Source organism: Streptomyces sp. NPDC005141, assembly GCF_053599975.1.
In genome coordinates this window covers 1-55,397 of sequence record NZ_JBSFYW010000013.1, presented here as the reverse complement: position 1 = coordinate 55,397, position 55,397 = coordinate 1, and the positions used below count along the sequence as shown (strand labels likewise).

The 55,397-nt window shown below is 71.1% G+C and carries 56 protein-coding genes, 1 tRNA gene and 1 riboswitch (1 of these 58 running past the window's edge); of the genes, 32 read left to right on the top strand and 25 right to left on the bottom strand.

Features of this window, described 5'->3' with window-relative positions; translation table 11 throughout:
- Together ACWD68_RS13095 and ACWD68_RS13090 are read left to right on the top strand one after the other, a co-directional pair.
- Positions 1–106 carry the 3' end of a sensor histidine kinase gene (locus ACWD68_RS13095; RefSeq protein WP_451806499.1) on the top strand. 1,172 nt of this gene lie to the left of the window's left edge, so 106 of the gene's 1,278 nt are visible here — the last part of the coding sequence; its start codon lies off the left edge, out of view; it ends in the stop codon at positions 104–106.
- The gene (locus ACWD68_RS13090; protein ID WP_043441515.1) at positions 103–783 is read left to right on the top strand and encodes a response regulator transcription factor; all 681 of its coding nucleotides are present in this window, start codon (positions 103–105) and stop codon (positions 781–783) included. Before ACWD68_RS13095 ends, ACWD68_RS13090 begins: the two co-directional genes overlap by 4 nt.
- 175 nt (positions 784–958) lie before the next feature.
- Here ACWD68_RS13090 and ACWD68_RS13085 read toward each other — a convergent pair whose 3' ends face one another.
- The gene (locus tag ACWD68_RS13085) at positions 959–1,618 is read right to left on the bottom strand and encodes a DUF461 domain-containing protein (RefSeq protein WP_451806498.1); all 660 of its coding nucleotides are present in this window, start codon (positions 1,616–1,618) and stop codon (positions 959–961) included.
- Between the two features lie 747 nt (positions 1,619–2,365).
- Between ACWD68_RS13085 and ACWD68_RS13080 the strand changes: the two genes are divergently transcribed.
- The 6 genes from ACWD68_RS13080 to ACWD68_RS13055 all read left to right on the top strand — a co-directional run bounded on the left by ACWD68_RS13080 (position 2,366) and on the right by ACWD68_RS13055 (position 8,837).
- On the top strand, positions 2,366–2,848 hold the full coding sequence (locus tag ACWD68_RS13080; protein WP_003953493.1) for a CarD family transcriptional regulator: 483 nt from the start codon (positions 2,366–2,368) through the stop codon (positions 2,846–2,848).
- A gap of 345 nt (positions 2,849–3,193) precedes the next feature.
- Positions 3,194–3,946, top strand: a complete 753-nt coding sequence (gene ispD, locus ACWD68_RS13075; RefSeq protein ID WP_451806497.1) for a 2-C-methyl-D-erythritol 4-phosphate cytidylyltransferase — start codon at positions 3,194–3,196, stop codon at positions 3,944–3,946.
- Positions 3,936–4,478, top strand: coding sequence for a 2-C-methyl-D-erythritol 2,4-cyclodiphosphate synthase (gene ispF, locus ACWD68_RS13070; protein ID WP_451806496.1), 543 nt, complete (start codon positions 3,936–3,938; stop codon positions 4,476–4,478). The genes ispD and ispF overlap by 11 nt, the downstream gene beginning before the upstream one ends.
- A 140-nt stretch (positions 4,479–4,618) precedes the next feature.
- Entirely contained in the window at positions 4,619–6,019 is a 1,401-nt protein-coding gene (gene cysS / locus ACWD68_RS13065; RefSeq protein WP_451806495.1) for a cysteine--tRNA ligase, read from the top strand.
- A 118-nt stretch (positions 6,020–6,137) separates the two neighbouring features.
- Positions 6,138–7,079, top strand: coding sequence for a 23S rRNA (guanosine(2251)-2'-O)-methyltransferase RlmB (gene rlmB, locus ACWD68_RS13060; RefSeq protein ID WP_451806494.1), 942 nt, complete (start codon positions 6,138–6,140; stop codon positions 7,077–7,079).
- A 117-nt stretch (positions 7,080–7,196) separates the two neighbouring features.
- Complete coding sequence (locus tag ACWD68_RS13055; RefSeq protein WP_451806493.1) at positions 7,197–8,837, top strand: DoxX family membrane protein; 1,641 nt, start codon at positions 7,197–7,199, stop codon at positions 8,835–8,837.
- Positions 8,838–8,960: 123 nt separating this feature from the next.
- On the opposite strand, the gene ACWD68_RS13050 is transcribed toward ACWD68_RS13055, so the two are convergent.
- From ACWD68_RS13050 to ACWD68_RS13040, 3 genes are all read right to left on the bottom strand, one after another.
- Positions 8,961–9,692, bottom strand: a complete 732-nt coding sequence (locus tag ACWD68_RS13050) for a nucleotidyltransferase family protein (RefSeq protein WP_451806492.1) — start codon at positions 9,690–9,692, stop codon at positions 8,961–8,963.
- A gap of 185 nt (positions 9,693–9,877) precedes the next feature.
- A complete protein-coding gene (locus ACWD68_RS13045; RefSeq protein WP_451806491.1) occupies positions 9,878–10,327 on the bottom strand; it encodes a hypothetical protein in 450 nt (149 codons plus the stop codon).
- 234 nt (positions 10,328–10,561) lie between these two features.
- Positions 10,562–11,698 carry an ABC transporter ATP-binding protein gene (locus tag ACWD68_RS13040; protein WP_451806490.1) on the bottom strand — a complete coding sequence of 379 codons (1,137 nt, stop codon included), beginning with the start codon at positions 11,696–11,698 and terminating at the stop codon, positions 10,562–10,564.
- Between the two features lie 239 nt (positions 11,699–11,937).
- Between ACWD68_RS13040 and ACWD68_RS13035 the strand changes: the two genes are divergently transcribed.
- Positions 11,938–12,011 (top strand) — tRNA-Thr (locus ACWD68_RS13035).
- A 71-nt stretch (positions 12,012–12,082) separates the two neighbouring features.
- Here the strand turns inward: ACWD68_RS13035 and ACWD68_RS13030 are convergent.
- Entirely contained in the window at positions 12,083–12,562 is a 480-nt protein-coding gene (locus tag ACWD68_RS13030; RefSeq protein ID WP_451806489.1) for an N-acetyltransferase family protein, read from the bottom strand.
- 175 nt (positions 12,563–12,737) lie between these two features.
- On the opposite strand from ACWD68_RS13030, the gene ACWD68_RS13025 reads away from it, so the two are divergent.
- Positions 12,738–13,391: a rhomboid-like protein gene (locus ACWD68_RS13025; RefSeq protein WP_451806488.1), complete on the top strand. Its 654-nt coding sequence runs from the start codon at positions 12,738–12,740 to the stop codon at positions 13,389–13,391.
- 10 nt (positions 13,392–13,401) lie between these two features.
- Positions 13,402–14,808, top strand: a complete 1,407-nt coding sequence (locus ACWD68_RS13020; RefSeq protein WP_451806487.1) for an NAD(P)/FAD-dependent oxidoreductase — start codon at positions 13,402–13,404, stop codon at positions 14,806–14,808.
- Between the two features lie 142 nt (positions 14,809–14,950).
- Here the strand turns inward: ACWD68_RS13020 and ACWD68_RS13015 are convergent, their stop codons facing one another.
- From ACWD68_RS13015 to ACWD68_RS13005, 3 genes are all read right to left on the bottom strand, one after another.
- Positions 14,951–16,381 (bottom strand): MFS transporter, encoded by a 1,431-nt coding sequence (locus ACWD68_RS13015; protein WP_451806486.1) that lies wholly within the window; start codon positions 16,379–16,381, stop codon positions 14,951–14,953.
- Between the two features lie 149 nt (positions 16,382–16,530).
- Positions 16,531–17,514 (bottom strand): zinc-binding dehydrogenase, encoded by a 984-nt coding sequence (locus ACWD68_RS13010; RefSeq protein WP_451806485.1) that lies wholly within the window; start codon positions 17,512–17,514, stop codon positions 16,531–16,533.
- A 90-nt stretch (positions 17,515–17,604) separates the two neighbouring features.
- Entirely contained in the window at positions 17,605–18,771 is a 1,167-nt protein-coding gene (locus ACWD68_RS13005; protein ID WP_451806484.1) for an NAD(P)-binding protein, read from the bottom strand.
- A 147-nt stretch (positions 18,772–18,918) separates the two neighbouring features.
- On the opposite strand from ACWD68_RS13005, the gene ACWD68_RS13000 reads away from it, so the two are divergent.
- The gene (locus tag ACWD68_RS13000; RefSeq protein ID WP_451806483.1) at positions 18,919–19,659 is read left to right on the top strand and encodes a pentapeptide repeat-containing protein; all 741 of its coding nucleotides are present in this window, start codon (positions 18,919–18,921) and stop codon (positions 19,657–19,659) included.
- Here the strand turns inward: ACWD68_RS13000 and ACWD68_RS12995 are convergent.
- The gene (locus ACWD68_RS12995; RefSeq protein WP_451806482.1) at positions 19,656–20,156 is read right to left on the bottom strand and encodes a hypothetical protein; all 501 of its coding nucleotides are present in this window, start codon (positions 20,154–20,156) and stop codon (positions 19,656–19,658) included. The genes ACWD68_RS13000 and ACWD68_RS12995 overlap by 4 nt on opposite strands.
- 127 nt (positions 20,157–20,283) lie before the next feature.
- Between ACWD68_RS12995 and ACWD68_RS12990 the strand changes: the two genes are divergently transcribed.
- Complete coding sequence (locus ACWD68_RS12990) at positions 20,284–21,693, top strand: M1 family metallopeptidase (RefSeq protein ID WP_451806481.1); 1,410 nt, start codon at positions 20,284–20,286, stop codon at positions 21,691–21,693.
- Positions 21,694–21,789: 96 nt separating this feature from the next.
- Here the strand turns inward: ACWD68_RS12990 and ACWD68_RS12985 are convergent, their stop codons facing one another.
- Positions 21,790–22,365 carry a TerD family protein gene (locus ACWD68_RS12985; protein WP_328451147.1) on the bottom strand — a complete coding sequence of 192 codons (576 nt, stop codon included), beginning with the start codon at positions 22,363–22,365 and terminating at the stop codon, positions 21,790–21,792.
- A gap of 193 nt (positions 22,366–22,558) precedes the next feature.
- Between ACWD68_RS12985 and arfB the strand changes: the two genes are divergently transcribed.
- Positions 22,559–22,984 carry an alternative ribosome rescue aminoacyl-tRNA hydrolase ArfB gene (gene arfB / locus ACWD68_RS12980; RefSeq protein ID WP_266760030.1) on the top strand — a complete coding sequence of 142 codons (426 nt, stop codon included), beginning with the start codon at positions 22,559–22,561 and terminating at the stop codon, positions 22,982–22,984.
- Positions 22,985–23,069: 85 nt separating this feature from the next.
- Positions 23,070–24,032: a sigma factor gene (locus tag ACWD68_RS12975; protein WP_451806480.1), complete on the top strand. Its 963-nt coding sequence runs from the start codon at positions 23,070–23,072 to the stop codon at positions 24,030–24,032.
- Between the two features lie 40 nt (positions 24,033–24,072).
- On the opposite strand, the gene ACWD68_RS12970 is transcribed toward ACWD68_RS12975, so the two are convergent.
- Positions 24,073–24,636, bottom strand: coding sequence for a flavin reductase family protein (locus tag ACWD68_RS12970; RefSeq protein ID WP_451806479.1), 564 nt, complete (start codon positions 24,634–24,636; stop codon positions 24,073–24,075).
- Positions 24,637–25,095: 459 nt separating this feature from the next.
- Here ACWD68_RS12970 and cdgB point away from each other — a divergent pair, with 459 nt between their 5' ends.
- On the top strand, positions 25,096–26,802 hold the full coding sequence (gene cdgB / locus ACWD68_RS12965; RefSeq protein ID WP_451806478.1) for a diguanylate cyclase CdgB: 1,707 nt from the start codon (positions 25,096–25,098) through the stop codon (positions 26,800–26,802).
- 118 nt (positions 26,803–26,920) lie between these two features.
- Complete coding sequence (locus tag ACWD68_RS12960) at positions 26,921–27,889, top strand: CBM35 domain-containing protein (RefSeq protein WP_451806477.1); 969 nt, start codon at positions 26,921–26,923, stop codon at positions 27,887–27,889.
- A 40-nt stretch (positions 27,890–27,929) separates the two neighbouring features.
- Here ACWD68_RS12960 and ACWD68_RS12955 read toward each other — a convergent pair whose 3' ends face one another.
- The 3 genes from ACWD68_RS12955 to ACWD68_RS12945 form a co-directional block, all read right to left on the bottom strand.
- A complete protein-coding gene (locus ACWD68_RS12955; protein WP_451806476.1) occupies positions 27,930–28,859 on the bottom strand; it encodes a 1-phosphofructokinase family hexose kinase in 930 nt (309 codons plus the stop codon).
- A 145-nt stretch (positions 28,860–29,004) separates the two neighbouring features.
- Entirely contained in the window at positions 29,005–30,153 is a 1,149-nt protein-coding gene (gene nagA, locus ACWD68_RS12950; RefSeq protein ID WP_451806475.1) for an N-acetylglucosamine-6-phosphate deacetylase, read from the bottom strand.
- Positions 30,154–30,160: 7 nt separating this feature from the next.
- On the bottom strand, positions 30,161–31,156 hold the full coding sequence (locus ACWD68_RS12945; RefSeq protein ID WP_451806474.1) for an ROK family protein: 996 nt from the start codon (positions 31,154–31,156) through the stop codon (positions 30,161–30,163).
- A gap of 143 nt (positions 31,157–31,299) precedes the next feature.
- Between ACWD68_RS12945 and ACWD68_RS12940 the strand changes: the two genes are divergently transcribed.
- From ACWD68_RS12940 to otsB, 3 genes are all read left to right on the top strand, one after another.
- The gene (locus tag ACWD68_RS12940) at positions 31,300–32,568 is read left to right on the top strand and encodes an ABC transporter substrate-binding protein (protein ID WP_451806473.1); all 1,269 of its coding nucleotides are present in this window, start codon (positions 31,300–31,302) and stop codon (positions 32,566–32,568) included.
- Positions 32,569–32,647: 79 nt separating this feature from the next.
- Positions 32,648–32,875 (top strand): DUF3263 domain-containing protein, encoded by a 228-nt coding sequence (locus tag ACWD68_RS12935; RefSeq protein ID WP_389503445.1) that lies wholly within the window; start codon positions 32,648–32,650, stop codon positions 32,873–32,875.
- Between the two features lie 176 nt (positions 32,876–33,051).
- Positions 33,052–33,906: a trehalose-phosphatase gene (otsB, locus tag ACWD68_RS12930; RefSeq protein ID WP_451806472.1), complete on the top strand. Its 855-nt coding sequence runs from the start codon at positions 33,052–33,054 to the stop codon at positions 33,904–33,906.
- 136 nt (positions 33,907–34,042) lie between these two features.
- Here otsB and ACWD68_RS12925 read toward each other — a convergent pair whose 3' ends face one another.
- Positions 34,043–35,500, bottom strand: a complete 1,458-nt coding sequence (locus tag ACWD68_RS12925) for an alpha,alpha-trehalose-phosphate synthase (UDP-forming) (RefSeq protein ID WP_451806471.1) — start codon at positions 35,498–35,500, stop codon at positions 34,043–34,045.
- Positions 35,501–35,578: 78 nt separating this feature from the next.
- Positions 35,579–36,523: a glucosyl-3-phosphoglycerate synthase gene (locus tag ACWD68_RS12920; protein ID WP_451806470.1), complete on the bottom strand. Its 945-nt coding sequence runs from the start codon at positions 36,521–36,523 to the stop codon at positions 35,579–35,581.
- 205 nt (positions 36,524–36,728) lie between these two features.
- Positions 36,729–36,885, top strand: a riboswitch (SAM riboswitch).
- Between the two features lie 15 nt (positions 36,886–36,900).
- Between ACWD68_RS12920 and thrC the strand changes: the two genes are divergently transcribed.
- The 5 genes from thrC to ACWD68_RS12895 all read left to right on the top strand — a co-directional run bounded on the left by thrC (position 36,901) and on the right by ACWD68_RS12895 (position 42,553).
- Positions 36,901–38,199, top strand: a complete 1,299-nt coding sequence (gene thrC / locus ACWD68_RS12915; RefSeq protein ID WP_451806469.1) for a threonine synthase — start codon at positions 36,901–36,903, stop codon at positions 38,197–38,199.
- Positions 38,196–38,471, top strand: a complete 276-nt coding sequence (locus tag ACWD68_RS12910) for a MoaD/ThiS family protein (protein WP_451806468.1) — start codon at positions 38,196–38,198, stop codon at positions 38,469–38,471. Before thrC ends, ACWD68_RS12910 begins: the two co-directional genes overlap by 4 nt.
- Positions 38,472–38,912: 441 nt before the next feature.
- Positions 38,913–39,116, top strand: coding sequence for a cold-shock protein (locus tag ACWD68_RS12905; RefSeq protein ID WP_005315736.1), 204 nt, complete (start codon positions 38,913–38,915; stop codon positions 39,114–39,116).
- Between the two features lie 382 nt (positions 39,117–39,498).
- On the top strand, positions 39,499–41,124 hold the full coding sequence (groL, locus tag ACWD68_RS12900) for a chaperonin GroEL (RefSeq protein ID WP_385707121.1): 1,626 nt from the start codon (positions 39,499–39,501) through the stop codon (positions 41,122–41,124).
- Positions 41,125–41,431: 307 nt separating this feature from the next.
- Positions 41,432–42,553 carry an NADH:flavin oxidoreductase gene (locus ACWD68_RS12895; RefSeq protein ID WP_451806467.1) on the top strand — a complete coding sequence of 374 codons (1,122 nt, stop codon included), beginning with the start codon at positions 41,432–41,434 and terminating at the stop codon, positions 42,551–42,553.
- Positions 42,554–42,621: 68 nt separating this feature from the next.
- Here the strand turns inward: ACWD68_RS12895 and ACWD68_RS12890 are convergent, their stop codons facing one another.
- Positions 42,622–42,888, bottom strand: a complete 267-nt coding sequence (locus ACWD68_RS12890; protein WP_451806466.1) for a DUF397 domain-containing protein — start codon at positions 42,886–42,888, stop codon at positions 42,622–42,624.
- On the bottom strand, positions 42,869–43,711 hold the full coding sequence (locus tag ACWD68_RS12885) for a helix-turn-helix domain-containing protein (RefSeq protein WP_451806465.1): 843 nt from the start codon (positions 43,709–43,711) through the stop codon (positions 42,869–42,871). Before ACWD68_RS12885 ends, ACWD68_RS12890 begins: the two co-directional genes overlap by 20 nt.
- Positions 43,712–43,826: 115 nt before the next feature.
- Between ACWD68_RS12885 and ACWD68_RS12880 the strand changes: the two genes are divergently transcribed.
- The gene (locus ACWD68_RS12880) at positions 43,827–44,063 is read left to right on the top strand and encodes a hypothetical protein (RefSeq protein ID WP_451806464.1); all 237 of its coding nucleotides are present in this window, start codon (positions 43,827–43,829) and stop codon (positions 44,061–44,063) included.
- Complete coding sequence (locus ACWD68_RS12875; RefSeq protein ID WP_451806605.1) at positions 44,060–44,260, top strand: hypothetical protein; 201 nt, start codon at positions 44,060–44,062, stop codon at positions 44,258–44,260. Before ACWD68_RS12880 ends, ACWD68_RS12875 begins: the two co-directional genes overlap by 4 nt.
- Positions 44,261–44,307: 47 nt before the next feature.
- On the opposite strand, the gene ACWD68_RS12870 is transcribed toward ACWD68_RS12875, so the two are convergent.
- From ACWD68_RS12870 to ACWD68_RS12855, 4 genes are all read right to left on the bottom strand, one after another.
- Positions 44,308–44,895, bottom strand: coding sequence for a hypothetical protein (locus ACWD68_RS12870; protein ID WP_451806463.1), 588 nt, complete (start codon positions 44,893–44,895; stop codon positions 44,308–44,310).
- Positions 44,896–44,929: 34 nt separating this feature from the next.
- The gene (locus tag ACWD68_RS12865; protein ID WP_451806462.1) at positions 44,930–46,330 is read right to left on the bottom strand and encodes a PTS transporter subunit EIIC; all 1,401 of its coding nucleotides are present in this window, start codon (positions 46,328–46,330) and stop codon (positions 44,930–44,932) included.
- A gap of 16 nt (positions 46,331–46,346) precedes the next feature.
- Positions 46,347–47,282 (bottom strand): N-acetylmuramic acid 6-phosphate etherase, encoded by a 936-nt coding sequence (murQ, locus tag ACWD68_RS12860; protein ID WP_451806461.1) that lies wholly within the window; start codon positions 47,280–47,282, stop codon positions 46,347–46,349.
- Between the two features lie 154 nt (positions 47,283–47,436).
- Entirely contained in the window at positions 47,437–48,357 is a 921-nt protein-coding gene (locus ACWD68_RS12855) for a MurR/RpiR family transcriptional regulator (RefSeq protein WP_356758313.1), read from the bottom strand.
- A gap of 56 nt (positions 48,358–48,413) precedes the next feature.
- Between ACWD68_RS12855 and ACWD68_RS12850 the strand changes: the two genes are divergently transcribed.
- Positions 48,414–48,809, top strand: coding sequence for a hypothetical protein (locus tag ACWD68_RS12850; protein ID WP_451806460.1), 396 nt, complete (start codon positions 48,414–48,416; stop codon positions 48,807–48,809).
- Positions 48,806–49,069 carry a DUF4031 domain-containing protein gene (locus ACWD68_RS12845; protein WP_451806459.1) on the top strand — a complete coding sequence of 88 codons (264 nt, stop codon included), beginning with the start codon at positions 48,806–48,808 and terminating at the stop codon, positions 49,067–49,069. Before ACWD68_RS12850 ends, ACWD68_RS12845 begins: the two co-directional genes overlap by 4 nt.
- A 46-nt stretch (positions 49,070–49,115) precedes the next feature.
- Here ACWD68_RS12845 and ACWD68_RS12840 read toward each other — a convergent pair whose 3' ends face one another.
- From ACWD68_RS12840 to ACWD68_RS12830, 3 genes are all read right to left on the bottom strand, one after another.
- Positions 49,116–50,198, bottom strand: a complete 1,083-nt coding sequence (locus ACWD68_RS12840) for a GNAT family N-acetyltransferase (protein ID WP_451806601.1) — start codon at positions 50,196–50,198, stop codon at positions 49,116–49,118.
- Positions 50,199–50,242: 44 nt separating this feature from the next.
- Positions 50,243–51,451: a Cmx/CmrA family chloramphenicol efflux MFS transporter gene (locus ACWD68_RS12835; protein ID WP_451806600.1), complete on the bottom strand. Its 1,209-nt coding sequence runs from the start codon at positions 51,449–51,451 to the stop codon at positions 50,243–50,245.
- 149 nt (positions 51,452–51,600) lie between these two features.
- Positions 51,601–52,284, bottom strand: coding sequence for an HD domain-containing protein (locus ACWD68_RS12830; protein WP_451806458.1), 684 nt, complete (start codon positions 52,282–52,284; stop codon positions 51,601–51,603).
- 48 nt (positions 52,285–52,332) lie between these two features.
- On the opposite strand from ACWD68_RS12830, the gene ACWD68_RS12825 reads away from it, so the two are divergent.
- From ACWD68_RS12825 to ACWD68_RS12815, 3 genes are all read left to right on the top strand, one after another.
- Positions 52,333–53,010: a maleylpyruvate isomerase family mycothiol-dependent enzyme gene (locus ACWD68_RS12825; protein ID WP_451806457.1), complete on the top strand. Its 678-nt coding sequence runs from the start codon at positions 52,333–52,335 to the stop codon at positions 53,008–53,010.
- Between the two features lie 138 nt (positions 53,011–53,148).
- Entirely contained in the window at positions 53,149–53,853 is a 705-nt protein-coding gene (locus tag ACWD68_RS12820; protein ID WP_451806456.1) for a copper homeostasis protein CutC, read from the top strand.
- 251 nt (positions 53,854–54,104) lie between these two features.
- The coding region (locus ACWD68_RS12815; protein ID WP_451806455.1) for a DUF5994 family protein at positions 54,105–55,397 on the top strand (1,293 nt) is incomplete at its 3' end.

The following is a 55,397-nucleotide window of genomic DNA, read 5'->3' as shown; positions in this document are numbered from 1 at the left end:
CCACATGCCCGGACTCGACGAAGAGGACGAGTCCGAGCAGCCCGACGGGACGACCACCGTCACATCCCCGTACGAACCGCTTCCTGCCCCGGAGGTCCTTCCGTGACCCGTGTGCTCGTCGTCGAGGACGAGGAGTCCTTCTCCGACGCCCTGTCGTACATGCTCCGCAAGGAGGGCTTCGAGGTCGCCATCGCGACCACCGGGCCCGACGGACTCGACGAGTTCGAGCGCAACGGCGCCGACCTCGTCCTCCTCGACCTGATGCTGCCGGGGCTGCCCGGTACGGAGGTCTGCCGCCAGCTGCGCGGCCGCTCCAACGTCCCGGTGATCATGGTCACCGCCAAGGACAGCGAGATCGACAAGGTTGTCGGGCTCGAAATAGGAGCCGACGACTACGTCACCAAGCCCTTCTCCTCGCGGGAGCTGGTCGCCCGCATCCGGGCCGTCCTGCGCCGCCGCGGGGAGCCGGAGGAGGTCGCCCCGGCGGCTCTCGAGGCCGGTCCCGTCCGGATGGACGTCGACCGCCACGTGGTCACCGTCTCCGGCTCCAAGGTCGACCTCCCGCTGAAGGAGTTCGACCTCCTGGAGATGCTGCTGCGCAACGCGGGCCGCGTGCTGACCCGGATGCAGCTCATCGACCGGGTCTGGGGCGCCGACTACGTCGGTGACACCAAGACCCTCGACGTCCACGTCAAGCGTCTGCGCGCGAAGATCGAGCCGGACCCGGGCGCGCCCCGGTACCTCGTGACGGTGCGCGGTCTCGGCTACAAGTTCGAGCCGTAGACCGGCCCCACCTCCGCGTGCGGGCCTGAGAGCGCACCACAGCACGCGACGCGGAGCACGACGAAGGGCGGGACCCCTTGCAAGGGGTCCCGCCCTTCGTGCGTACGGACTGGTGTGGCCGGTGCGCCGACTGCCGGGCGGGCGTACGGGCCTTGTGCGCGCCCGCCGCCTCACGTCACTGGCCGGCGGACTCCGACGCCGTGGCGGTGCCGGTCGCGCTCGACGACGCGGTGGTGCCCGGCTCGCCCGACGCGGACGCGGACGGGGAACCCGAGGCCGACTCGGACGGCGGGGTGGACGCGGCCTCGGACGGCGCCGCCGGGATGTCGCTCGGACCCCACTTGGAGAAGTAGCTCTCGGCCGGGACGACGAAGGCGCTCAGGCTCACGTCGCCGGTCTTGCTGAAGCCGAAGGTGATCTTCTGGACGCTGCCGTTCAGGACGGTCTCGGAGGGGCTGGCCAGCGCCGCGGAGGCGTTGTCCTTGCCGCCGATGACGATCGAGCCGCCGGCCGGGACGGTCAGCTTGCCCTTGCCGCCGGCGGGCGTGATCTGGGCGGTGCCCTCGCCCTCGACCTTGATCGAGTCCACGGTCTGCGCGGTGGTGCCGTTGTTGAACAGCGTCGCGGAGATCACCGCCGGGCCGGTGGCCTTCACGTCGGGCTGGGTGATGACGAGGGCGTTCTGGACCTTGATGTCGCCCACGGAGGTGGCCGCGTTGTCCGGCTTGACTTCCAGCGTCTGGGCGTTGTTGCCGGCACCGCACGCGGCGAGCGAGGCGATCGAGAACGCGATGACGGCGGCGGCGAGAGCGCCGCGTCGAAGGCTGCTGCTCACGGCGGCGGCTACTCCTTGAACGTGGGCGAAGCAGGACGACTTCTGTGTAAAGCCGCCCTAAGGGTCTGTCAGCGGCCTTAGGTTACCGATCCGTTCCCGCGCGACCGCACCCGACCCTCCCCAACCGCCGACTTTGCTCGTACGAGGAGTGACGAGGGGGCGCTCAGGGCGCCCCGGGAGCTCGGGTGGCTCGGGGAACTCCGGGTGGGGGCGGGGCGGAGCTGGGCGTGCGACCGCGGACTCCGTTGCGCCGGGTGTGCGCCCCGTCCTTCGCACCCTGCTCCCGCGGCCCTTCCGCTACTTTGATCGCGCGCTCGTCCGCCATTCACATAACTTCCGCGGTCTTAGCTTGCGCATTTCGTGGAATGAATGCCCGGCTCTCCGGAAAATGGATCACGAGGTCATCGGAGGTGGATCAGCGCGTGATCATCGAACGTCTTGATCAATTCCGGATTCGTCTCGTACTCGGCTCCGTCCGTCGAACGGAGTAGCGGAAGTCGCGCTCTTGGAGCCGGACAAAACGGGATGTTCGGACCTAGGTCACGGCCTCCGGGTGTGTGTAACGTGCGCGTTTCACTCCGCATGGACAGCCGCTCCGACCTGCGAATACCCTCTTCCGCTCGCCCCTCGCAGCACGTTCCTGTTGCGGTTGTCAAGCCCCGAGATATGCCCTGACCTGCGAAAACGCCATTCAGAAGACGCCGTTTCCGTGTTACTCTGGATAGCCACGGAAGGGGTACCTGTCACATGACGTTCAAGGTTGGCGACACCGTGGTCTATCCCCATCACGGGGCCGCGCTGATCGAGGCCATCGAAACTCGCCAGATCAAAGGCGTGGACAAGACCTACTTGGTGCTGAAGGTCGCCCAGGGTGACCTGACGGTACGTGTGCCAGCGGACAATGCGGAGTTCGTCGGCGTACGTGATGTGGTCGGTCAGGACGGGCTGGACCGGGTCTTCGAGGTGCTGCGTGCGCCGTACGCCGAGGAGCCCACGAACTGGTCGCGTCGCTACAAGGCAAATCTGGAGAAGCTCGCCTCCGGCGATGTCATCAAGGTCGCGGAAGTCGTGCGTGACCTGTGGCGTCGTGAGCGCGAGCGCGGACTCTCCGCAGGTGAGAAGCGCATGCTCGCCAAGGCGCGCCAGATCCTGGTGAGCGAGCTCGCCCTCGCGGAGAACACCAACGAGGACAAGGCCGAGGCCCTGCTCGACGAGGTTCTCGCGTCCTGACGCCGGCTCAGTCGCCGAGACGCCCGCCGTCTTGACGTACGCACAAGCCCGCGCAGTCGCGCAATGAAATGCCGCGGTGCCCGATGACGCAATTGCTGTCGCCGGGCGCTGCGGCATGTTCGTACCCGCGCCGTTCGGTAAACCGGACGTTCACCCGGCATCGGCTTTTCCGCGGTATACCGGCGTATCCGATACTTGGCGTGCCGACCCGGGCAGTCGGCTCGACCGGATGTCACGGAAGGGTCCGGTCAAGGCGTCGCGCCCGGCACTCCCCCAGCTCGCCGAGCAGGGGGTACCCCCAGGCCATACCCATACCGGTCGAGCACACAAACCTGACAGGAACCGATGTCTGACGTTTCGCTCCCTTCGCCGTCCGGGGCCCGCACCGCCGCCGTGATTCCGGCCGCTGGACGAGGTGTGCGCCTCGGTCCGGGCGCCCCCAAAGCACTCCGCGCGCTGAACGGCACGCCCATGCTCATCCACGCGATCCGCGCCATGGCCGCGTCCCGCGCCGTCTCCCTGGTCGTCGTCGTGGCTCCGCCGGACGGCGCGGCCGAGGTGAAGACGCTGCTCGACGCGCACGCGCTGCCCGACCGCACCGACTTCCTCGTGGTCCCGGGCGGTGAAAGCCGCCAGGAGTCCGTGAAGTACGGGCTCGACGCGCTGCCGCCCGGTATCGACATCGTCCTCGTGCACGACGCGGCCCGGCCGCTCGTCCCCGTCGACACCGTGGACGCCGTCATCGAGGCCGTACGGGACGGCGCCCCCGCCGTCGTACCGGCGCTGCCGCTCGCCGACACCGTCAAGGAGGTCGAGCCCGCGGCCGTCGCCGGGGAGCCCGAGCCGGTCGTGGCCACGCCCGAACGCGGGCGGCTGCGTGCCGTGCAGACGCCCCAGGGCTTCGACCGCGAGACGCTTCTGCGGGCCCACGAGACCGTCACCGACAACGTGACCGACGACGCGAGCATGGTCGAGCAGCTGGGTGTGCCGGTCGTGGTCGTGCCCGGGCACGAAGAGGCGTTCAAGGTGACGCGGCCGCTGGATCTGGTGCTGGCGGAGGCGGTTCTCGCGCGGCGGAGGCTGAACGATGGGTTCTGAGACTCCGACGCAGGCGTCGGCGCAGCCGGCCGGTCAGGGTCCGTCCCGGGGCCCGGTGATCCCGCTCGTGGGGATCGGCACCGACATCCACGCCTTCGAGGAAGGGCGGGAGCTGTGGTGTGCCGGTCTGAAGTGGGAGGGGGAGGGACCCGGACTCGCCGGGCACTCCGACGCGGACGTCGTCGCGCACGCCGCCTGCAACGCGCTGTTCTCGGCGGCGGGCCTCGGTGACCTCGGGGCCCACTTCGGCACCGGACGCCCGGAGTGGTCCGGGGCGTCGGGGGTCGTTCTGCTGACGGAGGCGGCGCGGATCGTCCGCGAGGCCGGCTTCACCGTCGGCAATGTCGCGGTCCAGGTCGTCGGGCCCCGCCCGAAGATCGGCAAGCGGCGCGACGAGGCTCAGAAGATCCTTTCGGACGCGGTGGGGGCGCCGGTGTCGGTGTCGGGCGCCACGACGGACGGGCTCGGTTTCCCGGGCCGGGACGAGGGGTTGATGGCGGTCGCCACGGCCCTGGTCGTCCGGGCGGGCTGACGCCCGGGAGGGGTCCGTTCGCCCGAAAGGCTCGACCTCGAGTGCCGTACGGGGCGGGTGGTCCCCCGTATGTCACGAATACGTGGCCCTTGCGGGGGAAGGGTCGCGGGGCACTACCCAGGGGCCACTACCCTGGAGTGGTGACTATTCGCCTGTACGACACCAGCGCCCGGCAGATCCGTGACTTCACCCCGCTCGTGCCGGGTTGCGTCTCGATCTACCTCTGTGGCGCGACCGTGCAGGCGGCACCGCACATCGGGCACATCCGCTCGGGCCTCAACTTCGACATCATGCGCCGCTGGTTCGAGTACCGCGGCTATGACGTGACGTTCATCAGGAACGTCACGGACATCGACGACAAGATCATCACCAAGTCGGCAGACCAGGGCCGCCCCTGGTGGTCCATCGGCTACGACAACGAGCGCGCCTTCAACGACGGTTACGACGCGCTCGGCTGCCTGCCGCCCACGTACGAACCGCGGGCCACCGGCCACATCCCCGAGATGATCGAGATGATGCGCGGGCTCATCGAGCGCGGTCACGCGTACGCGGCCGACGGGAACGTCTACTTCGACGTGCGGTCGTACGACGGGTATCTCCAGCTCTCCAACCAGGAGCTCGACAACCTGCTCCAGCCGTCGGGCGAGGGCGAGACCGGCAAGCGGGACCCGCGTGACTTCGCCATGTGGAAGGCCGTGAAGCCGGGCGAGCCGAGCTGGGAGACGCCCTGGGGCCGGGGCCGTCCCGGCTGGCACCTGGAGTGCTCGGCCATGGCCCACAAGTACCTGGGCAGCGCCTTCGACATCCACGGCGGCGGGATCGACCTGATCTTCCCGCACCACGAGAACGAGATCGCGCAGGCCAAGGGTTTCGGCGACGAGTTCGCGAAGTACTGGGTGCACAACGCCTGGGTCACCATGAGCGGCGAGAAGATGTCGAAGTCCCTCGGGAACTCGGTGCTCGTCTCGGAGATGGTCAAGGCGTGGCGCCCCATCGTGCTCCGCTACTACCTCGGCACCCCGCACTACCGTTCGATGATCGAGTACAGCGAAGAGGCCCTGCGCGAGGCCGAGTCGGCGTTCGCGCGCATCGAGGGCTTCGTGCAGCGGGTCGTCGAGAAGGCCGGGGGCGTCGTCGAGCCCTCCGCCGAGGTGCCGCCCGCCTTCGCCGAGGCGATGGACGACGACCTGGGCGTCCCGCAGGCGCTGGCCATCGTGCACACGACGGTCCGCCAGGGGAACTCCGCGCTGGCCGCCGACGACAAGGAAGCCGCCGTGGCGCGCCTCGCCGAGGTGCGGGCCATGCTCGGCGTCCTCGGACTCGACCCGCTCGACCCGCAGTGGGCCGGCGAGGGCGACCGCGGCGATGATCTGCACGGCGTCGTCGACACCCTCGTCCGGATGGTCCTCGACCAGCGCGAGGCCGCCCGCACCCGTAAGGACTGGGCCACCGCGGACGCCATCCGCGACCAGCTCAACCAGTCGGGCCTGGCGATCGAGGACGGCCCGCAGGGGCCGCGCTGGACGCTCGGACCGCGCTGAGCGGCCGCTCCGGCGGCCCGGCCGACCTCCGTCGGCCTTGATCGATTGTGCCGCCCGGACCTCCGGGCGGCACACTTCATATACGTACGTACGCACGCCTCACACAGACAGGTAGGTCATGGCTGCTAACAACCGCCGCATGTCCGGCAAGAAGGGCGCGCAGGTCGGCAGTGGCGGCCAGCGACGCCGGGGCCTGGAAGGCAAGGGTCCGACCCCGCCCGCCGAAGCGCGCAAGGGACACAAGAAGAACCGCGTCGCCAACGCCAAGGCGAAGCAGCTCGTCCGCAAGCCCGCCCCCCGGGGCCGCGGCGGCAAGGGCACGTCCGAGATGGTCGTCGGGCGCAACTCCGTCGTCGAGGCGCTGCGCGAGGGCGTCCCCGCGACGACGCTGTACGTCCAGCAGTTCATCGACAACGACGAGCGGGTCCGCGAGGCACTCCAGCTCGTCGCCGAGCGCGGCGGCATCCACCTGATGGAGGCCCCGCGCCCCGAGCTCGACCGCATGACCAACGGGCTCAACCACCAGGGTCTCGTCCTGCAGGTCCCGCCGTACGAGTACGCGCACCCCGAGGACCTCGCCGCCGCCGCGTACGACGAGGGCAAGGACCCGCTGATCGTCGCCCTCGACGGCGTGACCGACCCCCGGAACCTCGGTGCGGTCGTCCGTTCCGCCTCCGCCTTCGGCGGCCACGGCGTGGTCGTGCCCGAGCGGCGCGCGGCCGGTATGACCGCCGGCGCCTGGAAGACCTCGGCCGGTGCCGCCGCCCGTACGCCCGTCGCGCGCGCCTCCAACCTGACGCGAGCCCTGGAGACGTACAAGAAGGCCGGTCTCGTCGTGGTCGGACTCGCCGCGGACGGCGAGGTCGAGGTCGGTGAGCTGGAGGCCCTGGGCGGCCCCGTCGTCATCGTCGTCGGCAGTGAGGGCAAGGGCCTGTCCCGACTCGTCGGCGAGACCTGCGACTTCCGGGTGCGGATTCCGATGCCCGGTGGCGCGGAGTCGCTGAACGCCGGTGTGGCGGCGGGAGTTGTGCTGTACGAGGCCGCGCGGCGACGCGCCTGAACAAACGTCCTGGCGGTCACCCCCGTGGGTCGATCGGGATGTTCTGGACGATCTTGACGCGGTCCGGACACTTCGGCGAGGTCAAAGCAGTGTCCTAACCACTTGTCACTCGGTTAGATGAGTGTGGACACCAGAACACCCCGCACACCCACGGGGGACAGCTCGTCGGGATTCGACGACGTTCCCGCGCTGAGCATGGTGAAGGTGCCGAGCGATCCGGCGCAGGTCATCGTCAATCATGCGAGCTTCCGCGTCCAGCTGGGGGGCGCGTCGCGGGGCCAGTCCCCGCGCATCGCACGGCACTTGAGCCCCGGCGACACCTCGCGGATTCCCGTCGCGGGTGGGCCGGGCCGAGCGGGCGGGGCCCGCCGCCGCGCCCCCGTCGTCTGGAGCGGGAAGTCCGCGCCGGACGACACCGGCGCCCACCGCCTGCTCCAGGCCGTACGGAGCGCGGGCGTGACCCACGGCTCCGCCGGGCCGACGGCCGACGCCGGCTCGACCCAGGTCATCCCGCGCATCGGCGAACAGCCCGGCTACGCGGGCGATCTGACCGTCGACACGGTCGAGACGCCGCTCGTCGGCAGCCAGCGCAAACCCGTCGGCGGAGAGCAACGCCTGCTGCCGCACATGCGTGGCGTGGGCAGCACCTACGACGAACCGGCCTACGCGGACGCCGACTTCGACGACGACGACCTCGACGAGCCGGCGAACGACGCCCCCGCCAGGCGGAGTTCCGATCCGGTCCGGCACGCGTACCACCCGGGCCGCCGGATGAACCTCGGTGTCGTGCTGCTCCCGCTGCGCGTCTTCCTCGGCTTCATCTCCGTCTACGCCGGCATGGGCAAGCTCTGCGATCCCGTCTACTTCGACGGCGGCAAGCGCGGCTCCATGGCGAAGTGGCTCAACACGCTGCACCCGTGGGAAGTCGCCGAGCCGCTGCGGCAGTTCGCGCTCCAGCACCCCGTCGGCTCCGGGCTCGTCATCGCCTTCTTCCAGGTCATCGTCGGCGTGGTGACCGTTCTCGGGTTGTGGCAGCGGGTGGCCGCCGTCGTCGGCGCGATGCTGTCGGCGGCGCTCATCGTCACGGTCAGCTGGAAGACGGTGCCCGCGTACGACGCGCCCGACATCATCTATCTCGCCGCCTGGTCCCCGCTGATCATCGCGGGCGCCCCGGTCTACTCCGTCGACGGTCGGCTGGCCAGTGAGGCCTGGCGCACGCTCGGACCGCGCGCCGACATCTGGGACCTGCGCGCGCGGGTGCTGCGCCGCGGCGCGCTGGCCTCGGCCATCGTCGTCGGACTCACCCTGCTCGTCGGTTCGGTTCTCGGCGGCGCCGTCCGCGACTCCGGCCGGGTCGTCGTCCCCGGCCCCGGCGAGGCCCCGCGCAACGAACTGCCCGGCTCCCCGCTCCCCGAGACGCCCGGCAAGCGGCACCAGAAGGCCACTCCGTCGCCTTCCGAGGTGCCCACTCAGCGGAGTTCCTCGACCCCGTCGCAGGCGGCCACCACGCCGGGCGCGATCCAGGAGACCGGCCAGGTCGGCGGCGGCCGGCCGAGCCAGACCCAGGGCAGCGGCCAGGCCCCGCCGCAGCAGTCCTCGCCGGTCGACCAGGCCCCGAGCACCAGCGCGGGCCCCACCAACAGCGGCGGCACGTCGACCGGTGGCACGGGCGGCGCCGGTTCCACGGGCGGCACCTCCACCGGCGGGAGCTCGTCCACCACCGGACAGCCGGGCCTGGTGGGCGGCCTGCTGGGCTGACGGCTTCGGCCACACAACCACGCACGACCACGGCAGGGCCTCGCACGAAGGCGTGCGGGGCCCTGCCGTGGTGCGTGGGCTGCTCTCGTAGGCCCGGAGGGTGCGCGGGCCGGAAGGGCGTTCCTAGCGGCCCAGGGCCGCGAGTTCCTTCGCCGCCTCCGTGAGGTCCTTGGCGGTGTCGATGGCGCGCCAGTAGGCGCCCTGTGGGATCGGGAAGCCGGCCAGCTGGCGTTCGCGGGCCAGCCGGGGGAAGGTCGTGCGCTCGTGGTCGCCGCGCTCGGGGAGCATCTCGGTGAACTCGGGGGAGAAGACGTAGACGCCCGCGTTGATCTCGAACGTGGAGGGCGGGGCCTCGATGAAGTCCGTGATGTGACCGAAGCCGTCCGTCTGGACGGCGCCCCAGGGGATGCGGGGGCGGGCGAGCGCGAGCGTCGCGACCGCGTCGCGCTCGGCGTGGAAGTCCGCCATGTCGCGCAGCGAGAAACGGGTCCAGATGTCACCGTTCGTCGCGTACCAGGGCAGGTCGGGGTGCGGAAGGTGCGCCGCGGCGTACTTGAGGCCGCCGCCGCGGCCGAGGGGCTCCGTCTCGACGACCGTCGTGACGTCGAGCGGGAGATCGGCCGAGTCCAGCCACTTCTGCAGGACGTCGGCGAGGTGCCCGCACGAGACGACGACGTCGGTGACGCCCTCCTCGGCGAGCCAGGTCAGCTGGTGGCCGATGATCGGTGTCCCGGTGCCGGGGATCTCGACCATCGGCTTCGGCCGGTCGTCGGTGTAGGGACGCAGCCGGGAACCCTGGCCGCCGGCCAGGACGACGGCTTGAACGGGCCGCGACGCGGCGTTCGGATCGGTCATGCCCGAACTGTACGTGGCACCCCGCACGCGGCTTCCTGCGGCAACCGTTCCTTAATCAGCTGTTGCCGGGCGGCCCGGAATCGGGTGATTCGCGAAGCCGTGACGGGACGGCCGCGGAAAGGTGTGCCCCTCGGAGGGCGTTGTGGCCTCCGAGGGGAGCGTGCCCCGGGAAGGGCGTGGTGACCTCAGAAGTGGGTGGCCGCGACCCCCGAGGCGAACGATGTGTCGCAGACGGGGCGGGCGAAGGACTGCGCGCGGGTCGGGCCGTACGCGCGGACCGCGGCGCGGCCGAGGGAGCGGGCGATGGAGACGCAGTGCTTCGCCAGCGACGGGCGGCCGTTCACCGCTTGCTGGAGGTGGGTGAGGGCGACGCCCGGGTTCTTCTCCTGGAGTTCCAGGAGCAGCTTGTCGCGCAGGACGTCCTGCGGGGCACGGGAGACGGCTCGTGTCGAGACGTCTTCGGAGGACGCGGTGAGCACCGAGCTCGAGGGGTTCCCCGACCAGTTGACTCGGGTGACCGCGAGAGTCCCGGAGAGCACCAGGACGACAGGCAGAACGAGGGCGAGGGTGCGGCCGATCCGGCGGGCGGGGCCACGGCCACGCCGGGTCTTTTGGTTAGTGGTGGAGTGCTTCACGCGAGTGAGGGTAGCGCGGGGTAATGATTTGGCGACATTTAGTCACCGGTTCGGGGGACGGGGAAACGGTGTTTTCTGGGTAGTGCGTTGACGCACAGATATCGAAATGCCCGGTCTGCCGGGGTATTTGTCGACAACGAAGAGGGCCCCGCAGCAGGCTGCGGGGCCCTCTTCGTCAACTTGGGTGAATTCAACCCCTACGGGGGTGTGCGTTCGGCCCGGCTGACGCGGACGTCAGTCGGCCAGGCGCTCGCCCGTCGAGGTGGAGAACACGTGGATCTCGCCCGGACGCGGCACGACGTGCAGCGTGGCGCCCTTGTCCGGGACCGCGCGGCCGCTGACGCGGACGACGAGGTCCTTGAGGTCGTCGCCGACCTTGGCGGAGCCGTAGACGTAACCGTCGGCGCCGAGCTCCTCGACGACGTTCACCGTGACGGCGAGGCCGGCCGGGGCGTCCTCGGTGTCCTTGGAGAGCGACTTGGCGGCCTCGCCGTTGTGCTCGACGACGTCGAAGTGCTCGGGGCGGACACCGACGGTGACCGTGCGGTCGCCCTTGTCGGAGGCGGCCTTCAGGGCCTCGCGGTTGACCGGGACGACGCTGTTGCCGAACTTCACGCCGCCGTCGGTGATCGGGACCTCGACCAGGTTCATGGCCGGGGAGCCGATGAAGCCGGCGACGAAGAGGTTGACCGGGCGGTCGTACATGTTGCGCGGCGAGTCGACCTGCTGGAGCAGACCGTCCTTGAGCACGGCCACGCGGTCGCCCATGGTCATGGCCTCGACCTGGTCGTGGGTGACGTACACCGTGGTGATGCCGAGGCGGCGCTGGAGCGAGGCGATCTGCGTACGGGTGGAGACGCGGAGCTTGGCGTCGAGGTTCGACAGCGGCTCGTCCATGAGGAAGACCTGCGGCTCACGCACGATGGCGCGGCCCATGGCGACACGCTGGCGCTGACCGCCGGAGAGCGCCTTCGGCTTGCGGCCGAGGTACTCGGTGAGGTCGAGGATCTTCGCCGCGTCCTCGACCTTCTGGCGGATCTCGGCCTTGTTGACGCCGGCGATCTTGAGCGCGAAGCCCATGTTGTCGGCGACCGTCATGTGCGGGTACAGCGCGTAGTTCTGGAACACCATGGCGATGTCCCGGTCCTTGGGCGGCAGGTGCGTGACGTCGCGGTCGCCGATGTGGATCGAGCCGCCGTTGACGTCCTCGAGACCCGCGAGCATGCGCAGGGAGGTGGACTTTCCGCAGCCGGAGGGACCGACGAGGACGAGGAACTCGCCGTCCGCGACGTCGAGCTCGAGCTGGTCGACGGCGGGCTTGTCGCCACCCGGGTAGATGCGGGTCGCCTTGTTGAACGAGACAGTGGCCATGATGAGGGGCCCCCTTCACCGGCAGGAACGTGCCGGACGATCCGTTGTAAAGGTGGTGATCCACTATGGAAACGCCCATAGTGGTGTAGTCCACATGAGTGAACCGACTCAGGACGCTACCTGGCGTTCATGTGTTCTGTCAGTACCCGGAGACCGGTGAAGTTCGCGGAAACTCTCGACGGGGGCCCGCCGCGACGTGGGTACACTGCTCGGGCACGTACGCCACGCGCGCGCGGCAGGCCTCCTTAGCTCAGATGGCCAGAGCAACGCACTTGTAATGCGTAGGTCGTCGGTTCGAATCCGACAGGGGGCTCGGGAATACGTCATCGAGGGCGGCGCGGACATCCGTGCCGCCCTCGGTCGTGGGCCTTCCGGGTCAGGGGCTCAGCCCCGGTCTCCCAGGGCCTCCAGTGGCTCGTCCGTCAGCCGGTACATCGTCCACTCGTCCTGCGGGCGCGCGCCCAGCGACTCGTAGAAGTCGATCGAGGGGCGGTTCCAGTTCAGGACGGACCACTCCAGGCGCTGGTAGCCGCGCTCCCGGCAGATCCGCGCGAGCTCCGTGAGCAGCGCCTTGCCGTGGCCGGCGCCGCGTGCCGTGGGGCGTACGTACAGGTCCTCCAGGTAGATGCCGTGGGCGCCGCGCCAGGTCGAGAAGTTCAGGAACCACAGTGAGAAGCCGACCGGCTCGCCCGTGGTGTCGTCCTCCGCCATGTGCGCGTACGCGGCCGGGTTCTCCCCGAACAGGGCCTCGCGCAGTTGCTCCGGTGTCGCCCTCGCCTCCTCCAAGACCTTCTCGTACTCGGCGAGTTCACGGACCAGGGCGTGGATGACGGGGATGTCGTCGGGGGTCGCGGTACGGATCATGCGGCGAGACTAGCTCCGGCGCTCCCGCGGCCGCCGTCCGATCTCCAGGTGGTCCGGAAACCGGCGGGTGGCCGTCCTCGATCTCCCACAGGGAGTTCGCTTCTCCTGCGACGCGGCCGGACCGTCCGGAATGTCGATCACATGAAGGACGCCACCGGCATGGGTGAATCGGGTCATGCGTTTTGACCGGGGCTTCCACAGGGTGTGGATGTACGTGCGCGGCGCCCCGGGCACGTACATCTGGCTGACGATTCTCTTCATCACCACAGTGGCCATGCACCACATGTCTCCGGATTTCGAAGAGGACTTCCTGCGGCAGCGCTCGACGAACATCCATGAGCTGTCGAACAACCCGGTGCGGGTGCTGTTCGCCAGCGCGATGTGGATCGACGGCGGGCACTGGCTGCCGTACGCCGTCCTCTACACCGTCTTCCAGGCGCCCGCCGAACGCTGGCTGGGAACCGCGCGCTGGCTCGTGGTGTGCGTGGCCGCGCACGTGCTGTCGACGCTGATCAGCGAGGGTGCGCTGCTCTGGGCGATCCGGCACGGCATGGCCCCGCACTCCGCGGTCGACACCCTCGACATCGGGGTGAGCTACGCCCTGGCGGGGGTGATCGGTGTGCTCACGTACCGGATCGCGACGCCCTGGCGGTACCTGTATCTGGTGGTCGTGCTGGCGGTGTACGGGGTTCCGTTCGCGACCGCGCGCACCTTCACCGATCTCGGGCATTTCACCTCCGTTCTGATCGGTCTCGCCTGCTATCCGCTGGTCAGAGGGCGGGGAAAAGCATGGAATCCGAAGGAGACATCGGCCGCTCGTCGGGGTTAACGTCCCGCTCATGAGCAGTTCGACGAGCAAGGTCGTGAACGGCGGCATCTCCTTCTGGTACGCGGACGACGGCCTCCCCGCCCCCCGGGAGCCCCTGCCCGGCGACGCCACCGCCGATGTCGTGGTGGTCGGCGGGGGCTACACGGGACTGTGGACCGCCTACTACCTGAAGAAGGCGGCCCCCTTCCTGCGCGTCACCGTCCTGGAGCAGAAGTTCTGCGGCTACGGCGCCTCGGGGCGCAACGGGGGCTGGCTCTACAACGGCATCGCGGGCCGCGACCGGTACGCGAAGCTGCACGGCCAGGAGGCCGCCGTCCGCCTCCAGCAGGCCATGAACGACACCGTGGACGAGGTCGTCCGGGTGGCCGCCGAGGAGGGCGTCGAGGCCGACATCCACCAAGGCGGCGTCCTCGAAGTGGCGTACACGCCCGCCCAGCTGGCCCGGCTCAAGGCATTCCACGCGCACGAGCTGTCCTACGGCGAGAACGACCGCGAGCTGTACGGCGCGAAGGAGACCGCCGAGCGGATCCGGGTGGCCGACGCGGTGGGCTCGACCTGGACCCCGCACGGGGCCCGGCTGCACCCGGTGAAGCTGGTCAAGGGCCTCGCCGCGGCCGTCGAGGCGCTCGGCGTCACCATCCACGAGCAGACGCCGGTGACAGAGATCCGCCCGAAGCACGCGGTGACGCCGTACGGCACCGTCCGCGCCCCCTACATCCTCCGCTGCACCGAGGGCTTCACCGCGAACCTCAAGGGCCAGCGGCGGACCTGGCTGCCCATGAACTCCTCCATGATCGCGACGGAGCCGCTGACCGCCGAGCAGTGGGCGGAGATCGGCTGGGAGGGCCGCGAGACGCTCGGTGACATGGCGCACGCCTACATGTACGCCCAGCGCACCGCCGACGACCGCATCGCGCTCGGTGGCCGGGGTGTCCCGTACCGCTTCGGCTCGCGCACCGACAACGACGGCCGCACCCAGCAGGCGACCGTCGACGCCCTGTACGAGATCCTCGTCCGCTTCTTCCCCTCGCTGACCGGTGTCCGGGTCTCCCACGCCTGGTCGGGCGTCCTCGGCGTCCCGCGCGACTGGTGCGCCACGGTCACCCTGGACCGCTCGACGGGCCTCGGCTTGGCCGGCGGCTACGTCGGTTCCGGCGTCGCCACCGCCAACCTCGCCGCCCGCACCCTGCGCGACCTCGTGCAGCGGGACTCCGGCCAGGCGGGCGCGACCGAACTGACGACCCTGCCCTGGGTCGACCACAAGGTCCGCAAGTGGGAACCGGAGCCCTTCCGCTGGATCGGAGTCCACGGCATGTACGCGACCTACCGCACGGCCGACCGCCGCGAACTGACCACCCACAGCGCGGAGTCGTCGCGGCTGGCGCAGCTCGCCGACCGGGTGGCCGGGCGGCACTGACCGGGCCCGGCGGCCGAGGGGGCGGATCCGGTGTCCGCGTGGGCGAACTCGGCGGCCGGGGTCAGGGCACCGGCGGCCGGGGGCGCCCGGGCGCCCCCGGTGGGGGCCGGTGCCATCAGCCGGCCGTGCCCTCATCCGTCGGTCAGACCGCGGCCTCCGGGACCGCCGTGTCCGAGGGAGCGTTCCCGGGGGCCTTGACCGTCACCATGAGGCCGGCGATCAGACCGGCCAGCAGCATGATGCCGACGGCCCACCAGATGGCCACGGTGTACCCGTGGACGACGCCCTCGCGGACGATCAGTTCCTTCTGGGCGGGGTTGCGGAGATGGGCGGCGATGTAGGCCGCGCTGCTGGTGGTGGCGATCGTGTTCAGCAGGGCCGTGCCGATCGAACCGCCCACCTGCTGCGCGGTGTTGACCGTCGCGGAGGTCACGCCCGAGTCCTGCGGGGCGACTCCGGCGGTGGCGGTGGCGAAGACCGGCATGAAGGTCAGGCCCATGCCGAGACCCAGCAGGAGCAGACCCGGCAGCAGCTCGCCGGCGTAGTCGGAGTCGACGGTGAGCCGGGTGAAGAACAGCATGCCGCCGGCCGCGAGGATCATGCCCGGGACCATCAGCATGCGCGGTGCCACATGCGGCAGCAGCCGCGCCGAGATCTGCGTCGAACCGATGATGATCGCGACGGTCAGCGGCAGGAACGCGAGACCGGTCTTCACCGGCGAGTACCCGAGGATGACCTGGAGGTAGTAGGTCATGAACAGGAACACGCCGAACAGGCCGATGACGGCCAGCCCCATCGTCAGGAAGCAGCCCGCCCGGTTGCGGTCCTTGACGATGTGCAGCGGCAGCAGCGGGCTCGGGGCCCTGTTCTGCCACCACACGAACGCGACCAGCATCGCGACGCCGCCCGCGAGGAGGGCCAGCACCACCGGGTCCGTCCAGCCGAGCGGCTCCGCCTCGCTGAACCCGTAGACGATCGCCACCAGTCCGCCGCAGCCCAGGATCGCGCCGGGCACGTCGAGCCGGACGTTCTTGTGGCCGGGACGGTCGTGCAGCAGCGAGAACGCTCCGAAGACCGCGATGATCGCGATGGGAATGTTGACGTACAGACACCAGCGCCAGTTCAGATACTCCGTCAGCAGGCCGCCCGCGATGAATCCGATCGCCGAACCCGAGCCCGCTAGCGCCCCGTAGATACCGAAGGCCTTGCCGCGTTCCTTCGGGTCGGTGAAGGTCGTGGTCAGCAGCGAGAGAGCGGAGGGCGCGAGCAGGGCCGCGAACGCGCCCTGGAGCGCGCGGGCGCCGAAGAGCATGGCCGACGTGGTGGCCGCGCCGCCGAGCGCGGAGGCACCTGCGAAGCCGATCAGTCCGATGATGAACGTGCGTTTGCGGCCGACGAGGTCGGCGATCCGGCCGCCGAGCAGCAGCAGTCCGCCGAAGGCCAGCGTGTAGGCCGTGATGACCCACTGCCGGTTCCCGTCGGTCATGCCGAGGTCGCGCTGCGCCGAGGGGAGCGCGATGTTCACGATGGTCGCGTCCAGCACGACCATCAGCTGGGCGAGGGCGATGATCACCAAGCCCCACCAGCGGCGCGGGTCGGGACCGGGGGGTGCCTCTGGTTCACCTGTCCGGGTGACACTCACCCGGACAGAAGACCATGAAACGGGATGAGTCGCATCTTCGGGTGGGGTGGCCTCGCGGGAGGCGTTCCTCGGGGCCGTGGTCATGGCTCCAGCACCACCTTTCCGACCGTGGCCCTGTTCTCCAGAGCCCGGTGCGCGGCGGCCGCCTCGGCCAGCGGGAAGCGGGTGACGGCCGGGGTCAGGCGTCCGGCCGCGGCCTCGGCCAGGGCCCGCAGCTCCAGGGTCCGTACGGGGTCCGGGCCGCCCGCCTTGCGCATCATCACGGGGCCGAGCACCTGCTCGGACACTCCTTCCACGAGGTACGGGGAGCCGTCGCGGATGCCCTCGCCCGACCAGCCGAAGACGATGTGCCGGCCGCCGGGGCCGAGCAGGCCGACGGCGTCCCGGGCGACGTCGCCGCCGACGCCGTCGAGCACGACGGTCGCCGCCCGGCCGCCGAGGTGCGCGCGGACCTTCTCCGGCCAGCCGGGGTCGGTGTAGTCGACGGCCGGATCGGCGCCGTTCGCGCGGGCCCGCGCCACCTTCTCCGGGCCGCCCGCGAGGCCGACCACGGTCGCTCCCGTGTGGCGCGCGTACTGCACGAGGAGCGTGCCGATGCCGCCCGCCGCCGCGGGCACGACGACCACGGAGGAGGGGCCGAACTCGGCGAACTGCACGATCCCCATGGCCGTACGCCCTGTTCCGATCATGGCGACGGCCTGCGCGAAGTCGAGGTTCCCGGGGATGTCGTGGAGGCGTTCGACGTCCGTGACGGCCAACTCGGCGTAGCCCCCGGGCGCGAAACCGAGGTGGGCGACGACGCGCCTGCCGAGCCAGAGTCCGGCGACACCCTCGCCGAGGGACTCGACGGTTCCGGCGACCTCGCGGCCGGGGACGGTCGGCAGGGCGGCGGGCGCGGGGGCCGGGCCGCCCCGCATGCCCTCGCGCAGGGCGGCGTCCAGGAGATGGACGCCGGCGGCGGCCACGGCGATACGGACCTGGCCGGGGCCCGGCTCGGGGTCCTCGGTCCGCTCGTGGACGAGATTCTCGGCGGGACCGAAGGCGTGCAGGCGGATCGCGTACATCGGGGCTCCTCGGAAATCTACGAGGCCCGCGGGGTCCGTGAGGTCCGCGGGAGCGCCTCGTGAGGTCGGTGGAATGCCCACCTTTCAACCTCAAGCTCGCTTGAGGTCAAGGCGCTCCCGGATCCGCAGCGCCAGTGCCACGGCCTCCATCGCGCTGTTGAAGGAGACCTCCGAGAGCACTCCGGGAGCGGCGACCTGGTCGCCCACGAGGTAGACGCCGTCGCCGCGGTCGATGCGGGGGCGGTCCCGCCAGCTGGTGCCGGGCAGGTCGACCGCGCCCGTACGGCCGTTCGCGACGCTCGCGCGCCGCCAGGTGACCCGCTCGCGCCAGCCCTCGAAGGCGAGGTCGAGCAGGTGCTCGGCGCGGGCGACGCCATCGGCCCCGGACTCTCCCGGCGCGATCGGGATCTGGCCCTGGAGCAACTGCTCCCCGGCCGGGGCGAGAGTGCGGTCCCGCGCGGTGAACCGCTCGATCCAGCCCGGCGCGTCCAGGTCGGAGACGGCGAACGCGTCGCCGCGCCGGGTCCGCAGAGCCAGGTCGACGAGGGCGGTACGGCCGCTCGTCCACGTCAGCGACGCGTCCTTGAGGAGGCGGCGGGCGGAGTCGAGCGAGGTGGCGACGACGACCGGGCCCCGGTCCACGGGGAGGGTGTCCACCCGGGCCAGCGTCTCCATCCGTACGCCGAGGTTCCAGGCCCGCGCCGCCATCCGGTCGATGACGTTCGCCCAGCCGCCCCGGGGACAGTGCGCCTCCGGCGGCAGTTTCATGGCCCGGCGCAGCCGCTCCTGCACGAACGCCGCGGACAGGGACCCGGGATCGTGATGGAAGAGGGCGACGGCGGAGTAGTGGGCGGCGGCCCGCGCGCCCTCGGCTCCGGCCTGTCCGGTCGCCCAGGTCATGAAGTCGACGTCCGCGGGAGCCTGTTGGCAGGAGCGCCGGAGCAGCTTGAGCATCGCGAAGGGCGGGGTGCGGCGCAGCACGCCCTTGTGGTGCAGCCGCAGCCGCGCGGCCTCCAGGGGCGGGATCGGGGCGAGCGCCCCGATCAGGTTCCGCTGTTTGAGCCAGGTCCAGTGCGGGCCGGCGCTGTAGAGGGCGTGCGGTCCCTCGTTCGTCCGGTACGGCCCCTCGGTGGTCCGGGCACGCCCGCCGAGGGTGTGGTGCGCTTCGTACACGGTGACCTTGGCCCCCGCTTCGGCGGCGGTGATGGCGGCGGTGAGTCCGGCGAAGCCGCCGCCGATGACGGTGATGCGGTGCATGGCTGGAGGTCTCCCTTGCTCGGGTTCGGACGGGTTCTGACAGCAGGCCTTCCTGTGAGTACGACAGGTTGGGGCGCCGGAATGTGACATGCGGGGAGTTCTCGCAGGCCAGGGGCGATTGTCAGTGGGGGCGGGCAGGATGGGGGCATGGCGAGGAGAGCGGCGGGCGGGCGCGGTGGGACGGTTGCGAAGGTGCCGGGGCTGAAGGCGGCACGGCGGCCGGAGGTGCGGCTGCCCGTGCTGGAGCCGTACGACGGCGCGGAGTTGGAGCCGGACGGTGATTACGACGGGCTGGAGTTCCGGGACGCGGACTTCGCCGGACAGGACGGCGGGGGAGCCCGCTTCATGGACTGCGCGCTGACGGGCTGTGCGCTGGACGAGACGCGCCTGCACCGGGCGCGCGTGCTGGACTCGGTCCTGACGGGCATTCGGGGCGTGGGCACCGATCTGGCCGAGTCGACGCTGCGCGATGTCGAGGTCGTCGACGCCCGCCTCGGCGGAGTGCAGCTGCACGGCTCCGTCCTGGAGCGGGTGCTCGTGCGCGGCGGCAAGATCGACTATCTGAATCTGCGCAAGGCGCGGCTCAAGGACGTGGTCTTCGAGGGCTGCGTACTGGTCGAGCCGGACTTCGGGGGCGCCCGCCTGGAGCGGGTGGAGTTCGTGGACTGCGTCCTGAAGGGGGCGGACCTCACCGGGGCCACGCTCACGGACGTGGACCTGCGCGCGGCGGCGGAGATCGACATCGCGCGGGGCGTGGACCGGCTCGCGGGCGCGGTCATCAGCACGGCCCAGCTCCTGGATCTGGCACCGGTGATGGCGGCGGCCCTGGGGGTACGCGTGGACGGCGGCCCGGAGGGGGACGGGGACTCGCGCCCGGACGGGGTCTAGGAGATGCGCGGGAAGCGGGCCTGGAGGGTCCAGATCGCCGGGTTCTCGGCGAGGGCGTCGTGCAGGTCGGTGAGGTCCGCGAGCAGGTCGTGCAGGAAGTCGCGGGCCTCGCGGCGGAGCTCGGTGTGGGAGAAGGTCAGCGGTTCCTCGTCGCCCGGCATCCAGTCGGCCTCGATGTCGACCCAGCCGAAGCGGCGCTCGAAGAGCATGCGGTCGGTCGACTCGGTGAAGTCCAGCTCCGCCTGCTGGGGGCGGGAGGCCCGGCTGCCGAGCGGGTCGCGGTCGAGCCGCTCCACGATGTCGCACAGCGCCCACGCGAAGTCGAGCACCGGCACCCATCCCCAGCCTGTGGACACCTCCCGGTCCGCCTTGGTGTCGGCGAGGTAGACGTCACCGCAGAACAGGTCGTGCCGCAGCGCGTGGACGTCCGCGCGGCGGTAGTCGGTCTGCGGGGGGTCCGGGAAGCGGTTGGAGAGGGCGTAGCCGATGTCGAGCACGTAGGTGATGGTGTCACGCCGGGGGTACCGCTTCCCGTCCGGCGGTTTCCGGTCGGGTCGGGGGCTCTGACCGGTGGATGCCCGCTCGCCCCGCGGTCGGGGGGCGCGGCCGCCTAGGATCGCGGATGTGCCCCGGTCTTCCGTCACGGTCCCCTTTGCCCTGGCCCTCTCGCTCGTCCTCGGCGTCACCGCCTGCGGCGGGGACGACGTGCACGGGAAGCCCGGCGCGTCCGGTGTCGGCGACCCGTACTTCCCGAAGACGGGCAACGGCGGGTACGACGTCACGCACTACGGACTGACCCTGTCCTACGAGCCGCGGGGCAAGCGGCTGAAGGGGACGGCCGAGATCACCGCGCGGGCCCTGCAGGACCTCAGCGCCTTCCATCTCGACCTGTTGGGGCTGAAGGTCTCCGACGTCACCGTCGAGGGCCGCGACGCCGGCTGGAACCGGGCCGGTCAGGAGTTGACCGTGCGCCCGCACGACGACCTCGACAAGGGGGAGACGTTCCGCGTGACGGTCCGCTACTCCGGAACCCCCGAGACGATCACCGACCCCGACACCTCCAAGGAGGGCTGGCTCCGTACCGCCGACGGCGCCCTCGCCCTCGGGGAGCCCACGGGGTCGATGACCTGGTTCCCCGGTAACCACCACCCCGTGGACAAGGCGGCGTACGACGTCAGGATCACCGTCCCGGAGGGCCTCCAGGCCGTCTCCAACGGCGAGTTGACGAGCGAGACGACCGCGAAGGGCCGTACGACCTACGCCTGGCACACGGCCGAACCGATGGCGAGCTATGTGGCGACGCTCGCGATCGGCAGATACGACATCACCCGCTCGACGACGAAGAACGGGCTGCCGGTGTACGTGGCGGTGGACCCCACCCAGGCGGAGGCGAGCAAGAAGGTGCTCGGGGGGATCCCCGGGATCATGGACTGGGCGGAGTACAACTTCGGCCCCTATCCGTTCTCCTCCACCGGGGCGATCGTGGACCGCGGCGAGGACGCGGGCTACGCCCTGGAGACCCAGACGCGCCCCGTCTTCCCCGGTGCCCCCGACACCGCGACCCTGGTCCACGAACTGGCCCACCAGTGGTTCGGCGACTCGGTCACCCCGAAGTCCTGGCGGGACATGTGGCTCAACGAGGGGTTCGCCACCTATGCGGAGTGGCTGTGGCAGGAGGACCACGGCGGCGACACGGCCGACGAGATCTTCAACTCCCTCTACAAGGGCGACTACCGCGAACCGGCCGACAACAGCGAGATCTGGGCCTACCCGCCCGCCGAGCCGCCCGAGGCCGCGCAGATCTCCGACCCGCCCGTCTACTACCGCGGCGCGATGGTCCTGCACAAGATCCGTGAACTGGTGGGCGACGACACCTTCTACGACATCGTCCAGGGCTGGGCCGCCACCCACCGCCACGCGAGCGCGGACACGGACGACTTCACGGCGTATGTCGAGAAGGCCGCGCCGGACAAGGACTTCGGCGGGATCTGGAAGGACTGGCTGTACGGGAAGGGCAAGCCGGACCACCCGTGAGCCGCCGGGCGCGCGGGCGGCACGCCTTCCGGGCCTCACGAGAGGAGCCCCCGGCCGAAGTCCGGGGGCTCCTCTCGATCGTGCGTGTGTTCAGGATCAGACGCTGACGCCGAAGTCCTGCGCGATACCCGCCAGGCCCGAGGCGTAGCCCTGGCCGACCGCGCGGAACTTCCACTCCGCGCCGTTGCGGTAGAGCTCGCCGAAGACCATGGCGGTCTCGGTGGCCGCGTCCTCGGAGAGGTCGTAGCGGGCGATCTCGGCGCCGCCGGCCTGGTTCACGATGCGGATGTAGGCGTTGCGGACCTGGCCGAAGTTCTGGGTGCGGGTCTCCGCGTCGTAGATGGAGACCGGGAAGACGATCTTCTCGACGTCGGCGGGGAGGCCCGCCAGGTTGACGTTGATCGCCTCGTCGTCGCCGGCGCCCTCACCCGTCCGGTTGTCACCGGTGTGGACGATGGTCTGGTCCGGGGTCTGCTTGTTGTTGAAGAAGACGAAGTGGGCGTCCGAGTAGACCTTGCCCTGGGGGTTGACCGCGATGGCCGAGGCGTCGAGGTCGAACTCGGTGCCCGTGGTGGTGCGGACATCCCAGCCGAGGCCCACGGTGACGGCGGTCAGGCCCGGAGCCTCCTTGGTGAGCGAGACGTTGCCACCCTTGGACAGGCTTACAGCCATTGTTGGGAGTCCCTTCCCTCGTGATGTACGGGCTTCGTACTGAGGACGAAGCTACCGTCACCCCTATGAACGCCAAGGGGGGTCCCCGAGGTTCCGCCTCTCTTTACTTTCTTTACCTGGAAGGTCTTCCTTCACCCGGAGAGACGCTGAAAACAGGGTGACGCGGACCGGAGTGACACGGGACCATGAACACATGTCCGGTCCCTATGTCATCCGCGGCTCCGTCTCCCTGCCCGAGGCCGAGCTCATGTGGCGTTTCTCGCGCTCGGGCGGGCCGGGCGGGCAGCACGTCAACACCAGCGACACGCAGGTCGAGCTCCGGTTCGACCTCGCGAACACCGAGGCGCTGCCGCCCGTGTGGAAGGACCGCGCCCTCGCGAAGCTGGAGGGCCGGCTCGTCGACGGGGTCATCAGCGTCCGGTCCTCGGAGCACCGCTCCCAGTGGCGCAACCGCGAGACCGCGGCCGTACGCCTGGCCTCCCTGCTCGCCGAGGCCACCGCGCCGCCGCCCAAGCCGCGCCGGGCCACCCGCATCCCCCGCGGTATCAACGAACGCCGCCTGCGCGAGAAGAAGCAGCGCTCCGACACCAAGCGCGGCCGCACCGGACGCGACTGGTAGACCGCTCCGCGGCCCGGGCTGTCACATCCGCGCCCCGCGATCCGTCACCCTCGTGACGGCCCGCGACGAGGAGTGGTGACCAACGATGAGCGACAGCGCCCACAAGGACTTCCCGGAGGACTTTCTGGAGGACGCGCGGACGCCCGACGGCGGGGGAGCGCACGCGCAGGACGGCACCGAGTTCCTCGCCGCGCGGTTCGAGAGCCACCGAAGCCGGCTGCGTGCCGTCGCCTACCGCATGCTCGGCTCGCTCACCGAGGCCGACGACGCCGTGCAGGAGGCGTGGCTGAAGCTGAGCCGCACCGACTCGAGCCGGGTCGACCATCTCGGGGGCCGGCTGACGACCGTGGTGGGGCGGGTCTGCCTGGACATGTTGCGTTCGTGCAGGACTCGCCGGGAGGAGCCGCTGGAGCTGTCGGCGGAGCGGCAGGGGGTGCGGATGCCCGAGCCGGTGCTCAGTTCCGGCAGCGGCGTCGATCCGGAGCAGGAGGCGCTGCTCGCCGACTCGGTCGGCCTCGCCCTGCTCGTCGTCCTGGAGACGCTGACACCCGCCGAACGGCTCTCCTTCGTACTCCACGACCTGTTCGCCGTGCCGTTCGACGAGATCGCGCCCGTCCTGGGCCGTACGCCCGCGGCGTCCCGTCAGCCGGCCAGCCGTGCCCGCCGCGGGGTACGGGGTGGCGCGCCGGTGTCGGACGCCGATCCGGCCCAGCAGCGGGAGGTCGTCGAGGCGTTTCTCGCGGCGGCCCGGGACGGCGATTTCGAGGCGCTCGTCGCCGTCCTGGACCCGGATGTCGTGGCTCGCTCGGAGGGCGGCGTGACGGCCGGCGCGATCGCCGTGGCGTCCGGCGCGAGCGGCTTCGCGCACCTGGCCCGCGTCGCGCGGCCCGCCCTCGTCAACGGTGTCGCGGGCGTCGTGGTGGTCGCCGAGGGACGCCCGGCCGGTGTTCTCGCCTTCACAGTCGTACACGGCAGGATCGCCGTGATCGACATCGTCGACGACCCGGAGCGACTGGCGGGCCTGGACGTCACCGTCCTGGATCACTGAGCCGGTGGGTCCGGCTGCCGGGCGGGCCGGGCGGGGTGGGTCAGCCCAGTTGCCGGTAGCGGCCCTTGAAGTACGCCAGCGGGCCGCCGTCCGCGCTCGGCACGTGGGCCGTCAGGACGCGGCCGATGACGAGGGTGTGGTCGCCCGCGGGAATCCGCTGCTCGGTGCGGCACTCCAGGGTCGCCAGGGCGCCGCCCACCAGGAGCGTTCCGGTCGCCTCGCCGCGGACGTACGGGATGTCCGCGAAGAGGAGCCGGTCGCTGATGCGGCCCTTCATGGCGAAGCGGCCCGCGATGTGGCGCTGGCTCTCCGCGAGCACGGAGACGCCCCACACGGGCTGTTCGTCGAGCAGGTCGTCCATCCGGGAGCCCTCGCGCAGGCTGACCAGGACGAGCGGCGGGTCCAGGGAGACGGACATGAAGGACGTCGCGGTCATGCCGACGTCCTCGCCCGCCGGTCCGCCCGGGGCCAGCGCGGGCTCGTGCGCGGTCACCAGGACCACACCCGCGGCCAGCTGGGACATGGCGGCGCGGAACTCGTCGTTGCTCACCCCCTCAGCATGCACGGAAGGGGTGAGGGGAATGGCAGGGGGAGTCGTGAGCACGCCGAAACGCTAGTCTCCGCTCCCGGGGCGGCACATCGGACCTCGGCCCTATCCGGGACCTAGGTCCGGGGGCGGAGAGAAGGCGGAGGCGGGGTGGACGGAGACGGGGGCGGGGACGGCCGTACTCTCATCCGTACGCATTCGGTGGGCACAAGGGCGCACAGGTTCTGCACAGGCGTCCCATAATGCGTTCAGTAAACGCACGGTGAAATGCAGAAACTCCACTCAATTGCTCATCTTCCGCTGTGACTTGAGTCACAGGGGCCATATTTTGTTGACCCTGTGTACCGAGTGGGCAGCGCGCTGTGATTCAGTGGCGGGGGCGTTGCGCAGAAAGCTACCCAGCAGTACGGCGTGCGGCGGTTGATGCAGAGCGCCGAGTAGTCAGCACGGAACCGAAGAGCACCCAGTACGCCGAGAGAACCCTGGAGTTGCTGCGAGGTCTCGAGGGGAGGGCGAATGGAGACCGAGTCGGAGCCCTACGTCCGTCTTGCGACCCTGCGGCAGCTGCACCAGGTGATGGCGGACATGAACACGGCCCGCAGCCTGGCCGACACGCTGCAGACCGTCGCCGACGGTGTGGTCACCGGGCTCGGCTACGAGCTGGCGTGCGTGAACCTCGTACGCCCCGACGGCGACCTCGTCGTCGCCGCCTTCGCCGGGAACTCCGCCGCCGAGGCCCTCATCACCGGCCGCGTCGGCTCCCGCGCCTCCTGGGACCGCCGGCTGACCATGGGCGAGGCCTGGGGCGACCTCCGGTTCATACCGCACACCGAGGGCTGGGTCCTCGACGAGGACGACGTGCCGCAGTGGTACACCGACGGTCCCGCGCCCCGCTTCGAGGACGAGTGGCACCCCTCCGACCGCCTCTTCGCGCCGATGTACACCCCGAGCGTCTCCGGCGGCGGCCACGGCGAGCTGATCGGCGTGCTGTCGGTGGACCGGCCGCGCAACGGCCGAAGGCCCGGAGCCTGGGGCCGCGAGGCGCTCCAGATGTACGCCTTCCAGGCCGCGATCGCGATCAGCAACGCACGTCTACGCGCGAATATGCAGCGCGCCCTGGTCCGGCTGGAGCGTGAGCAGCAGGCGCTGCGCGCCAGCGAGGAGTCCTTCCGGCAGGCCTTCGAGTACGCCCCCTCCGGCATGGCGATCGCCGAGATGGGCGGCGACCAGCACGGCCGCATCCTGCGCACCAACGACGCCCTGTGCCGGCTCCTCGGCCGGCCCGCTTCGGCGATGCGCCGCTACTCCTTCTCCGACCTCGTGCACCCCGAGGACATCGGCACCCTGCTGCGGACCTCCGCCGAGGGCGGCAGGGCCGAGCTGCGGCTCGGGCGCCGCGACGGCACCTACGTCTGGGTCCATCTGCGCAACTCCGTCGTGGCGGACGCCGCCGACGGCCCCCGCTTCCTGCTCACCCATGTCGAGGACATCGAGGAGCGCAAGCGCCGTGAGCTCCAGCTCGCGCACCGCGCCTCGCACGACGCCCTCACCGGCCTGCCCAACTCCGCCGAGCTGCGCTCGCGGCTCAGCGCCCGTCTCTGCCGGCGCCCGCAGTCCCTGCCGCCCGGCGCGGTCGCCTCGCTGGACGCGGCGTACGGGCACGGGGACTTCGCGGAGCTGCCGGGAGGCGAGTACGACGGCAGCGGCCACCCCGCCTACGACGGGAGCGGGCACGGCTTCGACTTCCCCTCCGGCTCCGAGGCGTTCGACGCCTTCGACCACCATGTGCACACCATCGCGCCCGAGGGTGAGACGGACGACGGCACGAAGGGGCTCGCGGTGCTCTTCTGCGACCTCGACGGCTTCAAGTCGATCAACGACCGGTTCGGGCACAACGCGGGTGACGAGGTTCTCATCGAGGTCGCCCGGCGCCTCACCCACGGTGTCCGGGACGGTGACACGGTGGCCCGGCTCGGCGGCGACGAGTTCGTGGTGCTCGCCGACGGTCTCGGCCGGGCGGACGCCCAGGACCTCGCCGTACGCCTGCGGAACGCGATCATCCCTCCCATCAGGGTCGATGGACGGGCCGTCCGTGTGGGCGCGAGTTTCGGCATCGGATGGGCGCATTGCGGGATGACGGCGGACGAGGTGTTGAAATCCGCTGACGAACGGATGTACGTCGAGAAACGGTCTCGTCCCAAACAGCACAGGCGTGCGGGATAACGCGCAGGTCACTAGGTTGATGCGGAGAAGGCCCCCCGTTCGGCCCAGCCGGACCGGGTAGGCTCGCCCTTCATTCATGTACCGCATCTGTACCCGCACCCGCTGAGGAGACCAAGGGATGACGCCCGGCAACAACGGCGCGAGCACGCCCGAGGACGACGACCCGTTCGGCTATCTGTACGCCGACGGTCAGGCCAACGGAGCCACGCCGCCCTCTGGAGGCGGCGGCTACGGCTACCCGGGCTCGGTCAACCGGGTGCGGGCCGTCGGCGAGCGCAAGTACGGCCAGCAGACCGCTCAGGGCGCCTACGGCCAGCAGGCGCCCACCGCCCCGTACGGCCAGGTGCCGCAGCAGGGCGGCCACGGTCAGTCGAACGCGCACTACGCGGCCCCCGAGACCGTCCCCGGAGGCCCGCAGACGACGCGCTCGCCGATGCCCGGTCACGGTGACGGCGGCGGTCGCGGTCGCGGGCCCAACACCAAGGGCCTCCTCATCGGCGCGATCGCCGTGGTCGCGGCCGTCGTCATCGGCATCGGCATCGCGATGATGGGCGGCGACGGTGACGACGACAAGGGCGGCGACCAGGCGGGCTCGACCCCGTCGACCTCCCGGAGCGCGTCCCCGAGCAAGGAGCCCACGAAGGGCGCCGAGGATGTCGTGGAGCTCCCCAAGGTCGACGCGAAGGCGCTGAACCTGGGCGCGGGCGTGACGACTGCCTCGGACGTCAAGGGCGCCAAGGCGGACGGCGGTGTCTACGTCACGGGGTTCAACCACGCCGGCGCGTCGGTCACCTGGAACGTCAGCGGCATCAAGAAGGCCGGCAAGTACACGCTGTACGTCAACTACGGAGTGCCCGGCAAGGACGCCAACGCCACCCTCACGGTCAATGGCAAGTCCCAGGACCGCCCCCTCAACCTGAAGAACTTCGCCAGGGCCGCGGAGGGCGACTACGAGAAGGGCTGGACCAATACCTGGGGGGACATCATCCTCAACAAGGGCACCAACACGATTCAGATCTCGTGCGGTGAGGGTAACCAGTGCGACGTGAACTTCGACCAGCTCTGGTTGGAAGCAGGGTGGAAGTAGTCCGCTCGTGTGCAGACTCGGACCTGTCCACCGGGCCGGGTCACGCTGCCGTGGCGTCCTTGGTGACCGCGATCTGGTTCACCAGCGTCTCGTAGGCAGACCGGTCGAACTCGCCAGCCGCGGGGGCCAGTACGGTCGCCATGGACAGGGCCGCGGCCCGTGCCAGCCGGGCCGGCCAGGGAAGGTTCTCGACCAGGCCCGACAGCAGGCCCGCCACCGCCGAGTCGCCCGCGCCCGTGGGATTGCCGGGCACCCGGCGCGGCGGGGTGGCGCGCCAGTGGCCGTCGGGTGTGTGGGCGAGCAGCCCGTCCGGGCCGAGTGAGGCGACCACCGCGTGGGCGCCGCGCCGCCGGGCGTTGCGAGTGGCCTGCAACGGCTCGTGGGAGCCGGTGAGTTCGGCGAGTTCCTCGGCGTTCGGCTTGACGATGTCGGGTCGGGCGGCGACCCCCCGGCGCAGCGGCTCGCCACTGGTGTCCAGCAGGACCGGGACGGCCAGGGTGCGGGCGGTGCGGACGAGTTGGGCGTAGGCGCCCACCGGTACCCCCGGGGGCAGACTGCCGCACAGGGCCACCGCCGAGGCGGAGCGCAGCAGGTGCTCGTACGTCTCCTGGAACGCCGACCACTCGGCGGCGGATATCGCCGGTCCCGGTTCGTTGAGCTGGGTCGTGTCACCGGTGCTGGTGTCCACCACGGCTATCGTGCGGCGCGTCGATCCCTCCACGGGGACGAGCGCGTCCACCACCCCGGCCGTCCCGGTGAGCTGGTCCCGCACCGTGCGGCCCGTCGGGCCGCCCGTGAAACCGGTGACCGTCACCTCGTGCCCGAGCGCGGCGAGCACCCGCCCCACGTTCAGGCCCTTGCCGCCCGGACGTTCGGTCACTTCGGTCACCCGGTGCGAGCTGTGCGGCCGCAGCGCCCGCACGCGATAGGTGATGTCGAGAGCGGTGTTCAGTGTGACCGTGAGGATCACCTGGGCCGACCTCCCCCGAAGAGTTGTGTGACGTGCGCGCCGGTCCGGCGCCCGCCGATGGTTGCGGAGGTCTGATCATGCCAAAGACAACGGCGGTCGGCCCAGTCCCCCCGGGCCAACCGCCGTACGGCAACAAAGGTGTGAATCACCCCAGTTGGGGATCGACCACCCATTCGCCCCTGCGCATGACGCCCTTGAGCGCGAAGTCGGCGTCGAGAACCACGAGGTCCGCGTCCTTGCCCGGCTCCAGGGAGCCCACCCGGTCGTACACACCGAGCAGCCGGGCGGGGTTGGCGGAGATGGCCGCCACGATGTCCTCGACCGGCAGCCTGTCGACCGTGACGGCGCGCTGGAAGGCGCGGTCGAGGGTGAGGGTGGAGCCGGCGATCGAACCGCCCTCCACCAGGCGGGCGACGCCGTCCGCGACCTCGACCTCCAGCGGGCCGAGCATGTAGCGGCCGTCGCCGAAGCCCGCCGCATCCATCGCGTCGGTGATGAACGCGACCCGGCCCGGCCCCGCGTGATGGAACGCCAGCTCCAGCGAGGCGGGGTGCAGATGCGTACCGTCGTTGATCAGCTCGACCGTGATCCGCTCGTCCTCCAGGAGGGCGGCGATGGGGCCCGGGGTGCGGTGCCCGAGCGCCGGCATCGCGTTGAACAGGTGCGTCGCCACGGTGGCACCCGCGTCGATGGCCGCCTGCGTCTGCTCGTACGTCGCGTCGGTGTGCCCGATGGCGGCGATCACCCCGTGCTCGGCGAGCAGTCGCACGGAGTCGAGGCCGCCCGGCAGTTCGGGGGCGAGCGTGACCATGCTGGCCCGGCCGCGCGCCGCGTCGACGAGCTTGCGGACCTCCGCCGGGTCGGGGTCGCGCAGCAGTTCCTCGGAGTGGGCGCCCTTGCGGCACGGCGAGATGAACGGGCCCTCGAAGTGGATGCCCGCGAGGTCGCCCTGTTCGGCCAGTTCGGAGAGCATCCCGGCGCGCTCGGTGAGGCCGTGCATGTCACCGGTGACGGTCGAGGCGACGACGGTCGTGGTCCCGTGCAGACGGTGGGTGTGGATGCCCCGGAGGACGTCCTCGACCGTTCCCGAGGTGAAGGACGCGCCACCACCGCCGTGGTTGTGGATGTCGACGAAGCCGGGGACCAGCCAGTGGCCGGACAGGTCGGTCACGGGCGCGTCCGGGGGAGCCTCCCCGCCGGAGATCCGCGCACCGTCGATGATCACGCGGCCGTCGTGCACGATCCCGGTGGGCAGTACCACCCGGGCGCCGGCGAGAACCTTGCTAGGGGCCATCGGGTGGTTACCTCCGGGGAGTCGTAGAAGTGGTGTTCAGGAGGTCCCGGGCGAGGAGCCCGGCACCGAGGCATCCGGCGGTGTCCCCGAGAGCGGCGGGGACGATGGACGGCAGCTTCTGGAAGGTGACGCGTCGCTCGACCGCGGCCCGCAGGGGTGTGAACAAGGTTTCCCCCGCCTCGGCGAGGCCGCCACCGATGATCAGCGTGCGCGGGTCCAGGAGGGTGAGCGCGGTGACCAGCCCGTCGGCGAGCGCGTCGACGGCCTCCTGCCAGACGGCGCGCGCCCTCGGGTCGCCCGACTCGACGGCCTTGGCGCAGTCCGCCGCGTCCGCCTCCGGGTCCCCGGACGCCTCGGCCCAGGCCTGGCTGACGGCCGCCGCGGAGGCGAACCGTTCCAGACAGCCGCGCTGCCCGCACGGACACGGGGCCCCGCCGGGCCGTACGACGATATGGCCGATCTCGCCCGCGAAGCCGTGCGCGCCCTCCTCGACGCTGCCGTCGATGCCGATGGCGCCCGCTATGCCGGTGCCCAGCGGGACGAAGAGGAAGCGGTCCGCTCCCTGTCCGGCGCCGACGCGGCCCTCCGCGAGCCCGCCGGTGCGCACGTCGTGCCCGAGGGCGACGGGTATGCCACCGAGGCGCTCGCCGAGCAGCCGGCGCAGCGGGACGTCGCGCCAGCCGAGGTTGGCGGCGTAGACCGCGATGCCGTGCCGGGTGTCGACGATGCCGGGGACGGCGACGCCGGCGGCCAGGGCGCTCTCGCCGAAGTGCTTCTCGCCGTGGGCGCGCAGTTCGGCGGCGAAGTCGAGGATGCCTTCGACGACAGCGTCGGGCCCGCGCTCACGGCCGGTCGCCCGGCGGGCCTGGTGCAGCAGCGCGGGGGGCCCGGAGGCCCGCTGCGGCGGCACGTCGGGGCGGTCCGCGGACGGTTCGGTGTCCACCCCGACGAGGGCGGCCTTCATCCCGGTGCCGCCCACATCGAGGGCGATGACATGTCTCACGGGGGACAGTGTCGCCCCTTACCCCTAGAGAGGTCTAGTCCACTCACGTGGTGTAGACCTTGTATCCGCATGCCGAGACGGGTGCAACGGACGCAGAAGCAAAGAAGCAGCCGATACGGCTCAGGGGTTGGGGAGTACCAGCGGTGCAGCGGCGCAGGACAGGAACGATCGCGGCGATCTCGGTTCTCGGCATGACGGCGGTCCTCGCGGGCTGCGGCGGCCCGGGCGGCGACTCCTCGGACGTGACGCTGAGACTCGTGGCCGCCGACTACGGCACCTCCAAGTCCAACAGCTCCCAGAAGTACTGGGACGACCTCGCCGAGGACTACGAGGCCGGCCACCCGGGGATCAAGGTCGAGGTCAGCGTCCACCCCTGGACCGACGTGGACCGCAAGGTCAAGGAGATGGTCGCGGCGGGCCACGCCCCGGACATGGCGCAGATCGGCGCCTACGCCGACTACGCCGCGGAGGGCCGTCTCTACAAGGTCGAGGACCTGCTCTCCATACCTGTTCAGGCCGACTTCGTCCCGGAACTCGCCGACGCGGGGCAGACGGACCGGACGCAGTACGGCATGCCGTTCGCCGCGTCCACGCGCCTGCTCTTCTTCAACAAGGCCCTGTTCTCCGAGGCCGGCATCACCCCGCCCCGGACCTGGAGCGAGCTCGCGGCGGACGCCGGGGCGCTCAAGGCCAAGGGTGTGAAGTTCCCCTACGCGCTGCCGCTCGGCCCCGAGGAGGCGCAGGCGGAGACCATGCAGTGGCTGCTGAGCGGAGGGAACGGGTACACGGACGACGTCGACTCGTACTCCATCGACTCTCCGCAGAACATCCACACGGTCACCTGGCTCAAGGACGAACTGGTCGGCAAGGGGCTCACCGGACCCGTCGCACCTGCCAAGCTGAACCGTGCGGCCGCCTTCTCGGCGTTCACCCGCGGTGAGGTCGGGATGCTCGTCGGACACCCCACTCTGATGAAGCAGGCCGCCGCCGAGGGCGTGAAGTTCGGCATGGTGCCGATGCCCGGCGTCGACGGCAGGTCCAAGGCCACCATGGGTGTCGCCGACTGGATGATGGCCTTCAAGAAGAACGGCCACGGCGAGCAGGTCGGCGACTTCCTCGACTTCGTCTACCAGGACAAGAACGTCCTCGCCTTCTCCCGCGAGTACGACCTGCTGCCGGTCACCTCCTCCGCGTCCGACGCGATGGTGTCCGACCCGGACGACGCGGACCTGGAGCCCTTCCTCGCCGAGCTTCCCTCCTCGGTGCTCTACCCGGTCGGCAAGACCTCCTGGGCCGGCGTCAGCGCCGACGTCAAGAGCGGGATCGCCAAGGCCGTGAGCCCGAACGGCGACCCGGCCGAGATCCTCGGCTCCCTGCAGACCAACGCCACCATGGCGGACAGCGGCTACTAGGACAGGCCCGGTCCCGGTCCCGGTCCCGTTCCCGGTCTCCGGCTCGGCGCTGTCGGTGCCGAGGGCTACCGTGCTGTTCATGGAAGAGCTGCCCGCGCGTGAACGGAGCATCCTCGCCCTGGAGCGCCGCGGCTTTCCCGGCCCCGGCGCCAAGGAGCGCGCCGTACGAGAACAGCTGGGCCTGGCCCCGGTCCGCTACTACCAGCTGCTCAACGCGCTGCTGGACGACCCGAGGGCCCTGGCGCACGACCCGGTGACGGTGAACAGGCTGCGCAGGGTGCGGGAGGCCCGCCGGGCGGAGCGGTGAGACCGGGGCCTTCGGGCGGGGCGGTCCGGTGGGACCGGGCGTCCCGGCGGGGCGGATCGGTCGGGCCGGGCATTCGGCCCGGTGGAGCCGTCGGAGCGAGGCATTCCGGCCGGGCGGGTGGCCCGCTCGGCCATGAGCCATGGGTGTGCCCGCCCCCACCCGGATAGGGTCGTCCCATGGGCAGCCACCCCGAATCCAAGGATCCCTTGCCGGCCCCGGTGACCCCCGCCGGGCGCGACGCTCTCGACGCGATCCTCACCCGCCCCACCCGGACGGTCGTCGCACTCGACTTCGACGGGACCCTCGCCCCCATCGTCCCCGACCCCGACCAGGCCCGTGCGCACCCCGACGCGGTCCCCGCCCTCGCGGCACTCGCTCCCAAGGTCGCCTCGATCGCCGTGGTCACCGGCCGTCCGGCCGGTGTGGCCGTACGCCACGGCGGCTTCGCGGGCGTCCCCGGACTGGAGCACCTCGTCGTCCTCGGCCACTACGGCGCCGAGCGCTGGGACGCGGTGAGCGGCACGGTCACCGCCCCCGCCCCGCACCCCGGTGTGGCCGCCGTCCGCGCCGAACTGCCGGGATTCCTCGACAGGATCGGCGCCTGGCAGGGCACCTGGATCGAGGAGAAGGGCCGTGCGGTCGCCGTGCACACGCGCCGCGCCGCGGACCCGCAGGCCGCCTTCGAGGCGCTCCGTGAGCCGCTGGCCGAGCTGGCCACCCGGCACGGCCTGATCGTCGAGCCGGGCCGCATGGTCCTGGAGCTGCGTCCGCCGGGCATGGACAAGGGCGTCGCCCTCCTGGAGTACGTCCGGGAGGTCGGCGCCGAGGCCGTCCTCTACGCGGGTGACGACCTGGGCGACCTGCCCGCCTTCGCCGCCGTCGACAAGCTCCGCTCCGACGGTGTCCCCGGACTCCTGGTGTGCAGCGGCAGCTCCGAGGTCGGCGAGCTCGCCGAGCGGGCGGACCTGGTGGTCGACGGCCCGCCCGGAGTCGTAAGGCTGCTCGCCGCTCTCGCCGCCCGACTCGACTGACCGGAACGGACGCCGGACGGGCGGCCGGACACCGGGATCGTGCGGTGGTCCGGCCCGCTCCCGGTCGCCGGCCGGGCTTCCCCGGTCACCGCCACGGCCGCGCGCACGGATGAACCGGCGTGCGGCCGGGCGTCGTTCAGCGTTCCAGTGCGCGCAGCTGGTCGAGGAACCACTGGGCCGGCGGCAGAGCGGTGGCCGCGGCGGCCAACCGCTTGGTGCGCTCGGCCCGTTCACCCGGCTGCATGGTCAACGCCTCGTGCAGCGCCCGTGCGGTACCGATCACGTCGTACGGGTTCACGGAGATCGCGTCCTCGCCCAGTTCCTCGTACGCCCCGGCCTCCCGCGAGAGCACCAGCACACAGCCCTCGTCGGAGACGACCGGGATCTCCTTGGCGACGAGGTTCATGCCGTCCCTGATGGGGTTGACGAGAGCGACGTCGGCCAGCCGGTACGCGGCGAGCGAGCGCGCGAAGTCGTCCTTGACGTGCAACACCACCGGGGTCCAACCAGGCGTCCCGTACTGGGAGTTGATCTCGTCGGCCACACGCTGCACCTCGGCCGTGTACTCCCGGTACACCGCGAGGTCCTGCCGTGACGGGTAGGCGAAGGCCACATGGACCACCCGCTCGCGCCACTCCGGGTGGTCGTCGAGCAGCTGCCGGTACGCCAGCAGTCCCCGCACGATGTTCTTGGACAGCTCGGTCCGGTCGACGCGCACGACGGTCCTGCGGCCCTCGCCGATCTCCGTGCGCAGCGCGGCCATCCGTTCCTCGACGTCCTCCCGGTGGGAGCGTTCGCGCAGGAACTCGGCGTCCGCGCCGAGGCCGTGCACGCCGACGAGGGTCTCGCGCACGGGCGGCCGGGCGCCGTCCAGGTGCTCGATCGCCCGGGGGGCGCCCGAGGGCCAGGTCGCGGCGTAGCGCTCGGGGTCGGCTTCCTCCGCGCAGCGCATGAAGGCCGTCGCCCATCGCCAGGTCAGGAACGCCACCCGGTCCGCGCCGAGCATGCCGCCCACGAGTTCCGCCCGGATGTCGTCGGGGAGCATCCGGAAGTAGTCCTCGGGCGCCCACGGCGTGTGGGAGAAGTGGCCGATGCGCAGGTCGGGGCGCAGCTCGCGGAGCATCCCCGGCACCAGACACAGGTGGTAGTCCTGGACCAGCACCGCCGCTCCCTCGGAGGCCTCCTCGGCCAGCGCCTCGGCGAAGGCGCGGTTGTAGGTCCGGTACGCGGCCCACTGGCGCCGGAACTCCGCGTCGAAGACCGGCTCCAGCGGGGTCTGGTACAGCATGTGGTGGACGAACCACAGCACGGAGTTGGCGATGCCGTTGTAGGCGTCGGCGTGCACCTCGGCGTCGATGGCCAGCATCCGCACGCCGTCCTCGCCGACTCCGCGCGCGACGGCCTCCCGGTCGCCGTCGCCGAGGGCCGAGCACACCCATAGGGCGTCCGCGTCGGGCCCGATCGCGGAGAGGCCCGAGACGAGGCCGCCGCCGCCGCGCCGGGCGTGCAGCGAACCGTCCTCCCGTACCTCGTAGGTGATCGGGCCGCGGTTGGACGCGACCAGAATCCGGTGGGCACCGTGCGTTGAAGCCATGCCTCGAAACCTAGCCCCGTGTCGAAACGCTCAAACGTTCCCTTCGGCCGTATGCGATCGCGGGCCGGGAGGGCTGGTCTACGCGGCTTTGCGCCGCTGGTACTCGGAGATTTCGCTCATCGGGGGCCTTTCCTCCGTGTCCACCGAGTACGTGCGCGGCTGGAAACCGTCCCGGCCGCGCTCGAACTGGGTGAGGGCGGGACGGATCAGGTGACCGCGGGCCAGCCGGAGCTGGGCGGTGCGGTAGATCGCGGCGGCCATCCGGCCCAGGGCCTGGCCGTCCTGGTGGCGGTGCTTGCGGACACCGACGTCGACCTGGGCGAGGGCGTCCAGGCCCACCAGGTGCAGGGCGTCGACGAGCATGCCCAGTTCCACGCCGTAGCCGACGGGGAACGGGAGCTGTTCGAGCAGGGAGCGACGGGCCGCGTACTCGCCGCCGAGCGGCTGGACGAAGCCCGCGAGCTGCGGCCAGTGCATGTTCAGCAGGGGGCGGGCCATCAGCTCGGTGACCCGGCCGCCCTGTCCCGAGGCGCCGCCCAGGGGGCGGTCGTACATGGCCTTGACCAGATCGACACCGGGGTCGGTGAGCAGCGGGCCCACGATTCCGATGACGAAGTCGGACGAGAACTCCCTGAGGTCCGCGTCGATGAAACAGACGATGTCCCCGCTCGTCACGAGCAGCGACCGCCACAGCACCTCGCCCTTGCCGGGCACCGCGGGGATCCGCGGGAGGATGTCGTCGCGGTGCACGACTCTCGCGCCCGCGGCCGCGGCGACCGCGGAGGTGCGGTCGGTCGAGCCCGAGTCGACGACGACGATCTCGTCGACGAGCGGCACCTGCTGCATCAGGTCGTGGCGGATGATCGCGACGATCTCGCCGACCGTCTCCTCCTCGTTGAGCGCGGGCAGCACGACGCTGACCGTCGACCCGGTCGAGCGTTTCGCGGCCATGAGCTTGTGGAGCGGGCGGTCGGTCAGGGACCAGGAGCGTGTGCTCAGCCAGCTTTCGACGTCTTTCAGCACGGTCTGCGGCTCCTCACTGTCTGATCACACGCTCTCATCAGCGTGCCCGCTGCGGCCAGCGGCAGATGGATTGCCGTCGTCTCGCGGTTCGGACGACTATCTCAACTGTCCTGGCCTTCGGTTACAGTCTTGAACAACGCGGATGACCATCGCATGTCCTGGATCATCGCCGCGTATCGTGTTCAACAGTTCAACAATCAAATACCGCTCATCCAGAGGGGCAGAGGGATACGGCCCGATGAAGCCCCGGCAACCCTCCAGCCGGTCTCGTACCGATCGATGTCGATCGCGTCGCGAGGCTCCCGGCTCGGGAAGGTGCCAAATCCGTCTCACGGCGAAGTGCGTCGTGAGGAAGATGAGGAAAGGGCCTCGCCTCCATGGCTGCGCAGACAGTTGCAAGTACCACGAACTCCGCCGAAGCGGTGGACCTCGGCCCGGCAGCGGCGCTCTCCTGCCGCGAGTGCGGACACCGCGTCCCGCTCGGCCCGGTCTTCGCCTGCGAGGAGTGTTTCGGCCCGCTGGAGATCGCCTACGACTTCTCGGCCTACGAGACCGAAGAACTCCGCAAGCGCATCGAAGCGGGACCCGCGAACATCTGGCGCTACGCGCCCCTCCTGCCCGTCCCCGCGGACGTGGCGCAGAAGCCGAACATCAACCCCGGCTGGACCAAGCTCGTCCAGGCCGACAATCTGGCCCGCGAGCTCGGCGTCGACGCCGGCAAGCTCTTCGTCAAGGACGACTCCGGCAACCCGACGCACTCCTTCAAGGACCGCGTCGTCGCCCAGGCCATCGAAGCGGCCCGCGTCTTCGGCTTCACCACCCTCTCCTGCTCCTCCACGGGCAACCTCGCCGGTGCCGTGGGCGCCGCGGCGGCCCGCGCCGGCTTCCGCTCCTGCGTGTTCATCCCGCACGACCTGGAGCAGGGCAAGGTCGTCATGGCCGCGGTCTACGGCGGCGAGCTCGTCGGCATCCAGGGCAACTACGACGACGTGAACCGCTTCTGCTCCGAGCTGATCGGTGACCCGGCCGGCGAGGGCTGGGGCTTCGTCAACGTCAACCTGCGGCCGTACTACGCCGAGGGCTCCAAGACGCTGGCGTACGAGATCTGCGAGCAGCTCGGCTGGCGGCTCCCCGACCAGCTGGTCGTGCCGATCGCCTCCGGCTCCCAGCTCACGAAGATCGACAAGGGTCTGCAGGAGCTGATCAAGCTCGGGCTCGTCGAGGACAAGCCGTACAAGATCTTCGGCGCCCAGGCCGAGGGCTGCTCCCCGGTGTCCGTCGCCTACAAGGCCGGCCACGACGTCGTACGTCCGCAGAAGCCGGACACCATCGCCAAGTCGCTCGCCATCGGCAACCCCGCGGACGGGCCGTACGTGCTCGACATCGCGCGGCGCACCGGCGGTGCCGTGGAGGACGTGAACGACGAGCAGATCGTCGACGCGATCAAGCTGCTCGCACGCACCGAGGGCATCTTCGCGGAGACGGCCGGCGGCGTGACCGTCGGCGTCACCCGCAAGCTGATCGAGAACGGTCTCCTCGACCCGACCCTGACCACGGTCGTGCTGAACACCGGCGACGGCCTCAAGACTCTGGACGCGGTGGCCTCGGACACCGGGCTGACCGCGACCATCCGCCCGAACCTCGACTCCTTCCGAGAGGCTGGCCTCGCATCATGAGCGTCAACGTCCGCATCCCCACCATCCTGCGCACCTACACCGGGGGCGCCGCCGAGGTGACGGCCGAGGGCACGACCCTCGCCGAGGTCATCGCCGACCTGGAGAAGAACCACACGGGCATCGCCGCGCGCGTTCTGGACGACCAGGGCAAGCTGCGCCGCTTCGTCAACGTGTACGTCAACGACGACGACGTCAGGTTCGAGCAGGGCCTGGAGACGGCGACCCCGGACGGTGTGGGCGTCTCGATCATTCCGGCCGTCGCCGGGGGCTGATCGTTACCCTCGGTAATGCCGAACACGCTGAGTTCATCGAATTGCCCCCTCCGTGAGAGAAACGGAGGGGGCAATTCTGTATGGTTGAGCGCGCTACAGTTGGGGAAGTCGCTTCGCTTTCGATGTTGGTTTCATGCCGGACGCATATGAGTTCTCGCCCGGCATCCGACAAGAAGTAGCCAAAGTACCCCGCCTTTTTGAGCCTTTTATGGCATTTACGGGGCCCGACTTGCCCTGAATCCTTGCACATTCTCCGCATATCCGTGATCGGCCATGCCCAGAATTCTCGTCCGATTGACCTGTTGCAGACGGCAGTTGGACAGATACATTCAGCCGCGGTCGACGCGTTCCGGCGCACACCCCCAACCGTTGGGGGGTGAGGTCTGACCCGGATCCGCGAAGTGTGGATCTGTGCAAGGGCCAGTAATAGGGGAGTTAGGCATGGCTCAGGGCACCGTCAAGTGGTTCAACGCGGAGAAGGGGTACGGCTTCATCGCGGTCGACGGTGGTGCGGACGTCTTCGTGCACTACAGCGCGATTCAGATGGACGGCTACCGCACCCTTGAAGAGGGTCAGCGAGTGGAGTTCGAAATCTCGCAGGGCCAGAAGGGTCCGCAGGCGGACATGGTCAAACTCGCCGTCTGATCCGGGCGCGAACGGCCACCGACGCACTCACGCCGAGGGGCCCGCATCCCACCAGGGATGCGGGCCCCTCGTGCGTCCCCGGCCGTCTTCCGGGGTCCCCTGTCTGTCTCGCCAAGTCTTGTGCGCGCCCGCGAGCGCGCCCCGTGCGGGCGCCGCGTGTGCGCTCCGCCAGGGGCCCGTTTTCAGGAGAGGCGCTTGCACTCGCAGGGGTCGAGTGCTAATCATTGGCGTTAGCACTCTCCCAGTGAGAGTGACAGAACTTGGATCGGGTCAGCGAGGCCCGCGGGCCTGTGGGGCAAGGAACCACAAGGCTTGCAGGCCGTCCGTCGCGGGCGCGGGCACGATCCGGAGCAATCCACCCCGTCCGGGAGGACCACTTCACATGGCCAAGATCATCGCGTTCAACGAGGAGGCACGGCGCGGTCTCGAGCGCGGGATGAACCAGCTCGCTGACGCCGTCAAGGTCACCCTCGGCCCCAAGGGCCGTAACGTCGTCCTCGAGAAGAAGTGGGGCGCCCCCACGATCACCAACGATGGTGTTTCCATCGCCAAGGAGATCGAGCTCGAGGACCCGTACGAGAAGATCGGCGCCGAGCTGGTCAAGGAAGTCGCCAAGAAGACGGACGACGTCGCCGGCGACGGTACGACCACGGCGACCGTGCTGGCCCAGGCGCTCGTGCGCGAGGGTCTGCGCAACGTCGCCGCCGGCGCCAACCCGATGGCCCTCAAGCGCGGTATCGAGAAGGCCGTCGAGGCCGTCTCCGGTGCCCTGCTCGAGCAGGCCAAGGATGTCGAGACCAAGGAGCAGATCGCTTCCACGGCCTCCATCTCCGCCGCCGACACCCAGATCGGCGAGCTCATCGCCGAGGCGATGGACAAGGTCGGCAAGGAAGGCGTCATCACCGTCGAGGAGTCCCAGACCTTCGGTCTGGAGCTGGAACTCACCGAGGGTATGCGCTTCGACAAGGGCTACATCTCGGCGTACTTCGCCACCGACATGGAGCGTATGGAGGCCGTCCTCGACGACCCGTACATCCTGATCGCGAACTCCAAGATCGCGAACGTCAAGGACCTGCTCCCGCTCCTCGAGAAGGTCATGCAGGGCGGCAAGCCGCTGCTGATCATCGCCGAGGACGTCGAGGGCGAGGCCCTGTCGACCCTGGTCGTCAACAAGATCCGTGGCACCTTCAAGTCCGTCGCCGTCAAGGCTCCGGGCTTCGGTGACCGCCGCAAGGCCATGCTCGGCGACATCGCCATCCTCACGGGCGGCGAGGTCATCTCCGAGGAGGTCGGCCTCAAGCTGGAGAACGCGGGTCTGGACCTGCTGGGCCGTGCCCGCAAGGTCGTCATCACCAAGGACGAGACCACGATCGTCGACGGCTCCGGCTCTGCCGACCAGGTCGCCGGCCGTGTGAACCAGATCCGTGCCGAGATCGAGAACTCGGACTCGGACTACGACCGCGAGAAGCTCCAGGAGCGTCTGGCGAAGCTGGCCGGCGGCGTGGCCGTCATCAAGGCCGGTGCCGCCACCGAGGTCGAGCTCAAGGAGCGCAAGCACCGCATCGAGGACGCCGTTCGCAACGCGAAGGCGGCCGTCGAGGAGGGCATCGTCGCCGGTGGTGGCGTGGCCCTGCTCCAGGCTTCCTCGGTCTTCGAGAAGCTCGAGCTCACGGGTGACGAGGCGACCGGCGCCAACGCCGTGAAGCTCGCCCTGGAGGCCCCGCTCAAGCAGATCGCCGTCAACGGTGGTCTCGAGGGTGGCGTCATCGTCGAGAAGGTGCGCAACCTGCCCGTCGGCCACGGCCTGAACGCCGCGACCGGTGAGTACGTCGACATGATCGCCGAAGGCATCATCGACCCGGCGAAGGTGACCCGCTCTGCTCTGCAGAACGCCGCCTCCATCGCCGCGCTGTTCCTCACCACCGAGGCCGTCATCGCCGACAAGCCGGAGAAGGCCGCTGCGGGCGGCGCTCCGGGCGGCATGCCGGGCGGTGACATGGACTTCTGATCGACCCCGGTCGATCATCGTCCTGACGTTCCGAGGGCGGCACCTTCCCGCGAGGGAGGGTGCCGCCCTCGGGCGTTTTTTTGTGTTCCCGCGCTTCAGGCACCGCGCCACGAGGGCTCCGTGGCGCCGGACGCCTTCCGCGGACGTGGCCCGGATCACAGCGGCAGGTGCGGGAGCGGCGGAATGCCGCGCCCGGCGGTGCGGTTGACCCGGACAGGCAGTCGATGCATGTGCACATACCGCACGGAATCTCCTGCCTCGCCGACCGCACGACGTCATACCGACCACCTCGCCGAGGAGCCCCCACGTGACCGCTGACGCCGCGTCCCGCGCAGCCGAGATCCTTTCCCGCCCCGTTTCCCTGAACGGACTGACCGTCCCGAACCGGATAGCGATGGCGCCGATGACCCGGCAGTTCTCGCCGGGCGGCGTACCGGGGGAGGACGTGGTCGGTTACTACTCCCGCCGCGCCGCCGCGGGCGTGGGCCTCATCGTGACCGAGGGCACGTACGTCGGCCACGACTCGGCCGGACAGAGCGACCGGGTGCCGCGTTTCCACGGTGAGGACCAGCTGGCCGGATGGGCGAAGGTCGCCGACGCCGTCCACGCGGCGGGCGGCACGATCGTGCCCCAGCTGTGGCACATCGGCATGGTGCGCAGCGCGGGCGAGCCGCCGTTCGCGGACGCCCCGCCGGTCGGCCCCTCCGGCATCGGTTCCGAGGGCGCCGAGGTCACCGGCAGGGCGATGACCCAGCAGGACCTCGACGACGTCATCGAGGCGTTCGCGAAGGCCGCGGCGGACGCGGAGCGCATCGGCTTCGACGGTGTCGAACTGCACGGCGCCCACGGCTACTTGATCGACCAGTTCCTGTGGTCCGGCACCAACCGGCGCGAGGACGCGTACGGCGGCGACCCGGTGGCCCGTACGAAGTTCGCGGCGGAGATCGTCGCGGCGGTACGCGACTCCGTCTCGCCGGAGTTCCCCGTTCTCTTCCGCTACTCGCAGTGGAAGCAGCAGGCCTACGAGGCCCGCCTCGCCGAGACCCCGGAAGAGCTGGAGGCGATCCTCGCCCCGCTGGCGGCGGCCGGAGTGGACGCCTTCCACGCCTCCACGCGCCGCTACTGGCTGCCCGAGTTCGACGGTTCCGACCTGAACCTCGCCGGCTGGACGAAGAAGCTGACGGGCAAGCCCTCCATCACCGTCGGCTCGGTCGGCCTGGACGGCGACTTCATCAAGGCCTTCATGGGCGAAGGCTCCTCGGTCCGGGGCATCGACGACCTCCTCGACCGCCTGGAGCGCGACGAGTTCGACCTCGTCGCCATCGGCCGCGCGCTGCTTCAGGACCCCGAGTGGGCGGCCAAGGTCCTCGCGGGCCGCTTCGACGAGCTGGCCCCGTACGACGCGGCGGCACTGCGCTCGCTGAGCTGACCCGAGCTTGCCTGTGGGGCGGCGCCGCTGTGACGCGGGCGCCGCCCCTTCTTTGTGCGCCGCGCCGGTCAGCCGGTGGTGCGGAGATGGCCGACGAAGGCGGTCCAGGCGGCGGCCCCGAAGGTGATCGAGGGACCGAGGTTCTTGGAGTCCCGGACGGGGACGAGGGTGGGGTGGCCGGGGGCGACCTCCAGGCAGTCGCCGCCGCTTGCTCCGCTGTGCGTTGACTTGCGCCAGCGTGCGACCTCCAGGCAGTTGCCGCCGTCCCCGCCGCTGTAGCTGGACTTGTACCAAGCTGCGGCGCTCAGATCGTGCTCATGGGCCTTGTTCTCCATGCTCGCAATCCTCCGCCACGGATTCGATCAGAGCCAGGGAATCGTGCGGGGAAAGCGCCGACGCCTGGAGGAGGTTGAACGTGAGGACGTGGCGGGTGACAGTTGCCGGGTCGTCCAGCAGCTTCCCCATGCTCGGCGCATCCACGAAGGACAGCGGGGGCGCGTCATCGAACTCCATGAGCTTTAGAGATCCGTGCATCGACGCGTGAGCCCCCGTGTCGAACGGCAGCACCTGCACGATGATTCGGTGTGCCTTGGCCAGCCCCGTCACGTGTCGGAGAGCTTCCGCCATTACCGAACCGCTCCCGACCTGTCGCCGTAGCACGGCCTCGTCCACAACCACCCACAACAACGGCGTTGTTGGATCGTCGATGAGCTGCGCACGCTCCAAGCGTGCGGCCACGAGTGCGGCGATCTCAGCATCGGGCGCTGTCGGCGTGTACGCGCGAAAGACTGCTTCCGCATACCTCTCGGTTTGCAACAGTCCCGGGATCAGCAGCGTCGAGTACTCCCTGATCGCCGTAGCGACCGCCTCCGCCTCCGCCGCCTCTGCGAAGTGGTCCGGGTACTTCGACCTGGCCAGGGCCTTGCAGTTGCGCTCGAAGAACCCGTTGGTCCCCAGGATCTCGTCTATCTGGACGGCGTATTCGAGGTGCAGGCGGCGGGTCCCGGACTCCAGTTGGCCGATGAACGAACCGCTGACGAAGAGCGGTTCGCCCAACTCGGCCTGGCTGAGGCGGGCGTTCTCGCGGGCGTGCCGCAGCTCCGCACCGATCATGGCGCGCGGCGAGGAGGACGGATCGAGGTCCTTCGGTCCGGGCATGGCAACTCCCTGTCACACAGGTCGGGTTGTTGGAGCGCCGTCTCTGGCCAGGTTAGAGGGGTGATGGCCACGCTGAGTGGTGAAAGCGAACACTCAGCGTGGAGGGATCGGAGCGATGGAGATGACGCCGGGCAACCGGGTACGGCCGACGGAGGAGATCGTGGAGGAGCTGCGGGCGGCACTGACCGGGGTCGGTGTGGTGCTGCCGTCCCTGCGGGTCGATCCGGTGACCGGCGCGAGCGAAGAGCCGTTCGCCCTGGTCGCGCTCGGCCGCTGCAACGTGGGCACCGCGCGGCGGCTGACCGAGGTGCTGCGCCGACGCGATGTGCGGGACGGCGGTGGCGACGCGTGAGCGAGGAGTACGCGATCGACGTGCGGGACGGCCGGCTCGGCCAGGTGATGGGGCACGAGGGCGGCTACGTACAACTGCGGCCGCCAGGCGGCGGACGCGAGTGGGACTGTCCTCCCGAGGCCCTGGCGGAGGCACCGCCGGGGGAGGTGCTGCGGGCGCGGGTGCGGCGGCTCAACGCGGAGGGGCGCCTGCCGTGACCCTGGCCGGGGAGGGCGCCCCGCTCCGGGGTCCCTCCCCGGCCCGTCTAGAGATTCCCCATCGGTTCGATGTCGACCTTGACGGGTGTGCCCCAGATGCGGAGCACCTCGTAGTCGGTGAACTCGTGGACGAGGCGGTAGGCCATACCGGGGCGTGGTGTCCTGCGCTCGGCGGCGAGGTAGCGCTCGGCTTCGTGGCGGTCGCGCCGGGGGGTGCCGCAGAGGTGCCACTCCTGGCCGGTCCAGACTTCCGGGAGCCAGCGCTGCTGCGGCTGGGGACGGTCGCCGCGGACGCCGTAGCGGGACATCGCCCGGTCGGGGAGCTCGTCCGGGGCGGGCGCCCGGCCGTGCGTGTACGCGTCGTTGACCTCGGTGCGGCGGGCGGTGCGGCGGCGGGTCTCGCAGAGCAGGCAGCGGTCCGGGGCGCTCTCGTCCACCGGGCCGTTCGGATGCTCGGAGCAGCGGGTGGTCGGCGCCGCCGTCGTCACCGTCTCGTCGAGCAGGTCCAGGGCCCGCTTCAGGTCCGCCTTGACCTCGTGCAGCTTGGCGTCGGGGGTGTCGGCGTTCAGAGCGTCGCCGTGCTCCCCGAGCAGCCGCAGGGCGCGGCCGAGGGCGGTCAGCTGTGCGTGGTTCATGGCACCAGCCTCGCACGCGCCGCCGACAGTGCGGCTACACGGCGGCCCGTTCCGCCGGACGGGCCGGTGACCGGCTGTCGAGGCCGAAGAAATAGGTGGCCGTGAATCCGACGACGTACCCCGTGAGCAGGCCGCCCGCGTAGATCGCCGCGGTGAGGGCGAGGCCCCGGTTGCCGGACAGCAGCGGGAACAGGGCCCAGCCGGAGGGGCCGATGGCCGTCGAGCCCACCTGGTCGCCCAGCATCGAGAAGAAGCCGATGAAGGCGCCGCCCGCCGCTCCGCCCGCGCACGCCGTGAGGAAGGGGCGGCCGAGCGGGAGGGAGACGCCGTAGATCAGGGGTTCGCCGACGCCGAGGAGGCCGGCCGGGAGCGCCGACCTGATCGTCGTACGCAGTGAGGTGTCGTGGCGCAGCCGGACGTACACCGCCAGGGCGGCGCCGACCTGGCCCGCGCCCGCCATGGCGAGGACGGGCAGCAGGACGGTGTAGCCCTGCTGCTCGATGAGCGTGGTGTGGATGGGGATGAGGGCCTGGTGCAGGCCCAGCATCACCAGGGGCAGGAACAGCGCGCCCAGGACGAGCCCGGCGAAGGCACCCGTGGTGGAGAGCAGCCGGTCGGCGGCCGTGCCGATGGCGGAGGACAGTTCACCGGCCACGTACATCAGGGCGTACAGCGTCACCAGGCCGGTCAGCAGCACAGTGAGGGTCGGGGTGAGCAGGACGTCCAGGGTCGGCGGGACCCAGCGGCGGCACCACCTTTCCACGTACGTCCCGAGGAGGGCCGCGGCCAGGGCCCCGAGGACGCCGCCCTGGCCCGGGGCGAGGGTCACGCCGAGGACCGTCACCTTGGCGACCCCCGCGTACACGACGACCGACGCCACCGCGCCGCCCAGGATCGGCGTGCCGCCGAACTCCTTGGCCGTGTTGTAGCCGACGAAGACGGCGATCAGCGCCATGAACCCGGCGGCGATCGCGGTCAGCGCGGGGGTGAGGCCCGTCAGCAGGCCGAGGTTGATCAGCAGGCCGTTGAGGCCCGCGATCACCCCGCAGCCGATCAGGGCGGGGATCAGCGGCACGAAGATGTCCGCGATCCGCCGCAGGAGCAGTTTGAGGGGGGTGGCGTTGCGCCGGCTCCGGTCGGCCTTCAGCTCGGCGCCGCGCAGGGCGAGCCGGTCGGCCGTGGTCGTCAGCAGCGCCTCGAACTCCGGCGTGACGCGGGCGACCGTGCCGGGGCCGAGCACGATCTGGTAGGCGCCGCCGTCCGCGACCAGGCCGAGGACGGCGGGCAGGGCCCGCAGGCCCTCCTCGTCCACCAGGCTCCGGTCCCGCAGACCCAGCCGGAGCCGGGTCATGCAGTGGGCGACGGTCAGGACGTTCGCGGGGCCGCCCACGAGGGGGAGGATCGCCGCTGCTGTGAGGGAGTCCGGTGTGCGCACTCCCCGAGCGTGCTGGTCAGCGGGCCGCCGCCGCCAGCGCGGCGCGCAGATGGCCCTCGGACTCCTCCAGAAGGCGGGCGGCCGTCGGGCCGTCCACATCGCCGAGGATCGTCAGGATGGCGTTCTTCACCTCGCCGTCCGTGGCGGCCAGCGCGCGCTCGATCTCCTCGTCGGAGGCGCCGGTGGCGAGCGCGACGATCCGGCGGGAGCGGGCCCGCAGCTTCTCGTTCGAGGCGCGTACGTCGACCATCAGGTTCCCGTACGTCTTGCCGAGGCGGATCATCGTGATCGTCGAGAGCATGTTCAGGACGAGCTTCTGCGCCGTGCCGGACTTCAGGCGGGTGGAGCCGGTGAGCAGTTCGGGGCCGACCACGACCTCGATGCCGTGGTCGGCGGCGGACGCGAGCGGGCTGTGCGCGTTGCAGGACAGGCCGATCGTCAGCGCGCCGCGCTCCCGGGCGTGCTCGACCGCGCCGACGGCGTACGGGGTGCGGCCCGAGGCGGAGACGCCGACCACCGTGTCGTCGGCCGTCAGCGCGAGCGCGTCCAGGTCGGCCGCCGCCAGCTCCCGGGAGTCCTCGGCGCCCTCGATCGAGGTGACCATGGCGGTCGGGCCGCCCGCGATCACCCCCACGACCTGGGAGGGGTCGGTGTTGAAGGTGGGCGGGCATTCGGAGGCGTCCAGGACGCCGAGGCGGCCCGCGGTGCCCGCGCCCGCGTAGATGAGGCGCCCGCCGCGGGACATGCGCTCCGCGATGTCGTCGATCGCGGCGGCGATGAGCGGGAGCTGCGCGGCGACGGCCGTCGGCACCGTCGCGTCCTCCCCGTTCATGAGCTTCGCGATCTCCAGCGTGGGCAACCGGTCGATCCCGGACAGTTCAGGGCGGAAGGCCTCGGTGGTCAGCGTCTCCAACTCTGCTCGAAGATCGCCGTAGTTGGACATGGAGGTCATGACGGAGCGGCTCTTTCCGGTGAGGTGTTACCGCGCCCCGGGGGCGGGGCGCGGGCCGGGACGACGTGCGGCACCGCCGCGCGGGCGCGACCAGCCACCCGCGGACCGCGGTCTCCCCGCTGAATCAAGTCCCCTGGTCTGTCGTGTGCCTCGGCTATCGGCCGCTGCGAGGGGAGTGGCGGTGCGCCAGGGCCTCGTACGAGGCGGACAGCGCCGGTGCCGCCGTCTCGTAGGTGCGCTGGGCGACCCCCACGAACAGACAGTCCACCACCAGCAGCTGACTGGTGCGCGACGACATGGCCGCCGGGCGCAGCTCGCTCTCGCGGGCGGTCGAGGTGGTGAGGATGTGGTCGGCGTACTGCGCGACCGGTCCGCCGGGTCGGCCGGTGATCGCCACCGTCGTCGCCCCGTGCTCGAAGGCGACCCGCAAGGGTTCGATGACGTCGCCGGTCGAGCCGGAGTGCGTGATGGCTATCGCCACGTCCTTGGCGCGCAGCTGCACCGCGTTGGTCACCGCGAGGTGCGGGTCGCTGTGCGCGTGGGCTATGAGCCCGATCCGCATGAGCTTCTGCAGGAGGTCCTGGGCGACCAGACCGGACGCGCCGACGCCGTAGATGTCGATGCGGCGGGCGGTCGCTATGGCGGAGACGGCGGCGCCGAGCTGGACCGTGTCGAGTGCGGCGGCGGTGTCGGCGAGGGTCTGCTGCTCGTCGTACGCGAGCTTCGCCACGACGTCGGCGATGGGGTCGTCGACCGCGATGTCGGCGGTGACGGCGGGGGCCCGCCCCGACTGCTGCTGGGCGGCGAGCCCGGCGAGCGCGAGGCGCAGGTCGCGGTATCCGGGATAGCCGAGGAGCCGGGCCGTCCGCACGACCGTGGCCTCGCTGGTGCCGGTGAGTTCGGCGAGGCCGGTGACCGTGAGGGCCGCGCAGCCGGCCGGGTCGCCGGCGACGGCCTCGGCGACCCGCTGCATGGAGCGCGTCATCGAGGGAGCGAGGGTCCGCACCTTGGCCGCGAGGGCGGCGGGGGCGGGGGGCGCCTCGCCCGCGAAAATTTCCTTCACGTCATGGGTCACATACTGAAAGATATTTTCCTTTGGGGCATACGGTCAAGGGTGCGCACAATGGGGACATGGACCCCACCGGCAACCCCCTCAGCCCCCTGGAGCAGGCGTTGCACGCGGCGCGTGCCCGTGTGCTCGCCGACCTGATCGCGGGCCAGGTGGCCGAGGCGGATGTCGTCTCCCTCGTCGAGGACTCGGTGGTGCAGCGCCGCTGGTGGGTCGAGCAGTGGCCGGAGGGCGTCGGATTCGTCGCCGGGCTCGTCGCCCAGGACGTACAGGACGCGCTGATGGAGCGCCACGGGCGGTGGCCGCTCTGTCCGGTGTGCGGCAGCGGCGACCCGCACGCCCTCGACGTCGAGCCCGAGTTGGGCCCCGACCCGCACTGGGTCTGCCACCAGGCGGGAGTGAAGGTCGCCTCGGTGGGCTCCCTGAGCGCGGCGACCGGCGGAAACCCGCCCTCGTGACCGTCTACATCGATCCCCCCGCCTGGCCGGGGCACGGCCGTGTGTGGTCGCACCTGATCAGCGATGTCTCCTACGACGAACTGCACGCGTTCGCCGAGGAGCTGGGCGCACCCCCGCGTGCCTTCGAGCGCGACCACTACGACATCCCCTCGCACCGCTACACCGACGCGGTCGCCGCGGGGGCGGTGGAGGTCAGCAGCCGCGAGGTCGTACGGCTGCTGCACGGGGCGGGGCTGCGCCGTCGCAAGCGCGCGGGCTGACCACGCGCGCTCAGCCCGCACGGGGTGCTCAGCTCTCGCGGGGTGCTCAACTCTCACGGGCGTACAGCCGCAACGACCTCTCCAGGCCGTGCAGTTCGTGGGCGACCTGCTCCAGGTCCGCGCTCACGCGGGTGAAACCGGACCGGGCGATCACGCGCTGGGACGGGGCGTTGTCCCGGTCGATGGCGGCGAACAGGAGCTTGACGTCGTCGCGGGCGAGGGCACGATCGGAGAGGGCGCGCAGGGCCTCGGTCGCGTAGCCGTGGCCGCGGGCGTTCTCCGCGAGGTCGTAGCCGACCTCGGCGCGACCCTCCTCGTCGGGCACGCCGTGGAAGCCCATCCCGCCGACCGCCCGCCCGTCCCCGCGCCGTACGAGGACGAACATGCCCCACTCCGGCCGGTGCACGCCCTGCTCGTACGCGCTGACGATCATTCCGGCGGCGTCCCGTGTGCCCTCGAACGGGCCGCCCTCGATCCACTCGAAGCCGCCGGTGCCGCCCGCCCGCAGATCGGCGGCGGCGGCCGGGGTGACCCCCTGGAGCGTGAGCCGCTCGGTGTCGATCACCAGGTTGTTGCTCCAGCGCCACTCGGTGAGCGGGGCGCGGCCGGGCAGTTCACCGCGCCCGGTGGCCCACAGGAGCGTGCTCCACGGGGCGTCGGGCTCGGGCCGGACGTGGGGGAAGATCCGGGTCAGGACCCAGGTGCACAGCTCGGCCGGCGGCCGGTACGGCAGGCCGAGTCCCTCGGCGATGTCGTGGGTGTGCAACAGGACCTCCGCGACCCCCATCGCGGCGAAGCCCTCGCGGTTCGCGCTGCGGAACGGGTACGGGTGGAAGGCGCGCACCTCGCGCGGCGTCGTCCGGACGGCGGCGGCGAGCAGCCCGCCGGTCGCCTCGATCACGTCGACGACCCCCGCGTTGCCGGTGCCTTCGTCCAGCGCGATCTCGAACGGGACGTACGCCGTGCCGGCGCGTCCGGCCAACTGCCCCGCGTACGCGATGAGATCACCGGCGATGTGCTCGGCGGTCCGCCGGCAGTTCCACTCCAGCCGTCCCGCCCGGACACCGTCCCAGTCCCGGCCGGCCGCCGGCCGGAGCAGCGCGGCACAGTCCGCCACGGCCTCTTCCACCTGGTCCCCACCCATGTCTCCCATGCGGCCGAGAATAGGACGGATCACGCTTGGGAACGTACGGGATTGTTCGCCGCGCCCGCCTTGCTCACGACCCGCGAGCCCGGCGTACGCCGGTGCAGTCGCAGCGAGACGACGGCCAGGCCGATGGCCGCGGCCGTCAGCACCGCGCCCGCCCAGGCGGTGGCCGTGTAGCCGAGCCCCGCGTCGATGACGGCGCCGCCGAGCCAGGGACCGGCGGTGTTGCCCAGGTTGAAGGCGGCGGTGGTGGTGGCTCCGGCCAGCGTGGGGGCGGCCGCGGCGACGTTGAACATCCGGGCGTTCAGGGCCGGGGCGGTGCAGAAGCAGGCGACCCCGAGCAGGAAGGAGAGCAGGACGGCCGCGACGGCGTACCGCCCGAGGAAGGCGAACGCGACGAGGATGACGGTGTCCGCCGCCATGCCGGTGATCAGCACCCCGAAGAGGTGAGCGTCGGCGAACCGCCCGCCGATGGCCGTCCCGATGAGCGCGCCCGCGCCGAACAGCGCCAGCACGGTCGGGACCCAGCCGTCGTCGAGGTGGGCGACATCGGTGAGCAGCGGGGCGAGATAGCTGAACGCGCAGAAGACGCCGCCCGCGGCGAGCGCGATCGTGCCGATGGACAGCCAGACCTGCCGGTCACGGTAGATGAGCAGTTCCCTGCCGAGCCGCGGCCGCTCGTCCGGGGGCGGGATGGGCGGGACGAGGGTCACGATGCCGACGAGCGCGACCGCGGACGCCGCCCCGACGGCCCAGAACGCGGACCGCCAGCCGAGCCCTTCGCCGAGGAAGGCACCGGCGGGCACGCCCAGCACGTTCGCGATCGACAGGCCGCCGATCATCACGGCCAGCGCCCGGGCCCGCGAGGTCACCGGCACCATCGCGATGGCCACGGCAGCTCCGACCGCCCAGAAGCCCGCGCAGGCGAAGGCGCTGACGACACGTGACGCGAAGAGCACGGCGTACCCGGGCGCGAGGGCTCCGGCCACCTGGCCGAGCCCGAAGACCGCGATCAGGGCGACGAGGGTGGTCCGCCTCGGCAGGCGGAGCGTCGCCACGGCGAGCAGCGGCGCACCGACGACCATGCCGATCGCGAACGCCGAGATCAGCAGGCCCGCCCGCGGGATCGTCACGCCCATGTCGTCGGCGATGGGCGGCAGCAGCCCGGACAGCATGAACTCGCTGGTGCCGAGGGCGAAGACGGAGAGGGCGAGGATGTAGACGGACAGGGGCATCCGGGGTCGGTCGTCGGCGGAGGCGGTCGCGGGTATGTCCGGCCTCAGGGGTCCGGGACTCGGGGCCATGTCTCCTTCGTACGTGTTCCGGGGCCCGCCGTCGAACCCGATTTCCCGTGCGCCCCCGGGCCGACGCTCGTCGGCGGCGGTCATGCTTGTGTCAGAGCCGCGAGCTCGTCCCCCATGTTCCGGCGGGCCGGTCCTGCCCATACGCGTTCCCCGTACGGCGTCCTGAACAGCCTCGGCAGGTCGAGGAGCTGGCGCAGTACGGCCGCCCGGCCCGCGCGGAAGGCTTCGTCGGGGACGAAGGCGTACTCCTCGCGGACGGCGGCGGTGTAGGCGGCGTACCCGGCCGGGGGCGACGCCAGGATCGCCAGGTCGGCGTCGCACAGGACGGCGCCGTTCGTGTCGTCGTCGGCGGGGTCGTGGGAGACGGTGAGCCGGACGAGCCGGGCGACCTCGGCCGTGCGGGCCGCGCCGACGCCCAGCTCGGCCAGGGCGCGTTCGGCGAGACGGGCGGAGCGCTCCTCGTTCTCCGAACGGTCCGGGAGGTACACGGCGTCGTGGAACCAGGCCGCCAGGCGCACGGCGGCCGGGTCCTCGGCACGCTCCCCGTGCGCCTCCAGCACGTCGACGCGGTCGAGGACCGCGAGGAGGTGATCGGTGGTGTGGTACCGGCGCCGGGGCTCGGCCCAGCGGTCCAGGAGGTTCACCGCGTACGGGAGCGGCGGGGGGCCGGACCCGTCCTCGCCGCCACGGGCGGCCCGGACGGTGTCCGCCCAGCGCTTCGCCAGGTCCTCATGGGCCGGGTGGCGGTTGCTCTCTGCTGCCATGCCGCCATTGTCCTCGCCGCGCGGCCGACCTCTTCATACGGTGGGGTCATGATTCCTGGAGACGCACACGATGTACGGGACCCGGAACTGCCCGGTCTGCTCCTGCGCACCGAGCGCGACGCGCTGATCCCGCTGCTGCGCGCCAGACCGGAGGACGACTTCGCTCGTCCGACGGCCGGGTGTCCGGCGTGGACGGTGCGGGAGCTACTGGCGCACTGCTCGGCCGTGCTGATGCGGGTCGTCGAGAGCCGTTTCGAACCCGGGGTGTTCAGCCCCGAGGCCAACGACCGCGACATCGCCGAGCGCGGCGACTGGCCGACGGCGCGGGTCATCGACGAGCTGGAGCGCGGGATGACCGAGGCGGGGCCGGCGATCGCCCGGGCCGGCGGTGTCCTCGACGCTGTCGCGCTCGGCGAGTGGGTCCATGCCGGGGATGTGCGCGAGGCGTTCGGGGAAGCGGGCGCCTACGAGGGCGCGGGACTTGCGCACGCCCTCACGCTCCTGGTCCGCGTCAGCCGCGAACGCGGCCATGTGCCGCTGCACGCGGACCTCGACGACCTGGACGACCCCCTGCGCCTGGGCGGTGTCCCCGGCGACCGGCCGCCGGCCCGCTACATCGGCGGCGCCGCGACCCTCGTACGGCTCTACTCGGGACGGCAGGTCGCGGGCGCGACGGAGTACGAGCTGGTGGGCGCGGAAGAGGAAGAGCTGAATCTGTTCGGATGAACGGCGGGGGTGGGGGAGGGGCCGCGGGGGAAAACCCTCGACGGTCCCTCCACCCGTCGTGATCTTCTCGCGCCGCCGCTCCCGCGCGCGTACTCTTGGATTGGACTAGACCTGTAGCCGCCCAAGGGAAGAGGTCCGATGAGCGAGCGGAAGAGCGCAGTCCTGGAGGTGATCGCCCTCGGCGTGGAGGACGCGGTCGCCGCCCAGGCCGGCGGTGCGGACCGGCTGGAGCTGGTCACCGACATGGCCGCCGACGGGCTGACCCCGTCGGCGGAGACCTTCGCCGGGATCCGCGCCTCCGTCGACATCGCGCTGCGCGTGATGCTGCGCCTCTCGGACGGCTTCGCGGCGGGAGGCGCGGAGGGCGTCGACGCGCTCGTGCGGACCGCGGGCGAGATGCGGGCCGCGGGCGCGGACGAGTTCGTGCTCGGCTTCCTCGGCGAGGACGGAAGCCCCGACCTGGCCGTCGTGGAGCGGATCGTCGCCGAACTCGGCGGCTGCCGCTGGACGTTCCACCGCGCGATCGACCGTGCCGCCGACCGTGACGCCCTGCGCAAGCAACTCGCGGACCTGCCGGGCCTCGACGCCTATCTGACCGCCGGGTCGCCGGCGGGCGTCGACGACGGGCTCTCCACCCTCGTGACCGAGGCCGCCCGCCGCGGCGAACCGGGATACGAGCCGAGGATCATGGTCGGCGGCGGCCTGCGCCTCGACCATGTGCCGCGGCTGCGCGCCGCGGGTCTCGACGCCTTCCACATCGGCGGTGCCGCGCGTCCGGAAGGCTGGACGGGGCCGGTCTCGGCGGAGGTGGTACGGGAGTGGCGGGCCGCCCTCGACGCGTAGGGGGTGTCGTCCGGCCGGTCGTCCCGTCGGCCGGTCGTCCGGCCGTCCGGCCCGGAGGGAGCGGTCCGGCAGGTCACGGATCCATCTCCGCCAGGTAGTTGTTGTGCTGTGAGAGTCACGTGGCGATCGCCGCCCGCCCTCGTGCGTGCATATTGGGGATGCCCCGATCGGCCGGGGCATGACAATCACACAGACGTGCGGGCCGGTACGAGAGGCGCCGCAGTACAGCAGCATCAGGGGGACAAGGCTCCATGCCATCCATACGCAGCCGCACGCTCGCGACCGCCGCGGCCGTGATCGCGGCGGTCATGATCACCAGCACGGCCTGTGACAGCGAGAAGGACGACGAAGGGGCCGCCGCCCGGCCCTCGTCGTCCGCCCAGCCCGACAAGGGTGTCGACACCGGTCAGGACGACGACGGCTCCACCACGGTCGGCGGCTACAAGCTGCCCGCCGGCATTCCCACCGACCTCAGCGGCGATGCCCTGGACAAGTGGAAGAACGGGGGGTGGAAGGACTACGGCGACTGGGCGTCCAAGGCGGAGGACTTCGCCAACCCGTACATCAAGGACTTCTGGTCGCCGGAGAAGATGGCCGCGGCGAAGGCCCGGATCCCGGTCGCCCAGGCGGGCAGCACCAGTTCCGGCTCGGGCAGCGGCGCCACCTCCTACCTGCCCGACGGCACGGTGAAGAAGCAGGTCGCCGCCAAGGTCAAGGCGACCTACCACCACTACGCGCCGCCCGTCGGCAAGCTGTTCTTCTCCTCGCCCGAGGGCAACATGGTCTGCTCGGCCGCCGTGGTCACCGACCCGGCGCACCCCGGCAAGTCCAACCTCGTGTGGACCGCGGGCCACTGCGTGCACGCCGGCAAGGGCGGCGGCTGGTACCGCAACATCGCCTTCGTCCCCTCGTACAACAACGGCGGGAAGCTGAGCAACCGTCAGATCACCGACCCGCGCGCCAAGGCCGTCTCCCCGTACGGCATCTGGTGGGCCAACTGGGCCACCACCTCCGGCCAGTGGATCAAGGGCGGATCGCACCAGGGCAACGCGGCCTCCGGCTACGACTACGCCGTGCTCCACGTCAAGCCCGAGCGCGGAAGCAAGTCCCTCCAGGAACAGCTCGGTTCGGCCCTGCCGGTGTGGTTCGGTGCCCCGGCCGCCAACAAGGTCAAGACCATGAAGGTCCGCGGCTACCCCGCCGAATCGCCCTACGACGGTTCGAAGATGTACGACTGCCACGGCGCCAGCAAGCGCTTCGTGCTCGCGAAGAACGTCCCCGCCCAGTTCATGATCGGCTGCACCATGAACGGCGGTGCCTCGGGCGGCCCCTGGTTCATGAGCCACAGCGGCCGGACCTATCTGGTCTCCAACAACTCCCTGAGCGACCGCAAGACGTTCATCACCGGGCCGCGGCTCGGGAGCAACGCCAAGCAGGTCTATCGCCCGGCCTCCCGCGGACTCCTGGACGGTGCCTGGTGGCCCCGCTCGCGGGATCTGCTGAGCGAACTGCCCGCGTTGACCAGGGCGCTGGACCCCCTGTGG

What these genes read in the sequence shown, in the direction of transcription:
- ACWD68_RS13080 (WP_003953493.1), top strand. Translation starts at nt 2,366, where the DNA reads ATGACGTTCAAGGTTGGCGACACCGTGGTCTATCCCCATCACGGGGCC.
- ispD (WP_451806497.1), top strand. Translation starts at nt 3,194, where the DNA reads ATGTCTGACGTTTCGCTCCCTTCGCCGTCCGGGGCCCGCACCGCCGCC.
- ispF (WP_451806496.1), top strand. Translation starts at nt 3,936, where the DNA reads ATGGGTTCTGAGACTCCGACGCAGGCGTCGGCGCAGCCGGCCGGTCAG.
- rlmB (WP_451806494.1), top strand. Translation starts at nt 6,138, where the DNA reads ATGGCTGCTAACAACCGCCGCATGTCCGGCAAGAAGGGCGCGCAGGTC.
- ACWD68_RS13055 (WP_451806493.1), top strand. Translation starts at nt 7,197, where the DNA reads ATGAGTGTGGACACCAGAACACCCCGCACACCCACGGGGGACAGCTCG.
- ACWD68_RS13050 (WP_451806492.1), bottom strand. Translation starts at nt 9,692, where the DNA reads ATGACCGATCCGAACGCCGCGTCGCGGCCCGTTCAAGCCGTCGTCCTG.
- ACWD68_RS13040 (WP_451806490.1), bottom strand. Translation starts at nt 11,698, where the DNA reads ATGGCCACTGTCTCGTTCAACAAGGCGACCCGCATCTACCCGGGTGGC.
- ACWD68_RS13030 (WP_451806489.1), bottom strand. Translation starts at nt 12,562, where the DNA reads ATGATCCGTACCGCGACCCCCGACGACATCCCCGTCATCCACGCCCTG.
- ACWD68_RS13025 (WP_451806488.1), top strand. Translation starts at nt 12,738, where the DNA reads ATGCGTTTTGACCGGGGCTTCCACAGGGTGTGGATGTACGTGCGCGGC.
- ACWD68_RS13020 (WP_451806487.1), top strand. Translation starts at nt 13,402, where the DNA reads ATGAGCAGTTCGACGAGCAAGGTCGTGAACGGCGGCATCTCCTTCTGG.
- ACWD68_RS13010 (WP_451806485.1), bottom strand. Translation starts at nt 17,514, where the DNA reads ATGTACGCGATCCGCCTGCACGCCTTCGGTCCCGCCGAGAATCTCGTC.
- ACWD68_RS13005 (WP_451806484.1), bottom strand. Translation starts at nt 18,771, where the DNA reads ATGCACCGCATCACCGTCATCGGCGGCGGCTTCGCCGGACTCACCGCC.
- ACWD68_RS13000 (WP_451806483.1), top strand. Translation starts at nt 18,919, where the DNA reads ATGGCGAGGAGAGCGGCGGGCGGGCGCGGTGGGACGGTTGCGAAGGTG.
- ACWD68_RS12985 (WP_328451147.1), bottom strand. Translation starts at nt 22,365, where the DNA reads ATGGCTGTAAGCCTGTCCAAGGGTGGCAACGTCTCGCTCACCAAGGAG.
- arfB (WP_266760030.1), top strand. Translation starts at nt 22,559, where the DNA reads ATGTCCGGTCCCTATGTCATCCGCGGCTCCGTCTCCCTGCCCGAGGCC.
- ACWD68_RS12975 (WP_451806480.1), top strand. Translation starts at nt 23,070, where the DNA reads ATGAGCGACAGCGCCCACAAGGACTTCCCGGAGGACTTTCTGGAGGAC.
- cdgB (WP_451806478.1), top strand. Translation starts at nt 25,096, where the DNA reads ATGGAGACCGAGTCGGAGCCCTACGTCCGTCTTGCGACCCTGCGGCAG.
- ACWD68_RS12960 (WP_451806477.1), top strand. Translation starts at nt 26,921, where the DNA reads ATGACGCCCGGCAACAACGGCGCGAGCACGCCCGAGGACGACGACCCG.
- nagA (WP_451806475.1), bottom strand. Translation starts at nt 30,153, where the DNA reads ATGGCCCCTAGCAAGGTTCTCGCCGGCGCCCGGGTGGTACTGCCCACC.
- ACWD68_RS12935 (WP_389503445.1), top strand. Translation starts at nt 32,648, where the DNA reads ATGGAAGAGCTGCCCGCGCGTGAACGGAGCATCCTCGCCCTGGAGCGC.
- otsB (WP_451806472.1), top strand. Translation starts at nt 33,052, where the DNA reads ATGGGCAGCCACCCCGAATCCAAGGATCCCTTGCCGGCCCCGGTGACC.
- ACWD68_RS12925 (WP_451806471.1), bottom strand. Translation starts at nt 35,500, where the DNA reads ATGGCTTCAACGCACGGTGCCCACCGGATTCTGGTCGCGTCCAACCGC.
- thrC (WP_451806469.1), top strand. Translation starts at nt 36,901, where the DNA reads ATGGCTGCGCAGACAGTTGCAAGTACCACGAACTCCGCCGAAGCGGTG.
- ACWD68_RS12910 (WP_451806468.1), top strand. Translation starts at nt 38,196, where the DNA reads ATGAGCGTCAACGTCCGCATCCCCACCATCCTGCGCACCTACACCGGG.
- ACWD68_RS12905 (WP_005315736.1), top strand. Translation starts at nt 38,913, where the DNA reads ATGGCTCAGGGCACCGTCAAGTGGTTCAACGCGGAGAAGGGGTACGGC.
- groL (WP_385707121.1), top strand. Translation starts at nt 39,499, where the DNA reads ATGGCCAAGATCATCGCGTTCAACGAGGAGGCACGGCGCGGTCTCGAG.
- ACWD68_RS12890 (WP_451806466.1), bottom strand. Translation starts at nt 42,888, where the DNA reads ATGGAGAACAAGGCCCATGAGCACGATCTGAGCGCCGCAGCTTGGTAC.
- ACWD68_RS12885 (WP_451806465.1), bottom strand. Translation starts at nt 43,711, where the DNA reads ATGCCCGGACCGAAGGACCTCGATCCGTCCTCCTCGCCGCGCGCCATG.
- ACWD68_RS12880 (WP_451806464.1), top strand. Translation starts at nt 43,827, where the DNA reads ATGGAGATGACGCCGGGCAACCGGGTACGGCCGACGGAGGAGATCGTG.
- ACWD68_RS12870 (WP_451806463.1), bottom strand. Translation starts at nt 44,895, where the DNA reads ATGAACCACGCACAGCTGACCGCCCTCGGCCGCGCCCTGCGGCTGCTC.
- murQ (WP_451806461.1), bottom strand. Translation starts at nt 47,282, where the DNA reads ATGACCTCCATGTCCAACTACGGCGATCTTCGAGCAGAGTTGGAGACG.
- ACWD68_RS12850 (WP_451806460.1), top strand. Translation starts at nt 48,414, where the DNA reads ATGGACCCCACCGGCAACCCCCTCAGCCCCCTGGAGCAGGCGTTGCAC.
- ACWD68_RS12835 (WP_451806600.1), bottom strand. Translation starts at nt 51,451, where the DNA reads ATGCCCCTGTCCGTCTACATCCTCGCCCTCTCCGTCTTCGCCCTCGGC.
- ACWD68_RS12830 (WP_451806458.1), bottom strand. Translation starts at nt 52,284, where the DNA reads ATGGCAGCAGAGAGCAACCGCCACCCGGCCCATGAGGACCTGGCGAAG.
- ACWD68_RS12825 (WP_451806457.1), top strand. Translation starts at nt 52,333, where the DNA reads ATGATTCCTGGAGACGCACACGATGTACGGGACCCGGAACTGCCCGGT.
- ACWD68_RS12820 (WP_451806456.1), top strand. Translation starts at nt 53,149, where the DNA reads ATGAGCGAGCGGAAGAGCGCAGTCCTGGAGGTGATCGCCCTCGGCGTG.